Genomic DNA, 57,671 nt, shown 5'->3' with positions numbered 1-57,671 from the left:
CGGGTGGAGCAACGCTGATGGGAGGCATCACCAGCGAACCCGCTGCCATCGCACCCCTGGCACTCGCGGAGGCCAAGGCGTTCCTGAATGTCACCCGCGATGGCGATGACGCGGTTCTGACCGGGCATCTGCGCAGCGCGGCTGGCCTGTGCGAACAGTTCATCGGCCAGTCGCTGCTGGTGCGTGAATATCGCGAGACCTTGCCGGTGGCACGCGCTTGGCAGCGGCTGGGCGCCCGCCCGGTCCATGCGATCACGTCGGTCAGCGGCATCAATGCTGCTGGCGAGCGGTTCGCGCTGGCGAGCGATGCCTTTGCCATCGACATTTCAGCCGATGGTAGCGGCCGGGTGCGTGTGCTGCGTCCCGGCTCTGCCAGCCGCATTGAGGTGCGTTATGACGCAGGGCTTGCGGCGCACTGGGGCGATCTGCCCGAGCCGTTGCGGCAGGGGATCATCCGTCTCGCGGCGCATGTCCATCTGGCACGCGATACAGGCGATGCTGCGCCGCCCGCGATGATCAGCGCACTGTGGCGGCCGTGGCGCGTGGTACGGCTGTGATCGGGCGCTTCGGATCGGTGCTGCTGCGTCAGGCGGAGCGGATCGGCGCGCGCCGGGCTGAGCGCGTGGCGACACGGCTGGGTGACGAGATCGGCGTGATCCTGCCCGATATCCGCATCATCGTCGATCGTGGGCGCGTGCACCTTTGGGGACGCGGGTTGCGCCGCCGCTGGCTCACCGATGCAGCTTTGCGCTGGCTGGGGAGGTTGCTGCGATGAGCCTGGAACAGGATTTTGCGCTGGCCGTCATCGATTGGCTGGCGGGCGATGCGGCGCTGATGGCGCAGGTGAACGGCGTGTTCCACCGCAGCCCGGCCCGGATCGTGGCGCCTTATGTGCTGCTGGATGATGTGCTGGCAACCGACTGGAGCACCAAGGACAGGCCCGGGCGCGAAGCACGGCTCGCGTTCACCATTCGCGACGGATCGGACGACGCCGTGCCGGTCTCCGCGATTGCCGCCGCGCTCGAAGCGCGAGTGTTGGCCACGCCGCGCACCGGCACCGGCTACCGGCTGGTCAGCCTCTCGCCATTGCGCAGCCGGACGCTGCGCAACGGCGACCTGTGGATCGTCACGCTCGACTACCGGGCGCGCCTTCTCTCCCTGTGATGAAAGGATAATCGAATGACCGCAGAAAAAGGCAGCGCCTTCCTGCTCAAGATCAGCGATGGAGCCAGCCCGGTGACTTATCGCACCGTCGCCGGGCTGCGTACGACGCAGATGGCGATCAATGGCGAGCCGGTGGTGATCACGCACAAGGGCAGTGGCGGCTGGCGCGAACTGCTGTCGGGCGCAGGCGTGCGCTCGGTTTCTGTCTCCGCCGCCGGGCTGTTCCTGGGATCGGACGCCGAAAGCGCGATCCGCGTGCATGCCATGAACGGCACGCTCGACGATTATGAGCTGAGCTTTGAAAGCGGGGCGCGGATGCGCGGGCGCTTTCTGGTCGCGCGGCTGGAATATGCCGGCGATTTCAATGGCGAGCGCAACTACACGCTGGCGCTGGAAAGCTCCGGCGCGGTGACCAGCCTGTGAGCGGCGGGCCGTCCGCCAATCCGGTGCGGGGCGAGGCGCTGCTGCAGCTGGGCGGGCATGACATCGTGCTGCGTCCGGCCTTTGCCGCGCTGGTGGCGGCAGAGCAGGAGATCGGGCCGCTGTTCGATCTGGTCGAGCGTGCAGCGGCGGGCCGCTTGGGGCTGGCCGAGCTGGTGGCGCTGCTGTGGCACTGCCGCGTTGAGGAGAGCTGCCCGCTGGACCGTGGGTCTTTCGCCGAGGCGTTGGCGCAAGCGGGGCTGGTCGCGCTGACGCCGGCGCTCAAGACCTTGCTTCGCCAGATCCTGCAGGGCCGATGAGCGCGGACAGGTTTGCCGATGCGGCACGCACGCTGGCAGGAATTGCCGCGCGCATGCTGGGCTGGCGACCGTATGAATTCTGGGCGGCGACCCCCGACGAACTGGCCGCAGCGCTGACCGTGCCCGGCGATCCCGTCGCGCTGCCGCCCGAACCCCAGGCGATCGCCGCGCTGCGTTCCCTGTTCCCCGATACGCCGGAGACCTTTGATGGATGACGAAATCGAACAGCTGCTGGTGAGCGTACGCGCCGATACGCAAGGCTTTGCGCGTGACTGCGTCGTGATGCGCGGCCAGATCGACGGGACGTTGATCGAAGGGCTCGGCCGGGCGGGGCAGGTGCTGGAACGAGGGCTGCTGACGGCGTTGCGGCGCGGCTCGCTGGGGTTCGATGACCTCAAGCGCATTGCGCTTGCCGTGATGGAAGAGATTGCAGCGGCCGCGATCAGCAAGGGACTGGCGGCGATCGGGCTGGGGGGATCGGGCTCAGGCGGTATACCGCCCGCCGTCAGCCTGCTCTCTGGCCTGCTGGGCCTGCCGGGCAGGGCGACCGGTGGGCCGGTCTCGACGGGGCGGCCCTATCTGGTCGGCGAGCGCGGGCCCGAGCTGTTCGTACCGAACGGCTTTGGCCGGATCGAGCCGCGGGGCGGGGGCGGCGCGCGTGATGTGCGGATCGCGATCAGCATCAATGCAGCCCCGCAGGCGGCTCCGGCGGCGCTGCAGGCCTCCAGCCGCCAGGTCGCGCGTGCAGTGCGCCGTGCGCTGATGGAGGACTGAAGCCATGCCCTATTGGCTGTGCGATGCGCGCCGCGACCAGACGGCGTGCCATATCCAGCGGTTCGACCCGCGCTTCTGGACGGTGAATTTCCCGCGCCCGATGATGGCGTCGGTCGTCACCACTGCGCCCGATGCATTGCGCGTCGATGTGCAGTTTCATGATCGCGATGCGCTCGCCGGGCTGATCTGGGAGAGCGAGGACCGGTTCGATCATGCACTCCTCGCCTATGCCCATGACCGCGACTACAGCCGAACCACGCTGCGCTTTCGCTGGCGCTCGTCGGGGGTCAAGCCGCTCGATGCAGTGCATGGGCCGACATTGACGGTCGAGGGGCGCGATGCCGAGGGTAATCCTCATAGCTGGTTTGTGCGGCTGTGGAATTATGCCAGCGGAACACCCGAAGATGCGGAGATCACTTTGCCGTTCTCGGCTCTCGAGGGTGGATTTGATTTGCCGGGCGAGGCGGACCCGCTGCATCCTGCCGCTATCGACCGGATGTTCATCTCGCTGGTCCCGCCGGATTATGATGGCGCATTGGGCCCATTGCCGGCTCCGGTGAACGGCTGGATGGAGATGACCGCAATCGCCTGCGAGGGCGAGCGGGCGATGCTGGAGATCGGCGATGTGCTGGTGCCCCCGCATGGCCTGGCGATGGCGACCGCCTATGACGACAGTTTCAACCTCACGCCCGCGCGCATCGTGCGCAATATCATCGGACTGGGCTATCGCGGGTCGATCAACCATTATGTCGGGATGAGCCATTATTTCTCGCTGGCGCAGGTCGGTGGTCAGTGGCTGGTGACGACCGAGGGCGGGGCGATCAACCCGCCCTGCGCCGCCTGGCATCGCAGCCTGGCGCAAGAGGCAAAGCTCTGGGGCCTGAGCCCGATCGTTTCGCTTTCCTACGAGCTGTTCGACGCGCACTGCCCCGACGGCTGGAAGCAGCGCGCGGAAAATGGCGACCCTGCGCTCACCGGCTGGGAGCCGCCTTCGACCCTGCTCAGCCCGGCCAGTGGCGATGCCATGGCCTATCTGCAGGCGGTCGGCATCGCCTTTGCCGCGATCATGGCGGAAGCGGGTCTTCCCGTTCGCTTTCAGGTTGGCGAACCCTGGTGGTGGATCATGCCCGATGGCCGTATCTGCCTCTATGACAACGCGGCCACAGCAGCATTCGGGGCCGCGAGCGTTGCGATCCCGACCATCCGCGCGCCGATGAATGCGGCGCAACAGGTGATGCTCGATTCTGCCGGTGCAATACTGGCGGCTTCGACGCTCGCTCTGGTCGCCGCGGTGCGCGTTGCGCTGGACCCTGTGCCGGTCGAATCTTTGGTGCTGGTCTATCTGCCAACCGTGCTCGATGCCGCAGCGCCGGATGCCCGCCGTGCCAATGTTCCCGTCGGCTGGGCCTGGCCCGCGTTCGATGTGCTGCAACTGGAAGATTATGACTGGGTGATCGAAGCGCGCTTTGCCGAGCAACGGGCGGGGCTGGCGGTGATGCAGCAGCGGCTGGGCTATCCGCTGGCGCAGCAGCATTACATGAGCGGCTTCGTGCTGCAGTCCGAACATGCGGACGTCTGGTCGTCGATCGCCCGGGCCGCCGATCTCGCCAAGGCGCGCGGGGTTGCCGAAACTCTCATCTGGGCGCTGCCGCAGGTCGCCCGGGACGGATTTGTCTATTTCGATCTGGAAGCAGAGGGAGACGCAAGCATGCAGGCCTTTGACGATGTCAGCTTTCCGCTGCCCATCGGGCGCGAGGCCCAGAGCACCAGCCGCTTTTCGACACAGGTCTTCCGATCGGTGAGCGGGCATGAAACGCGCAACAGCCTGTGGGCCGATGCGAACCTGAGTTTCGATGTCGGGCCCGGCATCCGCTCCGAAGCGGATTGTACCGAGCTCGTCCGCTTCTTTCGGGCCAGGCGGGGGGCTGCGCGCGGGTTCCGTCTGCGCGACCCCCTCGATTGCAGCTCTGCCGAGGGTGACGCCGCTCCGCATCACGCCGATCAGTTGCTGGGGCAAGGCGACGGCATCCGTTCCGAATTCGCGCTGATCAAGCATTATGGCGATCCGCCCGATGGCCAGCAGCGCCGCATCACGCGGCCGGTCGCCGGGTCGGTCAGCATCTCGTTGGACGGGGTGCCCGCGACCGGCTGGACGCTTCAGGCAGGCGGCATCATCGCCTTTGCCGATCCTCCACCGGCTGGCGCACAGGTGCGGGCCGGCTTCCTGTTCGACGTGCCGGTGCGTTTCGCTTCGGATGAGCTGACGGTGAACGCGGCGACCTATGCAGCGGGCGAGGCGGTTTCGGTGCCGCTGATCGAAATCCGCGAGGCAACATGAGGACCCGGTGGTTCGACCGTCCGCTGGAGACGATCGCGCTGCTGTGGCATGTCGAACGCGCAGACGGGATCGCGCTGGGCTTTGCCGCGCATGATCGCGACATCAGCATCGCGCATATCATCTATCACGCAGCGCCCGGCATGCTGCCATCGGCGATCGAGATGGACGACAGCTTCGATCCGCTCGACATGGATATCGGCGGTGTGCTCAGCCACGGCCTCATCCGCGCGGACGATCTGGCGGCGGGCCGATGGGATAGCGCTGCCGTGAAGGTCGGGCTGACCGATTGGGAACGGCCAGACGAAGGCGCCTTCTGGTTCTGGCGCGGACATCTGGGCGCGGTGTCGGTCGAGGGACAGAGCTTTTCTGCCGAACTGCGTGGCCTGAAGGCGCGGCTGGACGAACCCTTCGTTCCCGTTACATCGCCGTCATGCCGGGCAATCTTCTGCGGTAAGGGCTGCGGCCTCAGCAGGGCCAGGTACGAACGTGTTTTCGAGATGGAGGCGACCAGCGAGGCCGGCCTTGGCTTCATCGGGCTGGATGCAGCGGAGGCGGAGGGCTTTGTCCATGGTAGCCTGCGCTGGATCAGTGGGGGCAATGCTGGCCTTGCCGGGGCGCTGATGGCGCAGAACGACGCGGCGCTGGTGCTGGATGGCAGGCTGGCGGATGCGCCGCAACCGGGCGACCGCGCGGTGCTGATGCAAGGGTGCGACAAGTCGCTGGCTACCTGCGCGGGCGGGTTCGGCAATACGATCAACTTTCGGGGCGAACCGCATCTGCCCGGCAACGATCTGCTCACCCGCTTTGCGAGCTTCTGACATGACCAATGCAGACCGGCTGGCGCAGGCAGCATTGTCATTGGTCGGTACGCCGTTCCGGATGCACGGTCGCGATCCTGTGACCGGCCTGGACTGTGTCGGCCTTGTCGCGGTGGCGCTTGCCCGCATCGGACGGGCAGTGATTGCGCCATCCGATTATCGGTTGCGCGGCGGAAACCTGGCGCAGTTCGATGGCTGGGCTCTGGCCTCGGGATTTGGCCGATGGGAGGACGTCGCCTCCGGGCAGCCTGGCGATGTCCTGCTTTGCGAGGTTTCCGCTCAACAATTTCATGCGGTGATCGATGCAGGGGGACTGTTCGTCCATGCGCATATCGCTCTGGGCCGAGTCATCGCCCACCCGCCGCCTTTGCCCTGGCCGGTTCAGCGGCGGTGGTGCCTCCAGGAAAAGGGATAGACCATGGCTACATTGGTGCTCAGCACGGTGGGCACGCTGGTGGGCGGGCCGATTGGCGGCGCGTTGGGCGCGCTGGTGGGACGGGCGATCGACCAGACGGTGCTGTTTCGGCCCAACGATCGCGAGGGGCCCAGGCTCACCGACCTTGCTGTGCAGAGCTCGCAATATGGAAGCGCGATCGCCAGCGTGCATGGCCGCGTTCGTATTGCCGGGACCGTGATCTGGGCGACTGACCTCAAGGAACGGCGCATCCGTGAAGGTGGCGGCAAGGGCAGGCCGGGAACGACACGCTACAGCTATTCGGTGTCCTTTGCCGTGGCGCTGTCATCCCGTCCGATCGCAGGCATCGGGCGCATCTGGGCCGAGGGCAATCTGTTGCGCGGGCAGGATAATGTGTTCACCAGCGAGACCGGTTTTCGCGTCCACCTTGGTCACGGCGACCAGCCTTGCGATCCGCTGATTGCAGCTGCGGAGGGTAGCGAACAGTCCCCCGCCTATCGCGGCCTCGCTTATGTTGTGTTTGAGGACATGGCGCTGGAGGAGTTCGGCAACCGCATCCCCTCGCTGACCTTTGAGGTGATGGCTGATGAAGGCGATATTGCGCTGGGGCCGATCGCCAGCGGCATTGCTGGATCCAGGACGCTGCCGGATGGTGAGTTCCATCTGACAGGGTGGAGCCTGTCGGCAGAGAGCCGGCGCGCAGCGCTGCAGACAATCACGACCGGCTTTCCGCTGGTGCTGCGCGAGGTCGAGGGCGAGGTGGTGCCGGCATGGCGCGAAACGTTGGATACCGTGGCCACCGAGATTCCCAGGGCGGCGCTGCTGCCGCGCTCCGAGGACGCTGCACGGTCATATGATCACCACCGTCTGGCACCGTCTCCCGAAGCCTTGGTGCTGCGCTACTACGAACCCGAACGCGATTACCAGCCGGGCCTCAGGCGCAGCGGCACCAGCACGAGTGGCCGAACGCGCCAGATGGACGTTCCTGCAGTGATGAGCGCAGCGCTGGCGCAGGAACGGGTGGAGCGGCTTTCGGCGCTTGGGCGCGATGGGTTGGAGAGCATCGAACTGCGCGTCGCGATGTTCGACACCGCGATGCAGCCTGGCCGAACAGTGCAGATCGAAGGTGTTGCCGGTCTATGGCGCGTGCGACGCTGGCACTGGAGTGGTGACGGCATCGATCTGGGCCTCATCAGGTATCGGCCCAGCCTTGGCCCTCTGCCAGTTGCGACCGATCCGGGGCGGGCCATCAAGGCTCCCGATGGTGCGATAGGCCCAAGCCAGTTTGCCATATTCGATTTGCCCTCGCCGCTCGACAGGCCGATGGCGCATTCGCACATAGGCTTGGCCGTCGGTGGGGCATCGGCTGGATGGCGCGGCGCGCATGTCTATGAAGTCCAGGCGGATGGAACATTGGGCGAAGTGCTCGATTTTCTGAGGGTCGGGGCGGTGATGGGGCAGGTGGTGGTGCCTCCCGGGCCCGGCACGCCGCTGCTGCGGGATGACCTCCGCAGCATCATCGTTCGACTGGTGCGCGACACGCCCTTTGCGTTGGTCAATGCGAGTGACGACGCGTTGGCGCGCGGCGCCAATATGGCGATGGTCGGTGCAGAGCTGCTCCAGTTTGCCCATGTGCAGCCGCTGGGCGACCGGCAGTTCCGACTGTCCGGCCTGTGGCGCGGGCGCGGCGGGACAGAAGACTCGATAGGCGGGCATATCGCAGGCGATCCGTTTGTACTGGTCAACGAAGCGCTGGGGCTCGTCGAACCGGACAGGATCGGGGTACAGCCGGATTTTCGCGCTGCGGCGCAAGGTCGCGGTGACGATGCCCCTGTGGTGGTAGATCTCACGCACCATGGGCGGGCCATGCGCCCCCTTTCACCGGTTCATGGCCGAGTCGAAGAAGGCGCTGAAGGAGCGGTCACGATCAACTGGACCCGCCGCAGCCGCAGCGGTTTTGCCTGGCGTGACGAGGTCGATGTCCCGCTGGGCGAAGCCATCGAGGCCTATCGCGTGAAAATCTACGTCGACGGTGTGGTCCAGTCCGAAACAGAGGTCTCCGAACCCAGGCTGGCGCTTGATACGGTGACAATGGCGGCCCTTCGATCTGTCGCGTCGGTGTCGATCGAGGCTGCCGTGGTCCAGCGCGGGGCTTTGGGCCTGTCACCGCCCTTATGGCTGGCGCTTCCCCTTTGATCTCGCAATTCCTGTCCCGCAAGGAGGGCTCATCATGTCCAGCACCCCCAACATCGCACTGCCGCTGCTCTATGCGGCTCAAGCACAAAAGGAAATCACCCACAACGAGGCGCTACTGCTGATCGACGCGCTGCTGCCGGGTAGTGTCGTGGCGCGGGCCAACGATCCTTCGGCACTGTCGCCGCAGCCTGGCGATGCGTGGATCATCGGCCCCGCGCCGCTGGGCGCATGGGCCGGGCATTCTGCAAAAATCGGAGTTTTCAGCGAAGGCGGATGGCGATTTGCTCCGGCAGTTCCGGGCATGCGCCTGTTTGACCGGGCAGCAGGAGCCGTATGCCAATATGACGGAAGCGGCTGGGTCGCTGCCCCCGCAATCGCTGATCCATCAGGCGGCGAAACGATCGATGCCGAAGCGCGCGCGACCCTTGCCGGCATGCTCGCCGCATTGCGTTCGGCGGGTCTCTTGGCCGTTACATGATTGATCTTTCGAGCGTTCTGCGTTTATGATTCGTGATGTTACCCAGTCTGACGGCCGATCAACCGGCTGCGCCTGAGGTGACGTCACTTTTTGCCTGACACCCCCTGAAATGGCGACATTTCGGCAACACTCCGGCCAAAACCACGCTTGCGCGGGCAGGTTGATGGCGTTAGTAACGTTGCCGAGTTGTCGTTCCAAATCCTAATTAAAAGGGGAATAAACATGCGCAAGTTAGTCATTGGACTGGCATTGGCATCTACCGCCCTGACCACGCCGGCCTTCGCCCGTGACGGTCAGTGGTATGTTGGCGTCGAAGGCGGCGCCATGATCGTTGAAGACATCGAGTTCGATGTCGGCACTGTCAGCAATGCAACGATCCTCGATTCGGACACCGGCTATGACGTCGGCGGAATCGTTGGCTATGATTTCGGTCCGTTCCGTATGGAAGCCGAAGTCAGCTACCGTGAAGCGGATCTCAACGGCGTGAATTCGCAGGTTGCCCTGCTGCGCGGTGCGCCCCTTGCGCCGATCACCGGCATCTCGAACGCTGTCGGCTCGGCCAACGTCCTGTCGTTCATGCTGAACGGCCTGCTCGACTTCGGTCCCGATGATGGCCTTCAGGGCTTTGTCGGCGGCGGTGTCGGCGTCGCTCGTACGGACATCACTGCTGCAGCAACCCCTGGTCGCCTGGCATTCCTCAACGATTCCGACACCGGCTTTGCCTGGCAGGTTCTGGCGGGCGTTCGCGCTCCGCTCAGCGACAGCTGGGATGTTGGTCTGAAGTATCGCTTCTTCAACAGCGACTCGGTCAGCCTGGTTGACGCTGGTGGCCGCGATTTCGACGGCCGCTTCCGCAGCCACTCGATCCTGGGCAGCATCATCTACAACTTTGGTGGTGAAGAAGCGGCTCCGCCGCCGCCGCCGCCGCCGCCGCCGCCCCCGCCGCCTCCGCCTCCTCCGCCGCCTCCTCCGCCGCCGCCTCCGCCGGTGTGCGAGAAGGGTCCGTACATCGTGTTCTTCGACTTCGACAAGTCGAACATCACGCCGGAAGCAGCGACCATTCTGGACAACGCCGTGGCAGCCTATGGCAGCTGTGGTTCGGTTCCTGTCATGCTCGCAGGTCACGCTGACCGTTCGGGTGCAGCAACCTACAACGTGGGCCTGTCTCAGCGTCGTGCGGAATCCGTCAAGTCCTACCTGGTCTCGCGGAACATTCCTGCAAACGCGATCAGCACCCAGGCTTTTGGCGAAACCCAGAACCGCGTGCAGACCGCCGATGGCGTTCGCGAACTTCAGAACCGTCGCGTGGAAATCACCTACGGTCCGGGTTCGGGCATGTAAGTCATTTTCCGGACTTTCGGGTCTGGAATGCAAAAGAGGGTCGGTCTTCGGACCGGCCCTTTTTTTGTGCCAATCAACGGCACACAGGCAAGTTCGATGGCATCGCTTGCCGGACGCCTCGCCAAGGCTTATGTTGGCCTTATGGATACCCTCACCACCGAAGCCATCATCCTGACCCCCAGCGCTGCCCGGCGCGTCGCAGCCATCGCGGCCAAGCAGGGCAAGCCTGCCATCTTGAGGCTTTCTGTCGAAGGTGGCGGATGTTCCGGCTTTCAGTATCGCTTCGCTCTTGCCGAATCGCCAGAGGAAGGCGACACCATAGCGGTCGAGGACGGTGTTTCGCTGGTGGTCGACGAGATCAGCCTTGATCTGGTTCGCGGCAGTGCCGTCGATTTCGTCGAGTCGCTGGGCGGGGCCGCTTTTCAGGTCACCAATCCCAACGCTGCCTCCGGGTGCGGTTGCGGTTCCAGCTTTTCGATTTAAATCTGTATGCCCGAAACGCTCCGATGGAACTGGTTGATTGAGCCATCGTAGTGCAGACAAGACGAGCCTCTTCCTGGCCGTCCGGGGGGCATATCAGTGTTCGCACCGCTTCGCGTGACATCGCTGCCAAAACCTTTCGGCCCCTCAATTTCGCCGAAGACCGGCGGGTTCATGTGATGAAAGACCACAGATCGTGATCGATGCTTCCGACCATTCAGCCAAGACCAACGCTGCGCAGGAAGGTGACCACTCCTCGTCGGTGAGCGACCATGCCACCCGCACGGTCCACCCTGGGCAGGTTGCAGCCATTACGCTGACGGTGCTGGGGATTGTCGGTATCGCTTGGCTGCTGATGGAGCTGACGCAGTTTCTGCTGCTCGTTTTCGCGGCGCTGGTTCTGGCGGCGGTATTCTCGTCGCTGGCCCGTCGCGTCTGCCGCCTCACCGGGATGCGTCGTGGCCCCGCCCTTGCCATTTCGGTCTTTCTGCTACTGGCGATATTCTCCGGTGCATTTACTCTGTTCGGGTCACAGATCGCGAGTGAATTCGATACGATTCAGCAGAGCATCCCCCCTGCTATAGATCGTGTCGAAGCGCAGCTCGACGATATGGGGCTGGGTGAGCAAGCCCGACAGATCGTTCGGCAGGGCAGCGGTGACCTCTCCAGCCTTGCTTCGCGTCTCGGCGGCTTTGCCATGACCGCGACCAACGGCATTGCCAACTTCGTGCTGGTTTTTGTCGGAGCGATCTTCATCGCGAGCGACCCGCAGGTCTACCGGCGAGGCCTATTGCTGCTGCTCCCCAAAAAGGCCGAGCCGCCTGTCGGCGAAGCGCTTGACGATGCATCGCGCGGGCTGCGCGGCTGGATGATGGGGCAGGCGGTGTCGTCGATCGTTGTGGCGTTGCTGACCGGTGGGGGCCTGTGGGTGCTGGGTGTTCCGGCCTCAGGCGGCCTCGGAATTATTGCTGGATTGCTCGATGTCATTCCGATGGTCGGTCCGGTGATTGCGGGCATCCCTGCAGTGCTGCTTGCCTTTACCGTATCGCCGACGACAGCCTTGTGGACTGTCGGACTATTCCTGCTGGTTCAGCAGCTGCAGGGCAATTTCCTGCAGCCGATGATCCAGAAGCAGGCAGTCGATGTGCCGCCCGCCGTGTTGCTGTTCGCAGTTGTGGCAGCGGGCCTGATCTTCGGATTTCTGGGCGTCTTGCTCTCTGCGCCGCTGACAGTCGTCATCTACGTGATGGTGCAGCGATTGTATGTGAAGACGATGCTGGGCAAGCAGATCAAGGTGGCCGGGCAGGAGTAATCCCGCCCGGCACGCGATCACAGCGGATTGCCGTCCTTGTCGCGAAACACTTCGCGTCTGCCCACATGGTTGGGCGCGCTGATAAAGCCATCCTCTTCCATCCGCTCGACCAGGCGCGCTGCGCTGTTGTAGCCGATGCGAAGTTGGCGCTGCAGCCAGCTCGTCGATGCCTTCTGGCTTTCGAACACGATCTGGCAGGCGTTCCGGTACATCTGCTCTTCCGGCGTGTCGTCCAGGCTGGCGCCGTCGAGCGCAAAACCGCCGTCTTCGGGCTCTTCGGTGACCGCCTGGACGTAGTCCGGCTGGCCCTGGCTGCGCCAGTGGTCGGCAACGCGGCGAACCTCTTCATCTGAAACGAACGGTCCGTGGACGCGTTCGACCTGCTTGCCGCCCGACATGTAGAGCATATCGCCCTTGCCGAGCAGCTGTTCGGCGCCCTGCTCTCCGAGAATGGTGCGGGAATCGATCTTGCTGGTAACGTGGAAGCTGATGCGGGTGGGCAGGTTGGCCTTGATCACGCCGGTGATGACGTCAACCGAGGGGCGCTGCGTCGCCATGATCAGGTGGATGCCCGCCGCGCGTGCCTTTTGCGCCAGCCGCTGGATCAGGAATTCGACCTCCTTGCCAGCGGTCATCATCAGGTCGGCAAGCTCATCGACGATGACGACGATCTGTGGCATCGGCTCGTAATCGAGCTGCTTCTTCTCATACTGTGGCTGGCCGCTCACGGGGTCCCAACCGGTCTGCACCTCTTCGCCCAGCGGCAGTCCTTTGGCCTTGGCGACGCGGACCTTGTCGTTGAAGTTGACGAGGCTGCGAACCTTGAGTTCGCTCATCATCCGGTAGCGCTCTTCCATTTGCTCGACCGCCCACTTGAGCGCGCGGATCGCCTTTTGTGGTTCGGTCACCACCGGCGAAAGCAGATGCGGGATGCCGTCATAGATCGACAGTTCGAGCATCTTGGGATCGATCATTATCATGCGCAGCGTCTCGGGTGTCATCCGGTAGAGCAGCGAGAGGATCATCGCGTTCAGGCCCACCGATTTGCCCGATCCGGTGGTGCCGGCGATCAGCAGGTGCGGCATCGGCGCCAGATCGGCGATGACGGGGTCGCCCGAAATGTTCTTGCCCAGGATCACCGGCAGCTGCCCGGTATTCTCGGCAAAATGGCTGGAGCCGATCATCTCGTGCAGGACCACGGCATCGCGGTGCTGATTGGGCAGTTCGATGCCCAGTTCCTTGCGGCAGGGAATCGCAGCGACGCGCGCCGAGCGGGCGGACATGTTGCGCGCGATATCGTCTGCCAGCTGGATGACGCGATTGGCTTTGATGCCGGGCGCGGGCAGCAGCTCGTAGCGCGTGACCACCGGCCCGGGACGAACGGCCGTGATTTCGCCCTTCACGTTGAAATCGCTCAGCACGGTCTCGAGCAGGCGGGCATTGCGCTCCAGCGCGATCTTGTCGAGCGCAGGCCCGGTGCTGCTCGGAGGCGGATCGAGCAGATCGACCGAAGGCAGTTCATAGGGGCCGAAGAAATCGCCTTGCTTGCTCTTCGGACCAAGCTGAGCCTTTGCTGGACGCAGAGACGGTTCGGTGATTTCCGGCGGCGGACGGTTGTCCGGAACAGCTTCCTTGCGGGGCGCGGCAAGGGCCGGCCGGGGCGAATCTCCGATGGTGCCTTCCAGCAGATCGATCTCGTCTTCATCGACCACCGGGCCGATAGGGCGACGGAACAGCGCCTCGGGCACGGTCACCTTGATCGATGGCATGCGCAACAGCGCACGTTCGAGCCCCAGAGCCTTCCAACCCAGCACCGCGCCCACCAGTCCCAGCACGCTGGCGCTGCCGTAGAGCGCCCAGCCCGCCCCTGCAGGCGGCAGCAGTGCGGACAAGGCTTGCAGTGCGCGTGCGCCCATCATGCCCATCAGGCCCCCGGGCCCTGCCGGGAAATGTTGCGCCGATTCTCCAAACATCACCGCTGCCGCCACGGCCAGCAGGGCGATGCTCAGCAGCGTGGCGATGGCAGCGCGGCGCCAGTGGCCGAGCGGACGGTTGATCCACAGCCGGTGCGCCTGGATGGCGGTGATGGGCAACAGCAATGCGCTTGCCGGGCCTGCGACGAACAGCAGAAAATCGGCAATCCACGCGCCACTCGAGCCCATCCAGTTCTCCGCAGAGCCGCCTGCGGCCGTGTTGAACGACGGGTCCGTCTGGTGATAGGTCACCATCGCCACCAGCGCAAATGCGGTTACCGCAAACAGAAGCAGCGCCAGGATCAGGCTGCCGCTGCGCATCAGGCTTTGACGCATCAGGTCGCGCCAGTCGGGCGCGTTTCTGCTGGCGGCGCGGCTGGCCATAACCTGTTTAACTCCAGAAAATGTGGTAAATGGACGCGCATTTTGCGCAGATGGCGGACTCCGCGTCAAGCAAGGACTTGTGCGGCGCTCAGGGCCGCAATGCCTCTGTTCAGGCGGGGTGCAACGCCCTACATTGAGCCCATGACACAGATCCAGCACAGCGACATCCTGATCATGGGCGCAGGGCCAGCTGGCCTTTCGCTGGCCTTGGCCGCCGTCCGTCATGGCCATAGCGTCCGGGTGATCGACCGCATCACGCCGCAGACGCTTGCCGATAGCGTCTTCGACGGCCGCGCGTCGGCGCTGGCCAGCACCAGCTGGCAGATGCTGCAAAATCTGGGGCTCGGCGATGCGCTCTGGCGCGATGTGTGCCCGATTGATCGGATCGCAGTCAGCGATGGCCTGCGCGCTGGTGGACTCGATTTCGACGCCGGGGTCGATGGCATGGGCGTGATGCTGCCCAACAGCCTGTTGCGCGCTGCCCTGTATGAAACGGCCAGCGCCGATGGCGATATCGACTTGGTGATGGCAGCCGATGTGGTCCACCGCGCGGTGGATGCGCACAAGGCCACGGTGACGCTGGCAGATGGTCGCGTTTTCACTGCCTCGCTGCTGGTGGGGGCAGAGGGGCGGGTGTCGCCGACGCGCGACCTGGCTGGCATCACGCTCAGCCAGTGGTCGTACCGCCAGCGCGGGATCGTGACGGCGGTGACATTGGAAAAGTCGCACCAGAACACCGCTTTCGAGATTTTCTACCCCGATGGTCCGTTGGCCATCCTTCCGCTGAACGACGATGACGAAGGCAGGCCGATGGCCTCGATCGTCTGGACCGTGCCCGAGGGCAAGGCCGATGCCTGGACCTCGCTGTCCGACCGCGCGTTCGGTGCGGCGCTCACACGTGCCAGCGGCGGCTTTCTGGGCGAACTCGTTCCGGTCGCGCCGCGCAGCAGCTGGCCGCTGACCTTGTGCCAGGCTGCCGACATGGTCGCCCCGCGCATCGCGCTGATCGGTGACAGCGCGCATATCATCCATCCGATTGCCGGGCAGGGCCTTAACCTCGGCCTGCGCGATGTCGCGGCGCTGGCCGATGTGCTGGGCGAAGGCGCACGGCTGGGTCTGGACCCGGGCGATCTGGCGCAGCTCAAGCGCTATCAGAACTGGCGGATGCTCGACAATGCGATGATGGCTGCTGCGACCGATGTGCTGAACCGGCTATATGGCCTGCCCGGCGGCACGCCCTCGCTGGTCCGGCGGATAGGCATGCAACTGGTCGGCCGCACCGGACTGGTCCGCCGCCTGATCGTGGATGAGGCACGCGGCACCAGTGGCGATCTACCGGAACTTCTGATGGCGAGCGATTGATCCGGCTTACGGTTTAAGCCCACGCGTGATGAAATCGTTGGCAGCGCTTGCGATGGCGTCGGGGGCCATGTCCTCGCTCCACACGCCGTAACGCAGGCCCAGGAAAACGTTCATGCCCATCACCGCCCAGGCATGAAGTTCGCTCACATCATCGCGGATTTCGCCCTCGTCCGCGCCGGCCTTCAAGCGGCTGAGAATCCGTGACGCGGTAACCTGATAGTGCGCGCGATAGGTGTCTGAATCGACGAATTCGGCCTCGTCGATGATCCGGTAGATTTCCTTGTGCTCGCGCGCAAACTCCAGAAAGCCCTGCAAAGCCGCGCGTTCGCGATCGAGCGCCCCGGTCGCCTCCTGCATCGCCGAGGCGGCATGGACACCGACCTGGGCCGACATGTCCTGCACCAGCGCGCGGAAGATCTCGTCCTTGGAATCGAAATAGGTATAGAAGCTGCCCAGCGCGGTGCCCGCCCGCCGCGTGATCCCGCTGATCGAGGCTTCATGAAAGCCGCGTTCGCCGAACTCTATCGCCGCTGCATCGAGCAGCTTGCGCAAGGTGGCGCGTCCGCGCGCGGTGCGCGGCGTCTTCCCCGGTTTCTCCCCAGGCTCGCCCGCCTGTTCCTGCGCCCGTGCCGCCATATTCCACTCCTGCTGCCGCACATGATGCACTGAGGCAACACTTCTGGCCGATGTGTCCGGCTTTGTCTTCCCCAAATCGGATAAGAGTTGAAAGCTGGTTCAACTTTCACTAATGGATCATCACGCCCTGCGCAAGACCGGTCAATCGATGAACCGGCGCACCACAGGGTCTCAGGTTTGGATGATGGGAGGATTGCTATGTCGTCGTTTCGGGTTACCCGCCTTGCCACTGCGCGCGCCGCGCTGACGCTCGGCGTTGCAGCAGCCGCGCTGACCGCGCTTCCCGCAAGTGCACACGCGCAGGACGCGCAGGAAGAGGCTGAAGCCACCAGCGTCGATGGCAGCGTGATCGTCGTCACCGCGCGTCGGCGCGCGGAAAACCTGCAGGATGTGCCCATCGCAATCAGCGCGTTTTCTGCCGAGCGACTGGAAAACCAGGGCGCGCTCGACATCACCGACATTTCGCAGATCACTCCCAACACCACGCTGGAAAACTCGCGCGGCACCAACTCGACGCTGACCGCCTTCATCCGCGGCGTGGGCCAGCAGGATCCGGTCCCCGGGTTCGAGGCCGGCGTCGGCATCTATCTGGATGACGTCTATCTCAACCGTCCGCAGGCCGCCGTGCTCGATATCTACGAGGTCGAGCGGATCGAGGTCCTGCGCGGGCCGCAGGGCACGCTGTATGGCCGCAACACCATCGGCGGCGCGGTCAAGTACGTCACCAAGATGCTGCCGCAGGACTTCAGCGTTAAGGCTCGCGCGACCTACGGGACGTATGACCAGGCCGAAGGTGTGGTCACGGTTTCGGCCCCCATCGGCGATATCGTCCGCGTTGGCGGTACGGTCGCACGGCTCTCGCGCGGCGGATTTGGCGACAACCTCAACATTCGCGGCGTGGAGAACTACAACCGCGATGTCTGGGCGGGGCGCGGTACACTGGAAATCGGCGGCTATGATGCTCCGGTGCTGATCCGCATCTCCGGCGATTACACCCGCGACAAGTCCGATCCGCGCAATGGCCACCGCCTGATCCCCGGCATCCGCAGCGGCACCCCGGTGCTCAGCGATGTCTATGACACCCGCGCCGGGCTGAATACACCCAAGCAGGATATCGAGGCATACGGCCTGGCGATGAACATCTCCGCCGAGCTCACCAACACCTTGACGCTGCGGTCGATCAGCGCCTGGCGCAAGGATGACAGCTTCACGCCGATCGATTTCGATGCACTGCCCGCGATCGATGTCGACGTGCCCGCGCTGTACCGCAACGAACAGGTTAGCCAGGAAATCCAGCTGCTGTATGAAGGCAGCCGCCTGAAGGGCCTGGTTGGCTTCTATTATCTCGACGCCAAGGCCGCGACCGCGTTCGACGTGCTGCTGTTCACCACGGTCAACAACCTCAACGCCTATACCGCAGGCGATGTCCGCACCGATACCTGGTCGGTGTTCGGCGATTTCACGTATGATTTTACCGACCAGCTCTCGCTGTCGCTCGGCGGTCGTTACACCGTCGACAAGCGCAACTCGACCATCCTGCGCCAGACCAAGTTGGGCCGCTCGGCCGAATTCGGCGGCACCCCGATCATCCTGGCGACTACCTCGAACTTCAACGGACAGGCGCGCTTTACCGATTTCAACCCGCGCGCTTCGCTCAGCTTCAAGCCGAACAGCGATCACCTGTTCTTCGCGGGCTATTCGCAGGGCTTCAAGGGCGGCGGTTTCGATCCGCGCGGCCTGTCGACCGCCGCGCCCGACCTCAACCGCGATGGCGTGCGCAGCGAGGCTGAAATCTTCGACTTCCTCAGCTTCGAGCCCGAGACCGTCGACAGCTATGAACTGGGCTGGAAGGGCAGCTTTGCCGACAATGCCATCAACCTGGCAGTCACCGGCTTCTATGCCGATTACACCAACGTGCAGGTGCCCGGTTCCGCCGGGTTCGATTCCAACGGCGATGGCGTCAACGACACCTTCATCGGTGTCACCACCAACGCCGGCAAGGCCAATTTCAAGGGCCTGGAGTTTGAAGGCAACGCGGTGTTCGCGCGCGATTTCGCCGGTGGCGGATCGTATCTGAGCTTCAATGGAACGCTCGGTTATATCGATGGCCAGTACAAGCAGTTCATCGATGCCCGCAATATCGATGTCGCCAACCTGCGTCGCATCCAGAACACACCCAAATGGACCGCATCGGGCACATTCAGCGGCGCCTTCCCGGCATTCTCGGGCATGATCACCGCATCGACCACCGTCAGCTATCGCAGCAAGACGTTCCAGTTCGAAACGCCCAGCCCCTTCCTCGACCAGAAGGGCTATGCGCTTTGGGATGCCTCGCTGATCTGGCGTGATGACCAGGACCGGTTCAGCTTCGGCCTCAACGCCAAGAACATCCTCGACAAGCAGTACATCACCTCGGGCTACCAGTTTCTCGCGACCGCGCCCGATGGCACGCCGACCCGCACGGCAGCAGGCGCGCTGGTTCCCACTCTGGGCACCGAAGGCGTGGCGACCGCGTTCTACGGAAACCCGCGCCAGGTGTTCGTCACTGCAGGCGTGAAGTTCTGACCGCCTGATCTTCGATCAAAAGGTGTGTGGCCGCAGGCGTCAGCTTGCGGCCACAAGCCTTTGCGTCATCGCGGCCTGGGGGTGATTGACGAGGTCGGCGATCGAACCCTGCTCGACGATCCGTCCAGCATCGAGCACCAGCGCGCGGTGGCAGAACTGCGCGGCGAGCGCGAGGTCGTGGGTAATCACCAGCATTGCGATGCCCTGATCGCGCTGCAGCCGTTTCAAAAGCGCCACGATTTGCGCGCCGACCAGCGGGTCGAGCGCGCTCGTCGCCTCATCGAGTACCAGCATTTCGGGCTCCGCCACCAGCGCGCGGGCGATGGCGACGCGCTGCGCCTGTCCGCCCGATAGCGCGGTGGGAAGCCGGTCGGCCAGCGCGCCATCCAGATCGACCAGCTGCAACGCCTTTTTGACCAGCCCGGCGCGGCCCCAGGATGTGAGGTCGGGGCGCAAATGCACCAGCGGCTCGGCGATGATGTCCGACACTCGCCAGCGCGGATCGAGGCTGGCGAGCGGGTCCTGGAACACCGGCTGAATGAGGCGGCGCTGGTCGCGGGTTCGCTTGGCGGAGAGCGGTTCGCCGCGCCACAGCACGGTTCCCGCGCTCACCGGCCCCAGTCCCGCGATGCCGCGCCCGATGGTCGATTTGCCCGATCCCGATCCGCCGATCAGCGCCACCGCTTCGCCGGCACGGACCATCAGGTCGACACCATCCACCGCTGTCATCGGCTTGGCGAACAGCCCGCTGCCGGGAAAGCGCACCGTCAGCCCGCGCGCCTCGACCAGCGCGGCGCCCGGTTGCGGCAGATCATCTGGCAGAGCCGACTTCAGGTTTGGCGTCGCGGCCCAGAGTGCCTGACTATAAGCGTGCTGCGGTGCGTGCGCGATCATTTGCGCTGCGCCTGCCTCCACCACGTGCCCCTCCTGCATCACCAGCACCCGGTCGGCATGATGTTCCAGCGAGGCAAGGTCGTGGCTGACCAGCAGCAGTCCCATGCCCGTCTCGCGCCGCAGCCGCGTGAGCAAGGCCATGATCTCGCCGCGCAGATGCGCATCGAGCGCCGAGACCGGCTCGTCGGCGATCAGCAGCCTCGGGCCGTGCGCAATGGCGCAGGCGATCATCAGCCGCTGCCGCTCGCCGCCCGAAAGCTGGTGGGGATAGCGTTTGAGCTTGGTCAGCGGGTCGGCCAGCCCGACGGCATCCAGCATATCGCCGAGCGCCGCGCGATCGGGGCGCGGGCCGCCCGCCTGCATCGCGCATTCGGCCAGGTGCTGCGCGCTCGTCAGATGCGGGGTCAGCGCGGTCAGCGGCTGCTGGAAGACAAAGCCGACCGTATCGCGGCGAACGGCGCGGAGAGCAGCCTCATCCAGTCCGGCCAACTCCTTTCCGTCCAGCACCGCCGACCCGCCAATGCGCCCAGCGGACAGGCCGAAAGGCGACAGGCTGGTCAGGCTCTTGCCCGATCCCGAAGCACCTGCCAGCGCGACGCACTCGCCCGGCGCAATCTCCAGCGACACATCGCGCACCAGCACGCGCCCGCCGATCGCTACCGACAGGCTCTCAAGCCGGTACAGGCTCATGCGAACCGGTCCCGCAGCCGCTCGCCGATCAAGGTCAGGCACACCAGCAGCGTCACCATCACCCCGCCGGGGACCAGCAGCCCCATGGGCGCTACATCCATGTCGTCCGCGCCCTCCTTGACCAGGATGCCCAGCGAGGTCAGCGGCTCCTGTACCCCCAGGCCGAGGAACGACAGGAAGCTCTCGATCATGATGATGCCGGGCAGGGTGAGCGTGAGGTACGCGAGCGCGACGCCTGCGATATTGGGCAATATGTGCCGCCACAGGATCACGCGCACCGGCGCGCCGCTGGCTTGCGCTGCCAGCACGAACGGCCGCTGGCGCAGGGTCATCACCTGCCCGCGCACGATCCGCGCCATGGTCAGCCATTCGACCAGCCCGATGCCGACGAACACCAAAAGGATCGAGCGGCCGAACACCACCATCAGCACGATGACGATGAACATGAAGGGAAGGGCGTAGAGCACATCGACGATCCGCATCATCGCCTCATCGACCCGGCCCCCGGCCCAGCCTGCGACCATGCCCCAGGCGATGCCGACGATCATCGAAACCAGCGCGGCGGCGAGTGCCACCAGCAAGGTGATCCGGCTTGCCACCGCCAGCCGCGCCAGCCGGTCGCGGCCCAGTTCATCGGTGCCCAGAAGGTGGCCCGGCGATCCGGCGGGTGCGCGGACATGGTCCCAGTCGATCGCATCATGGCTCCACGGCAGCAGCGCAGGCAGGATGAGCGCGGCGAGGACGATCAGCGCGACGATCGCGGCGGGCAGGGCGATACGCCTCATGCCCGGCTCCGGGGGTCCAGCCAGCCATAAATTAGATCGGCGAGGAGATTGAACGCGATGATCAACGCGGCGTAGAGCAGGATCACCGCCATGATCAGCGGATAGTCGCGGTTGAGCGCGCCCTGCACGAAATAGCGGCCAAGGCCCGGCAGCGCGAACACCGTCTCGATCACCACCGCGCCGGTGAGCAGCCCCGCCGCCGCTGGTCCTAGGTAGCTGACGACCGGAACGAGCGCGGGGCGCAGCGCGTGGCGCAGGACAATCGCGCCGGTCGAAAGGCCGCGCGCCCGCGCGGTGCGGATGTGCTCTTGCGCCAGCGCCGCTGCGAGGCCAGCGCGCGCCAGCTTGGCGATCGCGCCCGCCACCGGCAGCGCGAGCGCGATCACCGGCATCACCCAGAATTGCGGCGCGCTGATGAGGCTATCGCCCAGCCCGCCCACCGGCAGCAGCCCCAGCCACAGCCCGAAGACCAGCGCCAGCAGCGGCCCGGTCACGAAGCTGGGCAGCGCGGTGACCAAAGTTGCGCCCAGCATCAGCGTCTCGTCCGCCCAGCTACCGGGGCGCAAAGCAGCCAGCGTTCCGGCTGCGAGCCCGAGCACCAGCGCCAGCAGTATCGCCAGCCCGCCCAAGGTCAGCGACACCGGCAGGCTGTCGGCGATCAACTGGGTGACGGTGAAATCGCGATAAACGAGGCTCGGCCCGAAATCGCCGGTGAGCGTGCGGCGCAGGAACAGCGCGAACTGCTCCCCCATCGGCAGGTTCAGCCCATACGCCGCCTCCAGCGCCGCCCGCGTCTCGGGCGCCAACGGCCGCTCGCCGTCAAACGGCCCCCCGGGCGCAAAGCGCATCAACGCGAACGAGGCGAGCAGCACCAGCAACAGCGTCGGGATTGCGGTAAACAACCGGCGAAGGATCAAGGCGCGCATCGCTTGCGACAATGGCGTATCGGGAGGAAGGCGTCATGCGGAAAATGACGCGTATTGGCGTCGCAGACACGAGGACTCCGGCCAGATTTGGCGGTTCACTTAGTAATAAGGCTCGCAAGCGATTCCGTCCGAATCGCCGTCCATTTCGTCACGATAACCTGGTTCCCCCGAGTAGATTGGAGCGGTGCCAGCCCTGCGGGCATCGTCGCACCCTGGCCAATAATCACCAGATCGAGGCTCACGTGCTCGCATGAGCCCTGCGTTGATAGCAAAAGGCCGCGCCGCAGCTGCCAATTGGGCAAACCCCCGCTCGCTTGCGAAAATACTTCCAACACCAACAGTGAAACCTAACGAAGCTGCCATCACCAAAAGCTTCGCTGCAAAGCGCTTTTCCGCCATTTTTTGTTGGCGTCTATAATAGCGCCCAAGTTTAACCGGGTTGGCTCTGAAAGGTTTCCTGAAGCTCACAACCTCACATTATATGGTAGTCGTAAATGAAATATTGTGCCGAATTGAGGCTTTGGTATTTTGGTGCTTCAGTAAAAAACCCCTTGAAGCTGACCTTACGTCAAGTGGCATAAGCCGCTTATGGCTGATTCGCTCGACATTGCTGCCGTTACCCGGCTCACCGGTCTCACCGCCCGCGCGCTGCGCTTTTACGAGGTGCGAGGACTGGTGGAGCCGTTGCGGACCGCGTCGGGGCGGCGGCATTATGATGCGGTGGCGCTGGAGCGGTTGAACCTGATCCTGTCGCTCAAGAAGGCGGGGCTGACGCTGGCACAGATCCAGCGGCTGACCGCCAACCGGCGGATCGACCTCAACGGGCTGATCACCGCGCAGCTCGATCATCTCGAAAGTCAGGCGCGGCGCATATCCGAGGCGCAGCCGCTGCTCATCTCCGTCAAGTCACGCATCGATCGCGGCGAGCCCATCGATGCAGAGACATTCTGCTCGCTGATCCGAACCGAACAACAGGACAGTACACAGATGTCACAGGACCAATGGAAGGCGGTGACCGACCGCTATTTCACCCCGGAAGAGCAGGCCGAATGGGCCGATAGGATGGGCGCGCTGGGCGCGGATTTCGACCAGGATGCTTACTCAGCGCAATGGAAGGCGCTGGGCGACGAGATCAAGGCCTCGCTGCCGATGGACCCAGGCAGCGAGGCGGCGGCGGGCTTTGTCCAGCGCTGGTTCGCGCTGCTGAAACCCTTCACTGATGTCGCCACGCCTATGATGTGGACCGGCACGATGAAGATGTACGACGACATGCCCAACTGGCCCGCACAGGCCGATCCCGGTTTTGATGCCGAGGTCTGGGCGTTCATGAAACAGGCAACGGCCACGCGAATGCTGGCGGGCGATCCGATTGCGATGCCAAAGGCCGAATGAAGGAGAGCATGCGATGAATGCGTGGGTTTTGCTGGCTCTGGCCATGGTCTGCGAGATCGCAGGCACCAGCCTGCTCAAGGCCTCCCACGGGTTTGCCAGGCCGCTGTTCGGCATGGCATCGATGGCCTGTTATGGCCTGTGCTTCTGGCTGCTCGCCTTTGCCTTCACCCGCATCCCGATGGGCATCGCCTATGCGATCTGGTCGGGTGTGGGCGTGGTGGCCGTGGCGGTGATCGGCTGGCTGGTGTTCCGCCAGTCGATCAGCCTGGCGCAAGCCGGGTTCATCGCGCTGACGCTGATCGGCACGACTGGGCTGTATCTCACCACGCCCGATGCCGAGACGCACACGCAGGATGTAGTGACCGAGGCCTAAGCCCCGTCCGCCGAGAGCCGCACCGCGCGTTCGCGCAGGCGGTCGAGCGCGGCGTCGTGGATGTCGGGCGCGCAGCACAAAACGCCAAAGGCATTGGCGCGCGGCTTGTTGAAGCGCAGTTCGCCGCCCAGTGCGTCGGTGACGCGCGCGCCCGCTTCCTCGGCGATGATCGCAGCCGCGCCGATGTCCCATTCATAACCCCAGCGCAGGGTCGCGAGCAGATCGGCGCGGTCATCGGCGATCATCGCCATGCGAAGCGCTATGCTGTTGGGCTTTTCGACGACGGTCAGGTCGATGTCCGCCTTGGGCAGGCTGTCGGTGGGCACGCGCGATCCGGGAAATTCGGTGCGGCGGCTGGCCTTGAGCCTTTTGCCGTTGAGGAACGCACCGCGCCCGCGCGCGCCGATCCAGTATTCGTTGCGGGCAGGGGCCGCGAGCACGCCCATCACGACGCGGCCATTTTCGACCAGGGCGACCGAAATCGCCCAGCCCGCGCGGCCGCGCACGAAATCGCGCGTGCCGTCGATGGGATCGACCAGCCAGATGCGGTCGCAATCGAGCCGGTTGGTATCATCGGCGGTTTCCTCGGACAGCCAGCCCGCATCGGGGACCAAAGCGCCCAGCCGGTCGCGCAGGAAATTGTCGACCGCCAGATCGGTCTCGCTGACCGGATCGCCGGGCTTCTTGTCCCATACCTGCAGGTCACCGCCGGCGCGCGCGAACGCGGCCATGGCGATGGTGCTCGCCTCTTCGACGATATGCCGGATCGTATCGGGAGAGACCTTGGTGCGCGACGCCATGGCCCGCCTTAGCGCAGCTCTGCCGGGCTGCAACAGTGTTTTAGCGCTCGCGCGTGGCGCTGAAGGACAGATCGGGGTTCTTTTCCTGTTGATAGCCGACATCCCAGGCCGACCGCGCCATGAACACCGGGTTGCCGTCGCGGTCCTTGGCCAGGTTGTTCATAGAGATCCGCTTGAACGCCTCGAGCGCATCGGAAGGCCCGCTGAGCCAGCGCGCGGTATCGAACGGCGCCATCTCGAGCACCGCCTCGACCTTGTATTCGGCCTCCAGACGGCTGATCAGCACCTCGAGCTGCAGCTGGCCGACCACGCCGACGATCCACTGGCTGCCGATCTCGGGATAGAACACCTGGATCACGCCCTCTTCGGACAGGTCGTCGAGCGCCTTGCGCAGCTGCTTGGTCTTGGTCGGGTCCTTCAGCTGCACGCGGCGCAGGATTTCAGGCGCGAAATTGGGAAGGCCGGTGAAGCGGACGTCGTTCTTCTCGGAGAGTGTATCACCCACGCGCAGCGTGCCGTGGTTGGGGATGCCGATGATGTCGCCGGGCAAAGCCTCGTCGGCGAGCTCGCGGTCCTGCGCGAAGAACAGGATCGGCGAGTGCACCGCAATCGGCTTGCCATGGCCCGAGGGCACCAGTTTCATGCCGCGCTTGAACGTGCCCGAGACCAGCCGCATAAACGCGATGCGGTCGCGGTGCTGCGGGTCCATATTGGCTTGCACCTTGAAGATGAAGCCGGTCACGTCCTTGCGCGTCGGCTCGACCGCTTCGGGCTGCGCGGGCTGGCTGCGCGGCGGCGGGGCGTGGTCGGCAATCGCGTTGATCAGTTCCTCGATGCCGAACTGCTTGAGCGCGGAGCCGAAATACACGGGCGTCAGGTCGCCGTGCCGGTACGCTTCCAGATCGAAGCTCGAATAGCCACCCTGTGCCAGCTCGGCCTCGCCGGTGAGCCGTTCGAGCGCCTGTTCGGTGAGCTTGGCGGCCAGTGCGGGATCATCCAGCCCCGATACTTCCGTGAACGATCCGTCGAACTCGCGGCTGGGGCCGTTGGGCTGCATCAACCGGTTGCGCGCGAGATCGTACACGCCTTCGAACTGCCCGCCCATGCCGACCGGCCAGCTCATCGGGCAGACATCGAGCGCCAAAGCATCGGCAACCTCGTCGAGCAGTTCGAACGGATCGCGCCCCTCGCGATCGACCTTGTTAACGAAGGTGATGATCGGCACGCTGCGCAGGCGGCACACCTCGAACAATTTGCGTGTCTGCGGCTCGATGCCCTTGGCGGCATCGATCACCATGATCGCGGAGTCGACCGCGGTCAGCGTACGATAGGTGTCTTCGGAAAAGTCTTCATGGCCCGGCGTATCGAGCAGGTTGAAGGTGATGCCCTGCCGCTCGAATGTCATCACCGAGGAGGTGACCGAGATGCCGCGCTGCTGCTCGATCTTCATCCAGTCCGACCGCGCCCGCCGCGCCGCGCCGCGCGCCTTGACCTCGCCCGCCAGATGGATCGCACCACCGGTGAGCAGCAGCTTTTCGGTCAGCGTGGTCTTGCCCGCATCAGGGTGCGAGATGATGGCGAAGGTGCGGCGGTTGAGAGCGGTCATGATATCGGCTTTGCTAATGTGTCGTTTCCCCGCATCTGCACAGGATGGATCATCGGATGATGCATCCAGACGCGACGGGCAGGGGATCGGCCCCTGCCTGCGCAGGGGACCGACTTAAAATCAACCCCTCAATTCCGCGCCCAGCTTCCCCGCTGCCTTGACGATGGCATCGGCAATGGCCTTGAGCTCGTCATCGGCGAAGCTCTTGTCCACCGGTTGCAGCGTGACCTCCAGCGCGAGCGACAGCTTGCCCTCGGGCACGCCCTGGCCTGCAAAGCTGTCGAACACGCGGGCGTCGGTGATGTGCTTCTTGTCCGCGCCCTTGACCGCGCGCACCAGATCGCCCGCCGCAAGTTTGGCATCGACGAGGAACGCGAAATCGCGCGTCACCGCCTGCAATGCCGGGGGCGCATAGGCCTCACGCATCGCAGAGCCGCGTGGTTTCAACGCAATGCCGTCGAGGAACAGCTCGGCGACCATCACAGCGCCGTGTACCGGCTTGAAGCCGAACGCCTTGGCGGTTGAAGGGTGCAGCGTGCCGTACGCGGCCAGCACATTCTTCGGCCCCAGCCGCAGCGTCGCCGCCTGGCCTGGGTGATAATGTCCACCGGGACCGGCGGCATCGGGCGCGAAGTCCATGAGCTTGGCGGCTGGGGCACCGGCGGCATCGAGCAGCGCCAGCACCTCGGCCTTCACGTCGTGCGCGGTGAAGGCCTGCGCCTTGCCCGAGCGCCAGTCGCGGCTCAGCTTGTCTCCCGCCAGCACGATGCCGAGCGTCGCGCGCTCGAGGCTGGTGCCATCCTCGGCCTTGAAATAGCGCCGCCCGACCTCGAACAGCCGGACCGAGCCAGCGCCGCGATCGAGGTTGCGCTTGGCCGCCGAGAGCAGGCCGGGCAGCAGCGAGGGCCGCATGACCTTGAGGTCTTCGCTGATCGGGTTGGCGAGCGTCCAGTCGCCGCCGCCAAAGGGCGCGGCTTCCTTGTCCGAAATGAACGACCAGTTGACCGCCTCGTTGAGACCGCGCGCCGCCGCCAGACGTCGCACGCGGCGTTCCTGCAGCTGCGCAGGGCTGGCGGTGGGCTTGGCGACACCGGGCAGGCGCGGCAGCGGGGTGGAGGGGATCGCGTCTATGCCAGTGATACGCACCACTTCCTCGACGATATCCGCTTTCCCTGAGACATCGCGCCGCCAGCTGGGGACGGTGATCGTCCACGGCGTCTCGCCGCTGTCCACGGCAAAGCCGAGGCGCTCGAGGATGGCCTGCTGATCGGTCGCCGAAACATCGATGCCACCCAAAGCCGCGCAATAGGCCGGATCGTACGAGACCGTCCGCGCTTCCACCGGAGGCGTGCCCGCGCGGGTGATTTCGCTGGCAGTTCCGCCGCAAAGCTGCGTGACATAGGCGGTCGCAATCGCCAGGCCATCGTCGAGGAACGCCGGGTCCACGCCGCGCTCGAACCGCTGGCGCGCGTCCGAAGTCAGCATCAGCTTCTGCCCGGTGCGCGCGATCTGCTCGGGGTCGAAATAGGCGCACTCGATCAGCACATCGGTGGTGGTCTCGGCCACGCCCGAATGCTCGCCGCCCATGATGCCGCCGATATCGTGCACCTGTGCGCTGTCGGCGATCACGGTCATGCTGGCGTCGAGCGTGTAGGTCTTGCCGTTGAGCGCGAGCACCTCTTCGCCTTCCTTCGCCTTGCGCGCGACCAGCCCGCCCGAAAGCGTCGCCATGTCATAGACGTGCAAGGGCCGGCCCAGATCGAGCATCACATAATTGGTGATGTCGACCAAGGCCGAGATCGGCTTCTGCCCCACGGCCTTCAGCCGCGCCTGCATCCAGTCGGGTGCAGCGCCGTTGGTGACGCCCTTGACGGTGCAGCCGTAGAACGCCGGGCAGCCGTCAGCGTCGTCGGTGCGCACATCGGGGCCTGCGCCCGAGCGCGGGACATCGGCGATCACCAGCGGCCTCAAGGTGCCGATGCCCGAGGCCGCCAGATCGCGCGCGATGCCGCGCACGCCCATGCAGTCCTGCTTGTTGGGAGTTACCGAGACATCGATCACCGGATCATCGAGCCCGGCATAATCGGCAAAGCTGGTGCCCACCGGTGCATCTTCGGGCAATTCGATGATGCCGTCGTGATCTTCGCCCATTTCGAGCTCGCGGTACGAGCACATCATGCCGAAGCTTTCGACATCGCGGATCTTCGCCGGCTTGAGCGTGAAGGCCGGGCCGGGCACATACGTGCCCGGAGGGCCGAACACGCCGACAAGGCCCTGACGCGCATTGGGCGCGCCGCAGACGACCTGCCAGGGCGTGCCCGATCCGTCATCGACCTTGAGCAACCGCAGCTTGTCCGCATTGGGGTGGGGGCCGGCCTCGATCACGCGCGCAACCTTGAACGGACGCAGCACATCGGCGGGGTTCTCCACGCCTTCCAATTCCAGCCCGATCGCGGTGAGGCGGTCGGTGATTTCGGTCAGGCTTGCATCGGTGTCGAGATGCTCTTTCAGCCAGGAAAGCGTGAACTTCATGCGCCGACTCCTCCGCTCAGCGTGGGGACATCGAGCGACGAGAAGCCGTAATGCTTCAGCCAGCGCAGATCGCCGTCGAAGAACGCGCGCAGGTCGTCCATGCCGTACTTGAGCATCGCGAGGCGGTCGATGCCGCAACCGAAGGCAAAGCCCTGCCACTCATCGGGGTCGAGCCCGCAATGTTCGATCACCTTGCGGTTGACCATGCCGCTGCCCAGGATCTCCATCCAGCCGCCATTGGGGCCGGTGGGATCGCCGCCGATCACCCGCTTGCCCTTTTCGACCGTGAAGCCGACATCGACCTCGGCCGAGGGCTCGGTGAACGGGAAATAGCTCGGGCGCAGCCGCAGCACGATATCGTCGCGCTCGAAGAACGCCTTCACGAAGGTTTCCAGCGTCCATTTGAGGTGCGCCATGGTAATGCCCTTGTCGATCACCAGCCCCTCGACCTGATGGAACATCGGCGTGTGCGTCGCGTCCGAATCGCTGCGATAGGTGCGGCCCGGCGCAATGATGCGGATCGGCGGCTTCTGCGCCATCATCGTGCGGATCTGCACCGGCGAGGTGTGCGTGCGCAGCAGCATCTCCTCGCCCGCAGCATTGCGATCAGGGAAGTAGAACGTGTCGTGCATCGCGCGCGCCGGGTGCGTCTCGGGCATGTTCAGCGCGGTGAAATTGTACCAGCCCGATTCGATCTCGGGTCCGGTCGCCACGGCAAACCCCAGATCGGCGAAGATCTCGGCGAGCTCGTCCATCACTTGGGCAACCGGGTGCACCGATCCCTGGGGGCTGGCAGCGGCAGGCAGCGTCAGGTCGATCGCTTCGGCGGCAAGGCGTGCGTTGAGCACTTCGCTTTCTAGCGCATCCTTGCGGGCAGCGATCGCGGAGGTCACTGCCTCGCGCGCGCCGTTGATGCGCGGGCCCTGTTCCTGCCGCTCCTCGGCGCTCATCGCGCCCAGCGTCTTGAGCAGGCCCGAAATGACACCCTGTTTCCCCAAAGCGGCGATGCGGATCTCTTCCAGACCCGCAAGATCCGCGCTGGCGATCTGGGCCAGATAGTCCTGCTGCAACTGTTCCACGTCCGCCACGGTCATATCCCTTGCGTAAAAATCCGTGCGCGAGCCGTAGTCACGGCCCCCGGCACAAATCAACCCCTGCCGGACGCGCGAAGACTTTTGAACGGACTTTTCGCAGACTTTTCATTCCGCCGCGTGCGGTGCTATCATGGCCCGCAAGGACCGGGCAAAGACCTGGCCGGACATGGGGACGATGCCGATGAACCTGATGCTGCTGTTCGCTTCACTGGCCGCGATTCTGGCGGTCGCGGGTCTGGTCTGGCTGTTGCAACTGGGCGAAAACCAGATTGGCGACGCCAGCGCCGCTGCGCGCATTGCCGAAGAGCAGATCGCGGGGTTCGAAGCCGGCCCGGTGCTGATGTCCGGCGATGGCGAGGCCGCTTTGGTCGAGGGGACCGATGGTCGCGTCGTGATCCTGAAACGCCACGGCGCGCACTGTGCTGGGCGGGTGTTGCCCAAGCCGCTGCGTGCGCACCGCTGCAGCGAGGGGTGGAAGGTGGAAACCGGTGATCCGCGCTTCGGACATGTTTCACTCGCCCTGTCAAAACAGGATGCAGACAAGCTGCTGACAATGATGTAAGCAACCGGCATCATGACCACGGCGCCCGATCTGCCCAACCCGACCGAGCTTGCGATCCCGGCATTCGTGCTGCTGATCCTGATCGAGATCTGGTGGGTGCGCGGTCGTGATGCGCGCGCTTACGAACCGCGCGATACGCTGACATCGCTGGCTTTGGGCCTGGGCAGCACCGTTGCAGGCGCGCTGACCGGCGGGCTTGCGCTGCTGATCGCGTTCCAGGTCTATGAACACCGCATTTTCGACATCGGCTGGGCGTGGTGGGCCTGGCCGATCGCGTTCGTGGTCGATGATTTTGCCTATTACTGGGTGCACCGACTGGGGCACCGTGTCCGCTGGATGTGGGCGGCGCATGTCATCCACCATTCGAGCCAGCATTATAACCTGTCGACCGCGCTCAGGCAGACATGGACCGGGTTCTTCACGCCCGGGCTGCTCGTGGGCCTGCCGATGTTCTGGCTGGGCTTCCATCCTTTGATGATCGCGTTCTGCGGTGGCATCAACCTGATCTACCAGTTCTGGATCCACACCGAGGCGGTGAAAAGGCTGCCGCGCTGGTTCGAGGCGGTGATGAACACGCCCTCGCACCACCGCGTCCATCACGCGATCAACCCGCGCTATCTCGATTCGAACTACGCCGGCGTCTTCATTATCTGGGACAGGATGTTCGGCACCTTCGTGCCCGAGCGCGACGACGAGCCGATCCGCTATGGCATCGTGAAGCAGTTGGGCAGCTTCAACCTGATCTGGGCGGCGTTCCACGAATGGGTGGGAATCGCCCGCGATATGTGGAGCGCGCCGGGCCTCTCGAACAAGCTGGGCTATCTGCTGCGTCCGCCGGGCTGGAGCCACGATGGCAGCCGCGAGACCAGCGACACGATCAAGTCGGCCTGGGCCGCGCGCCAGCAGCGGCAGAGCCAGCTCGAACCCTTTTCCGGTGGGAGCCTGACGCCCGCCGAATGATCCGATTGCCTGAAATGATCTGAACACATGGGCCGCACCAAAGAGCCCGAAGGAGAGAGCATGAACGAGTACGACATCATCGTCATCGGTGGCGGTTCGGCAGGGTGCGCGGTCGCCGGGCGGCTCAGCGAGGATGCCTCGCTATCGGTCTGCCTGATCGAGGCGGGGGGCCGCAACAATGGCGTTCGCGTGAAAACGCCGGGGTTCATGCCGTTCCTGCCTGCCAATACCAACTGGAAGTTCGATACTGTGCCGCAGCCGGGCCTCAATGGTCGCCCGGGCTATCAGCCACGGGGCAAGGGGCTGGGCGGATCATCGGCGATCAACGCGATGGTCTATATCCGCGGCAACGCCTGGGATTATGACAACTGGGAGGCCATGGGCGCGACCGGCTGGAGCCACAAGGACGTGTTGCCCTGGTTCCGCCGCTCGGAAGGCAATTCCCGCGCCGGTTCTTCGGCGGAATTCGATGCGCACCATGGCGGCGATGGCCCGCTGTCGGTGGTCGACCAGAAATGGGCCAACCCCGGCAGCCACGCCTTTGTCGAGGCGGCGCGGCGACTGCAGCTGCCGCTCAACACCGATTTCAACGGGGCCAGGCAGGAAGGCTTTGGCATCTACCAGACGACGCAGAAGGACGGCGAACGCTGGAGCGCCTCGCGCGCCTATGTCGAACCCGCTGCGGACCGCAAGAACCTGGACGTGCGCACCCATGCGATGGTCCGCCGGATCATCATCGAGAACGGCCGCGCGCGCGGCGTCGAGTTCGAGCGCGCAGGCCAGGTGGTGCAGGTGTTCGCCCGCGGCGCCGTGATACTCTCTGCAGGCGCCTTCGGATCGCCGCAGATCCTGCAGCTGTCGGGCATCGGCCCGGGCGGCATGCTGAAGGAGCATGGTGTCTCTGTCGTGGTCGATCGTGCGGAGGTGGGCGCGAACCTGCAGGATCACATCGATTACGTCTCGGGCTTTGCCACCAAGTCGACCGACAGCTTCGGCAGTTCGCTCACCGGTGTGACGCGCATGGCGCGCGCGGTGCTGGAGCATCGCCGCAAGCGCACCGGCATCCTCACCACCTGCTGGGCGGAGGCTGGCGGTTTCTGGAAGATGATGCCCGATGCGCCCGCGCCCGATGTGCAGTTCCACTTCGTGCCTGCGGTGCTCGAAGACCATGGCCGCGAGAACGTGAAGGGCCATGGCTTTTCGTGCCACGCCTGCGTGCTGCGGCCCGAGAGCAAGGGCACGGTGACGCTGAACAGCGCCGATCCCGCAGCCCCCCCGCGGATCGACCCCAATTTCCTGGCCGACGACCGCGACATGGCGGTGCTGCGCGCAGGCGTCCGCTTCATGCACCGCATCTTCGAAACGCCGCCGATGTCGGATTACGAGCCGGTCGATCGCCATCCGATCGATCTGTATGATGATGCGGCGCTCGACGAGCAGATCCGCAACCGCGCCGACACCGTCTACCACCCGGTGGGTACCTGCCGCATGGGGTCGGACGAGGCGAGCGTCGTCGATCCGCGACTCAAGCTGCGCGGTGTCGAGGGGCTGTATGTCGCCGATGCCAGCATCATGCCCAAGATCGTCAGCGGCAACACCAACGCGCCCAGCATCATGATCGGTGAACGCTGCGCCGCGTTTGTCGCGGAGGATCTGCGCGTGGGAGCGATGGTGGCGGCTTGACGCAACCCATAAATCCTCCCCCAGCAAGCTGGGGGAGGATTTTAGGCGAACTCGCCCCTTCCACCCTCAGGCACCGTCGGCTAGTTGAAGCCGGATGAGCCAATCACCCTCCGACAGCGCCCCCACGCCGATGATGGCGCAATATCATGCGCTGAAGGCCGAGGCGCCCGATTGCCTGCTGTTCTACCGGATGGGCGATTTCTTCGAATTGTTCTTCGATGATGCCAAGGCCGCCGCGGCCACGCTCGACATCGCGCTGACTGCGCGTGGGGCGCATGGCGGCGATCCCGTGCCGATGTGCGGCGTGCCGGTGCACAGCGCGGAAGGCTATCTGGCGCGGCTGATCAAGGCGGGGCACCGCGTCGCGATTGCCGAACAGACCGAAACGCCGGCGGAGGCCAAGGCACGCGCCGGTTCCAAGGCGCTCGTGGCCCGCGCGATCGTCCGCTTCGTCACTGCAGGTACGCTGACCGAGGAATCGCTGCTCGATTCGCGCGCCGAAAACCGGCTGGTCGCGCTCGCCAGCGCCGAGGGCGGCTATGGCCTGGCGATGTGCGATATCTCCACCGGCCGGTTCGAACTGATGCAGGCGAGCGCGGCCGATCTGTCCGCCGAGATCGCGCGGCTCGCGGCCAGCGAACTGATCCAGTCCGACCGCAGCGATCCGTTCACCGATGATTCCATCCTGCGCCCGGCAGGCGCGTTCAGCAGCATCGAGGGCGAAAAGCGGCTGAAGGCGCATTTCGGCGTCGCGACGCTCGACGGCTTCGGCAATTTCAGCCGAGCGGAGCTTGCCGCAGCGGGCGGGCTGATGGCGTATCTCGAGCATGTCTCGCGCGGCAAAATGCCGTTCCTCGCTCCGCCGCGCAGGCATGAGGTTGCGCAGCATATGGCGGTCGATGCAGCGACGCGCGAGAGCCTGGAAATCCTCACCAGCCAGCAGGGCGGGCGTGCAGGATCCTTGGTGCATGCGATCGACCGCACCGTCACTGGCGCAGGCGCCCGGCTGCTCGCGAGCGATCTCGGCGCGCCGCTGACCGACATTGCCGCGATCCGCGACCGGCTGGCGCTCGTCCAGTGGTTTCACGAGGATTCGCTGCGCCGCGACAGCGTGCGCGAGGCGTTGAAGGCCATCTCCGATCTGGCGCGCGCATTGGGCCGGGTGGTCGCCGGACGTGGGTCTCCGCGCGACCTGGGGCAGCTGCGCGATGGGCTGAGCGCGGCGCGGACCCTGCGCGAACGTCTGGGGCGCGGCGATGACCTGCCGCCTCTGCTCAAGGCATTGCTCCCCGACATGCAGGGCCATGGCGCGCTGGTCGAGCATCTGGCCCGCGCCCTGGTCGAAAGTCCGCCCACCGAGCGCCAACAGGGCGGCTATATCGCGCGTGGCTATGATGCCGCGCTCGATGCCTTGCGCGATACATCGGGCAACGCCCGCCGCGCAATTGCTGCGCTCGAGGCGGACTACAAGGCGGCGACCGGCGTGCAGGCGCTCAAGATCCGGCACAACGCGGTGCTTGGCTATTTCATTGAGGTGCCCGCCGCGCGCGCCGATGCGCTGATGAAGCCCGACAGCGGCTTCGCCCATCGCCAGACGATGGCGGGCGCGGTGCGGTTCAACTCGCCCGCGCTGCACGACGAGGCGATGCGGATCGCGCAATCGGGCGGCCATGCGCAGGCGGCGGAAGAGGCGCATTTCGAAGCGTTGTGCGAAGAGGTCGTCGCTGCGCGCGAAGCGATCGCGCGGACGGCTGCCGCGCTCGCCCGGATCGATGTCGCCGCGGCCCATGCCGCGATGGCGGCGGAAGGCGATTTCACCTGCCCCGAACTGACCGACGAGCCTTGCATCGCAATCGCAGGCGGTCGGCATCCGGTGGTCGAGGCGGCACTGCGCAAGGCAGGCCAGGCGTTCGTCGCCAATGATGCCACGCTGTCCGAGCGCGACCGGCTCTGGCTGGTCTCCGGCCCCAACATGGGCGGTAAGTCGACCTTCCTGCGCCAGACCGCTTTGATCGTGCTGCTCGCGCAGGCAGGCGCGTTCGTTCCAGCCCGCTCGGCACGGATCGGCATCGTCGACCGGTTGTTCAGCCGGGTGGGCGCATCGGACAATCTGGCGCGGGGCCGGTCGACCTTCATGGTCGAGATGGTCGAGACTGCCGCGATCCTCTCCCAGGCGACCGAACGCTCGTTCGTCATTCTCGACGAGGTCGGGCGGGGGACATCGACCTATGACGGGCTCGCCTTGGCCTGGGCAATTGCCGAGGCGGTGCATGACACCAACCGCTGCCGCTGCCTGTTCGCGACGCACTATCACGAGCTCACGCGGCTGACCGACCGGCTCGATGCGCTGTCGCTGCACCATGTCCGCGCACGCGAATGGAAGGGCGATCTGGTGCTGCTGCACGAGCTCGCCGATGGCCCGGCAGATCGCAGCTATGGCCTCGCCGTCGCCAAGCTGGCGGGGGTTCCCCCGGTGGTGGTGGCGCGGGCGAAGGCGGTGCTCGCCAAGCTCGAGGCCGGGCGTCAGGCGACCGGCGGGCTCGCAGCGGGGCTCGACGATCTGCCGCTGTTCGCCGCCGCGCTGGCCAAGGAGCCCGAGCCCGTCGATGCGTTGCGCGAGGCGCTGGCCGGGATCGATGTCGATAACCTGAGCCCGCGCGATGCGCTGGAGGCATTGTACCGGCTCAAGGGGCTGGCGAGCGACGCTGCGCAATAGCCGTTCAATTGCCTGCGAAATCCGGTTATCCTGCAATCTGTTAGAAGGCTGGGGCCAGGCATCATGTGGGTTGAGACTCTGGGATTGGCGCTGGCCCTTGCCACGTCCGATAGCGCTGGTGCCAGCGTGCCGGAGGCTGTGGCCTATTGCGGCGGTTCTGCCGAGGCACCCGCACTGCCTGCGTTCCCCATGGCAACCGAGCGCGCAGCGCGTGCGCGCGCGTTGATGCGCGGCGGCACAGATTCGGCGGTGGATGATGCGTTAGCAGTGCTGCTGGTGCCCGTCGGTCGGCCAGGCGATGGCCCGCCGCCCGTCGCCGCTACGCAATCCGCCGGGGATCGCGCGCTGGCCGAGTACTGCCTGGTTGCAGGCGAAGCGATGCGCCGGGCGCCATCGGGAAGCCAGTCGCGGGCGCAGGACTTTCTGCGGACAGCGATGGCGCTGGCCGACCGCGCAGGGGATGCGCCGCTGGCTGCGCGGGCGGCATGGGAGGCAGCGCTGGCGCTCGCAGGTGGCGCTCCGCCGAGCACGGTCGGAACGCGGCGCAGATCGGCCAGTGTGTCCGCTGTGCTGACTGCGGCGGGCTGTTCCGCCAGCGAGAACGAAGGCGAAGGTCGGCGGCTTGAAGTGGCATTCGCCTGCGCGCTCGACCGAGCCGTTCGCGCCGATGATGCTGAGCTCACCGCGCTGGCGTCGCTGCGGCTGGCGCGGCTGGAAAAGGCGCGCAAGGGCAATGTGGCACCACGGCTGGCCACAGGCTTGGCCGCGACTGCGAGGATCACAGACGCGCAGCGTCGCTGGGCACTGGAGCAGGCGCTGTTGATGCTGGCGTGCGACGCGGGTCTGTGTGCAACTGATATGGTTGCCAATGCGGCGGCTGAGTCAACCTTCATGGTTAAACGAGGCGCTGGCGATCCGGCTGCGTTCGCCGCGCTGCAAGGTCGGATTGCGCAGGCGCGGGGTGATGCGGCGCAGGCGCGCGGGCACCTGCGCCGTGCAGTCTTTCTGGAAAGCCAGAAGCCGCTGCCGCAGCACCTGCCGCACTACATGCTGCTGCTCGCCGATGCCGAGCCTGATCGCGCGAGCGCGCATGTGCTCGCCGCCTATCGCGCCCTCGAACGGGTGCGCACCGTGCTGATGCCGGTTGATCCTCTGACCGAGGAAAGCCGTTTCGATCTGCTCGTGCGCCCGGTGTTCGAACGCGCGATCGGAACGACGCTGGCATTCGCGGGCGACGATGCGGGCACGCTGGCCCAGGCGCAGCGGATTGCGGAGGCCTATCGTTCGGCTGAACTGCAAAACAGCCTGGGCGCCGAATGCGTGCCGCTGCGCAATCCGGTTACCCCTGCCGATCTGCAGCCGGGCGAGGTGCTGCTCTACCCCCTGCTGCTCGAGGACCGGGTCGAACTGCTCTATGCGACGGGGGATGCCAAGGCTTTGGGCTATCGACGGATGCCCCCCGATCGCTCGATCAACCGCGCGCAGATCGCCGCGCTCGCGCAGGCGATGACCGCATCGTTGAGCGGCGAGAGCAACGCCTGGGAGGCGGCATCGCGCGCATTGTACGCGGCGCTGATCGCCCCGATCGCAGGGCAGCTCAAGCCGGGAGGCACGCTGGTGATCGTGCCCGATGGACCGCTGCGCCAGATCAGCTTTGCCGCGCTGATGGACGCGCAGGGCAAGTTCCTGATGGAGCAGGCGCAACTGGCGGTCGTGCCTGCGCTCAGCTTTGCCGCGCCGGGCACGCGCGATACCGATCCGCAGATCATCGCCGCCTCGCTCGAGAAGGCGCTGGAGCTTCCCGTTGGCCGCTTCACCCGGCTGGAGGGAACTGCCTCCGAGGCGGCGATGGCAGCGGGGCGCGATGGCATTCTGCTCACCGATTTCAATCGCGCCGATCTGGCATCGGCCCTGGCGAAGCGACCCGCGTCGGTGCTGCATCTGGCCACCCATGCCGCGTTCAACGGGCGCACCGAACGATCGTTCATCGTCGCCAATGGCGAGGCGATCACGCTGCCGGACTTGCGCGCGATGCTCAGCACCAATCAGCTGCGCGGGCAAGGGCTGCAGCTGCTGGTGCTGAGTGCGTGCGAGACTGCCGTGGGCGATGACGACCAGGCGATGGGGCTGGCCGGTGCGGCGGTGGAGGCCGGTGCGGCAAGTGCTCTGGCGTCGCTCTGGGAGGTGAGCGATGCCGGGACTGCGGCGCTGATGGAAGCCTTCTACACCCATTACCGACGCGGTGAGGGGCGGGCGCGGTCGCTGCAACTGGCGCAGATCGAACTGGCCCGTGGCGCGGATGGCCAATGGACTGATCCGGGCATCTGGAGTGCGTTTACGATGGTGGGGAGCTGGCGATGAGGCCCTGGTGGATCGGCTGTGCGCTGCTGGCGCTGATTGCGGGCGCAGCGTCTCCGGCGCCCGCAACGGCGCAGGAGGCAATGGCGCCAGCGACCACGATCACCCCTGATACGCTGCCTGCCCTCTCGACCGGCACGACCACGACCACCGACGGCGTAACCACCACCATCGGCGGCGGGGTGCGCGCAGGCGACAACCTGTTCCACAGCTTTGCCCGCTTCAACATCGGCCCCGGCGACATTGCTCGCTGGAGCGCAAGCGATGCACTCACTATCCGCAACGTCATCAACCGGGTTACTGGCGGCGAGCAATCGTTCATCGCCGGGACGATTGATGCGAGCGCGATGCCGGGCGCCGACTTCTATTTCATCAACCCGGCAGGCATCGTCTTTGGTGATGGCGCATTCGTTGATGTCGGCGGCACCGCGCACTTTTCGACCGCGCAGCAGCTGGGATTTGCCGATGGCAGTGTGCTGGTCTCGGGCACGGCATCGGGATCGACCTTCAGCATGGCAGAGCCCGCACGCTTCGGCTTTCTGGGCAACAACCAGCCGATTTTCACCACAAGGCTCGACGCGTCGGATGATTTCATCTTCGGAATACGCGCTGGACATCTGACGCTCAGCGCCAGCGACATCGTCGTGTTCGATACCTTCGTCACCGCCGAACGGATGTCTGTCGCCACTGTGGGCGGGGGTGTGACCGATCTGCCATTGGGCCCAGGCATGACTTCCACAGCCCTGAGCGGCAGCATCCGGATTTTCGGCGGGTCGATTCTCGCGGATGGTGAGGGAGGCGGTCGCCTTGACCTAGCGGCTGGCGAAATCCTGCTCGCGGATCGTGGAACGATCGAGGTCCTCGCGCAGCAATCACCCAGCCCCGCTTTGCGGGTGGTGGCCAACCGGCTTGAGGTAGTCGACGGCGATCTAAGGGTTGCCAGCCTGCCGGGTGTCGACGAGCTCGGCGGTGACATGCGCATCGATGCGAACCAGATCATCGTTAGACCAATGGGCTCCATCAGCATTGTGAGCACCATCGAAGGTGGCGGTGGTGCCATCCGGCTCAACACGCAGCATCTGCTGGTCGAAGGCGGCACTATTGAGGCGCGCGGCAGCTCGGCACCTGGCCGGTCGGTCGGGAACATCCACGTCCGCGCAGATCTGGTAGAGATCGTCGAGATCGGTCTGATCAGCACCACTCTGTCCGATTTCGATGGGCAGCTCGTGGGCACGACGGGTAACATCGTCATCGATGCTGGTCGACTTTTCATGGATACCACCGGGCTAATCCTGGCCGAAAATCAGGCCCCGAATGCATCTGGTCCGGGATCGATCACGATCCGTGCTGGCTCGATGAAGATCACATTGGGTCGGATATCCACGCGTACCGAAACCGCGACTGCGGCTGGGCCGATCGACATCACGGTCGGCGGATTGCTCGAACTGGATGGCTTTGGCGGCATCCAGTCGATCAGCGAGGGGCTGGGCGACGCGGGAGCGATTTCCATTCGTGCAGGCGCGATCCGGATGATCAACACTATGGGCGGCCCCACGATATCGTCCGCGACACGGATCCCGCGGCCCCAGGAAATCGAGGACATCAACGATTATACAGGGTCCGCGGGCCGGATCCTGATTGAAACCGGGAAGCTCGATGTCATCGGCAGGGGCACCAGCATCTCGACCTCTTCCACCAGCTTCGGCAATGCCGGGGACATCGTCATTCGCGCAGATCAGATGACGATCGCGGATGGCGGCAGCATTTCATCGGCGGCGCTGGCGCTCAACCTGGTCGATGAGGAAAGAGGCTCGTTCATCGTCACGCCGGGCCCGGGCCGGGCGGGCACCATCACCATCGACGCAGGCCAAATGCTGGCGATCACCGAGGGGACGATCTCGACAGCGACCGAAGGCTTTGGCGATGCGGGCGCGGTGACCTTGCTGGCGGAGCGGATCATGCTGGGGCAGGGCAGCCGGATCAGCTCGGATGCCTCCAGCCTGGCGCCGGGGCAGGCCGGAACGGTGGTGCTGATTGGACGCGATATCGCGCTCGCCGACGGGGCGCAGGTGACGACTGGCTCGCAGAACGCAACCACCGCTGGAAATATTGTGCTGTTGGCCGAAGATTCCATCACGGTCACCGCTAGCCAGATCGCCAGCACCAACGGCGCAATGGCCAGCACAGGCGGCGCAGCAGGCAAGATCGCCGTCTCCGCGCCACGCATCACCTTGGGGCCGGGCGGCACGATCACCACCAGTTCGATGCTCGGCGCTGCGGGGCAGATCGAGCTGGCGCTGCCGGACACCGGCCTGCTCAGACTGGCCGGCGGGGCGAACCCGGCGGTGATCGCCACCTCGTCGGGTCCGGGCACCGGCGGCCGGATTGTCATCAGCCGCCCCTATGCGCTGATCGCCGATGGCGCGCGGATCGAGGCCTTGGGGCAGCAACGCGGCGCGAATGTGCAACTTGCCACCGATTTCTTCATCCGTTCAGCCGACAGCAGCAACCTGTTGCTGGTCGATGGCGATCTGGTGGTCGACAGCCAGGTCGGCAATGTCAGCAGCGGCATCGACACGCCCGATATCAGCTTTGGCGATGCCGCGGGCGTGCTGGCGGGCCAGTGCCGCGCGGCGCGCAGCAGCGGCTCGGTGAGCCGCCTTGCCATCGATCAGGTCGGGCCGCTGGCGCTGGACCCTGGAGCGCTGCAGCAACCGGGAGGCTGTCGTTGAGCCTGTTGCTCGCGCTTGCGCTGCAGGCTGGTGCTTGTGCGCGCATGCCTGATACGATCGATTCCGGGATCGTCACGTTCTGCGAAGTCGAGGTTCACGCAGAGCCCGATGCGGTTGCGGTTGCGACGACGGACAGCGACGGGCTCGATTTCGGTGGCTTTGCCGTGCGCTATCGCATCGGCGACTGGCTCGATGGCGAATGGGTGCGCCAGCAGATCGCCGCGAACCGCCTGATCGAAGCCCCGGTGTCGCTGGATCGCATCGCCGCCGCTGTCCAGCAGATCAGCCTGGCCTATGTCCGCAACGGCTATGTCAATTCGGGGGTCCTGATCGATCCGATGACCGACGCTGGCGGAGCCTCGCCACTGGTGCTGCGGCTGGTAACGGGGAGGCTGATCGGGGACGGCCCGATGGTCGAATGGCAGGATGGGCAGGCCGGTGGCCTCACCGAAGCCTATGTCATTGCGCGGATGCCGTCCGCGCGCGCCGTGCCGATCAATGGCCTGGCGATCGAGCGCGACTTTCGCAATCTTGCCGCCGACGATGCCATCGCCACGGTCAAGGCCGATCTGCAGCCCGGAACCCGTCCGGGCGAGGCGCGATTGTCGCTGCTGGTCGATCCTGCTCCGCGCCTTGCAGTGCAGGCCAGTATCGCCAACAGCCGTTCGCCTGCAGTGGGCGGATTGCGGTTCGGCACCGGCATCGCTGTGCGCAACACGGTGTTCGCAGGCGACCGGATCGGCGTGGATGCGGGGCTGACGGCGGGGCGGCCCGATGTGCTGGTCGATTATGCCGCGCCGTTCTTGCACCCGGCGCTGCAGATGGAGGTGCGCGGCGGCTATAACCGCGCGGCGGTGGTCGATGCGCCGTTGCGCAACCTCAACATCCGCGCGACCGACTGGTTCGTCGAAGGCGGCTTTGCGCTCACGCTCTGGCAGCGCCCGCTCAGCCCTGCCGCTGCCGACGGCACGCCCGAGGTCAGCGCGCAATCGGTGACGCTGCGCACCGGCGTCATCCACCGCGAAACGCGCACATTTCTGCTGGGCCAGCCGTTCTCGTTCAGCCCCGGATCGGTGCGCGGCCTGGCGGAATATTCCGCGCTCAGGCTGGCGGCGGAATGGACACGGCGCAGCTCTGCCACGGTCTGGATCGGGCAACTGCGGTTCACGCAAGGGATCGAGGGCAGCCGGTCGGATATCGTCGGCATCGCCGCACCCTCGCCGCGCTTCCGCAGCGTATCAGGCCAGCTCAGCCATGCGCGCAGGCTGGGGCGCAGCGGCTGGGAACTGCGCGCGCGGATTGCCGGGCAATATGGGCAGGGCGTGCTCTATGCCGGCGAGCGCTTCGTGGCAGGCGGCAGCCAGAGCGTGCGCGGCTATCGCGAAAGCCTGTTGCTGGCTGATCGGGGTGTGGTCGGATCGGTGGAACTCGCCCGGCCGCTGCAGATCGGGTCAGGCGCGACGGGCCCGCTGGGGCTGCGCTGGGGCAGCTTCACCCCGTCACTGTTCACCGATGGCGCGGTGATGCGCAACGCCACCCGCGGTTTCCAGCCGGTACCAGGCGAGATCGCGAGCATCGGTGCGTCGCTCGCCTGGACGCCGTCGCCTTCGCTGTCTGCGCGGCTGACCTATGGCCATGCGCTGATCGACGCAGCGATCACCGGCAGCCGCGATGTGCAGGATGACGGCCTGTCGTTTGCGCTCAGCTGGAACCACCGCTTCTGACGCGGCCGCGCACGAGCACCGCGCCGCTTGACCTTGGCCCCCACAGCATTACGACACGGTCGCATGAAGTTCTTTTCAGACAATGCCGCCGCCGTTCACCCGCATGTGATGGACGCCCTTGTTGCTGCCAACCAGCTCGATTCGCCTTATGATGGCGACGCGCTCAGCCAGGCGCTCGACGACCGCTTCAGCCAGCTGTTCGGCACGCGCGTGCGGGCGTTGTGGGTGGCGACCGGAACGGCGGCCAATGCTCTCGCGCTCTCGGCTTTGTGCCCGCCGCACAAGGGCGTGATCTGCCACAACATGGCGCATATCGAACAGGACGAATGCGGCGCGCCGGGCTTTTTCATGCACGGGGCCAAGCTGATCCTCGCCGATGGCGAGGGCGCAAAGCTCACCGCCGACGAGGTCCGGCGGGTCGCCGGCAACATTCGCGATGACGTGCACCAGGTCCAGCCGGCGTGCGTCTCGATTACCAACGCCAGCGAATACGGGCTGGTCTACACGCCCAAGGAGGTCGCTGCGATCGCCGAGGTCTGCAAGGCAAAGGGCCTCAAGCTGCACATGGATGGCGCGCGCTTTGCCAACGCCATCGCATCGACCGGCGTGCATCCGGCGGATGTGACCTGGCGCGCAGGCGTCGACATGCTGAGCTTCGGCTGCGTCAAGAACGGCGGGATGAATGCAGAAGCGATCATCGTGTTCGACAATTGTCTGGCACGCGAACTGCCCTATTTGCGGAAGCGCGCAGGCCAACTGCAGTCCAAGGGCCGTTTCCTCGCCGCGCAATTGCTGGCGATGCTGGAGGACGACCTGTGGCTGTCGAATGCGGCTGCGGCCAATGCCGGGGCACAGGCGATTGCGCAGGCCGCCGGTGACCGGCTGCTCTATCCGGTCGAGGCGAACGAGGTGTTCGTAAAGCTCACCGCCGGCGAAGCCGCATCGCTGCGGGCGCAAGGTTTCGAATTCTACGACTGGGGCGAGATGACGCCCGAAGGCGGAGAGGCGCGTTTCGTCACCGCATGGGATCAGGACGCCGGGGTCGTCGCCCCGCTCGCCGCTGCCATCGCCGCGCTGTAATGGCCAGCAGCGCCGCCGCTCCGACCGAGATCCGCGAGGAACCGTCGATGCTGTCGGCGCGCGTCCTGGTGCCATTCCTGATCGTCTCGCTGATCTGGGGGTCGACCTGGCTGGTGATCAAGGACCAGATTTCCAGCGTGCCCCCGACCTGGTCGGTCAGTTACCGCTTCGGTGTGGCGGCGCTGGGCATGTTCCTGCTCGCCTGGTGGCGCAAGGCCCCTTTGCGGCTGGACCGGCAGGGGCAGCTGATCGCACTGGCGTTGGGCCTGTTCCAGTTCTCGGCCAATTTCAACTTCGTCTACCGGTCGGAGATGTACATCACCTCGGGCCTGCTCGCGGTGCTGTTTGCCATGCTGATGGTGCCCAATGCCATCCTGTCGCGCGTGTTTCTGGGCCAGCGGATTTCGGGTGGGTTCGTTCTGGGAACGGCGGTGGCACTGGCGGGGATCGCCTTGCTGTTCGTGCAGGAATATCGGGCAATGCCGGTGGACCTGGGCGATGTGATGATGGGGCTCGGCCTCGCTTTATGCGCCATCATGTCCGCCTCGATCGCCAATGTCATGCAGTCGGCCGAGCGGGTGCGCACGATGCCGATCCTCACGCTGCTCGCCTGGGCGATGCTTTGGGGGGCGCTGGGCAACGCGGTGCTGGGCTGGGCGCTTTATGGCCCGCCGGTGTTCGAAAGCCGTCCGGCGTATCTGGGCGGCATCGTGTATCTGGGCCTGATGGGATCGGTCGTCACCTTCCCGATGTATTTCGCGCTTATCCGCGACATCGGTGCCGCGCGCGCCGCCTATAGCAGCGTGCTGGTGCCCGTGGTGGCGATGATCCTCTCGACGATCTTCGAGGGCTATCAATGGAGCGCGCTGGCGGCAGGCGGCGCGGTGCTGGGGATGATCGGGCTGGTCATCGCGATGCGCGCCCGCTCCCCCCGCACGCCGCGCCTCTCCGGTTGACGGCGCACGTCAGGGACGATCGCGTGCCTGCGGCATGTCGAGCAGGCTGAGCCCGGCCGCAATCGCGTCTTCCAGATCGCCAAAGGTGGAGGGCAGCGCGCCGCGCATGGTGACGAAGCCGTGGACCATGCCCGCTGCCTCGAGATGAACCACGCGCGCGCCATGGGCCTCGGCGAGCCGGGCATAGGCGATGCCCTGATCCTGCAATGGGTCGAGGCTGGTGGTCTGGATCATCAACGGAACCGCTGGCACCGGCCCCAGCAGCAGCGCATAGCGCGGATCGTCATACGGCGTGCCGCAATGGCCATCGAACCAATCCATCATCGGTCGCGTCACGACATAGCCTTCGCTGAAGTTTCGCACCGAATCCCAGTCATTGCCGCCGCCGACAAAGGGATAGAACACCCATTGCGCCAGCAGCGGCAGGCCCGCCGGGCGCGCGGCCAGCTGCTGCGCGACACAGATCGCCAGATGGCCCCCGGCGCTGTCGCCGCAGGTCACCAGTCCGGTGATCTCCAGTCCGAGCGCGGCAGGCTGGCCGGCAACCCAGCGCGCCACGCATTCGGCATCGTCGACAAAGCCGGGAAATGGGTGTTCGGGGGCGAGCCGGTAATCGACCGCCAGCACCGGCAGATCGGTGCAGTCGGCCAGAAATCGGCAGAAGCTGTCATGGCTTTCCAGTCCGCCCAGCACGAAGCCGCCGCCATGGAAGAACACGATCAGCGGCCCGGCACGGCTGCGGTCGCGTTGGCAATCGTAGAGCCGCAGCGGGATCGGCCCGCCGGGACCATCGCACCAGAGGTCGCGAACCGCAGCAATATCGATCGCGGGCGCGTCGGTCATGGCGCTGATCGCACCGAAGGCCTCTCGCGCGATGGCGACTGGTAGCTCATGCAGCGATGGTGTGCCCGATACGGCCTGCGCCTGCAGAAACGCTTCGACATCGGGACGGACGAACGGCTGCGTCATGGCTCTTGCGTATCGCTGGGGGCCAGCAGCAGCACCGGCTTGATGACACGCCCGGTTTCGCCGGCGGCGATGGCCTGTTCGATGTCGTCAAACGCGAAATACTCGACCAGCCGGTCGAACGGAAACAGGCCCTGGCGATAATATGCGATCAGCTGCGGGATGAAGCTGGCAGGGTCGGCGCTGCCTTCCACCACGCCGCGGATCACCCGCCCGCCGCTCATGATATGGGCAGGGTCGCTGGCCACCGGCGTGCCCGGCGGATAGGCGCCGACCAGCGCGATCTCGCCGCGCGGGGCGAGTGCCAGGATCGCCTGATTGACCAGGTCGGTGATGCCGGTGGTGTCGATGATATAGTCGAAACCTGCCGGGCAGCCCGCTGCCGTGGCATGGCCAGTGTAGCTGTCGGCATCGGCGCGCAGGCCGTGCGTCGCGCCCAGCTTCAGCGCCAACGCAATCCGCGCGTCGTTGATGTCGAGCGCGACAATCGTGCCCGCCCCCGCAATGCGCGCGGCCATGACGGCGGACAGGCCGACCGCGCCAGCGCCGATCACCGCGACGCTCGACCCGGCCCGCACGCGGCAGGCGTTGAGCACGGTCCCGGCACCGGTCTGGATGCCGCAGCCCAGCGGGCCGAGCAGCTCGATCGGCAGATCGGTGTCGACCTTGATCGCGTTGCGCCGGTTGACCAGCGCATGGCTGGCAAAGGAAGACTGACCGAAGACATGACTGTGTATGGATGCGCCGTCCGCATCGGTCAGAGCGGTCGATCCATCGGCGCGCGCGCCGAAGAAATTGAGCGGCACCCAGCTGTGGCAATAGGCTGGCGCGTCATCGGCACACGATACGCACTGGCTGCACGACATGAAGCTGAGCACCACATGGTCGCCGGGCGCAAATTCGGTCACTGCGCAGCCCACGGCGCGGACAATGCCCGCACCCTCGTGTCCCAGCACCACCGGCAAGGGAACAGGCAGATGCGAATCGCGCATCACCATATCGGTATGGCAGACGCCCACGCCCCGGATCTCGACGAGCAGCTCGTCGTCGCGCGGGCTCTCGATTCTGACCGGCTCGATCCGGGGCGCGGCGCCGGGATGGCGCGATATGGCCGCTCTGGCAGCTATGCTCATGGTTCACACTTTCCTGGAGAAAAGACAGCCCGGTGCCGCTGCATGGCAGGGCACCGGGACCGGATCAGAACTTGACGCCGAGACGCAGGTACCATTCGCGCGGCCGGTTATAGCTGCCGAACACCAGGCCTGCGGACAGGTTGGGGCCACCGGTGGTGATGTAGCGTTCGTCGGTGAGGTTGGTGCCGCCCAGAGTCAGCGACCAGCTGTCGTCGGGCGTGACATACTGGACCGATGCGTTGAACACGTCGGTCGACGGGCGGAACAGCAGTTCCGTGCCCGCGATGTCGTTGCGGAACGCGCTGGCATAGGACCAGTCGCCCAGCACGACCACCTGCCCGCCGCTGGGCAGAGTGTGTTCGTAGCGCGGGCTGAGGTTGAACTTCCATTCGGCCGATTTGGGCAGGGGGGCGCCCACGCCGATGCCGCGCTGGATTCCGGGAATGGCCGAAGAGGTGACCAGAGCGGCGGCCTCGACGCTGGTATAGGCGGTGTCGAGATAGCCGAGGGCGCCGGTGATGGTCAGCCCGCGTACCGGTTGTGCGGTCAGTTCCAGCTCAAAGCCCTTGATCCGTGCATCGCCGGCGTTGTCGATGGTGGGCGATGTGCCGACCTGGATGTTCAGCTGCACGCCGGTGTACCTGGTGGTGAACACCGATGCATTGAGCTGCAGGCGGCGATCGAGCAGTGTCGCCTTGACGCCGGCCTCAAAGGTCTCTGCCGTTTCAGGACCGAAGTCGGGCGCGACATTGCCCTGCGGATTGGTCAGGCGCGTGGTCCAGCCGCCAGTCTTGTAGCCCCGCGACCAGCTGGCGAACATCAGCAGATCCTCGCTGGGGTGCAGCTGGATGCCCGCGCGCGGCGCAAAATTGTCGAACTTCGCGCGGTTGACGCCCGGCACATAGACCCGTGTCGGCTCGGTCGGCGAGGGGAAGCTGAGCCCGGCAAAGCACGGCACGCCCGGAGGGGCGAGCGGGAACTGGCCCTGCGGCGTGATCGTGCCATCGGGCGCAGAGCAGCCGAACAGGCGGTAGTTGAAGCCATTGAGCTCCTGCTGACGACCTTCGAACTTCTTGGTCTCGTTGGTGTAGCGCGCGCCCAGCGTGAAGCTGATCAGATCGATCGGACGATAATCGACCTGGCCGAAAAAGGCGTAGTTGCTGGTGTCGAAGTCGTTGGGTCCATCGACCTGCACGAGCCCCTCGTTGAAGGTGACGAAGTCGTGCAGATCGCCCTTTTCCTCGAAATAATAGGCGCCGCCGACGAAGTTGAGCTTGTCGTCCAGTGCCGATCCTGACAGCTGCAGCTCCTGGCTGAACTGCCACTGGTTCTGCTCGAAGCTGATCTCGAGAATGCTGAGCGGCGAGCCGTCATAGTCGCCGCCGGCCTTCCAGGCGGTCTTGCGATAGCCGGTGATCGACTTGATCTGGATATCATCCGTCAGGTCGAATTCCATCGTGCCCGCCAGCCCCCAGGCGGTCAGGTTGGAAAAGCTGGGGCCGGTGGAATAGCTCTCGTCGATATTGGGGTTGAGGAAACGGCTGTCCCAGGGGATGCGGTCGTTGGTCGGATCGGCATCCACGTTGACGCTGGCGAACGAGGTCAGCCGCCGATTGGGGAGGAACTGCGTTCCGCGCGCGCCGCACAGCGCCTGGGCATTGCGCGCTGCGATCTGCGCCGGGGTCGATCCGATGCAGAAATTGTAGAGGCCGCCGAACAGGAAGCCGGTGTTGGTCGGGCTGAACGCGGTGCCCGGAAGGTTGGCGGTGCCGGCGAACGGCCCGGGGACATTTTCGAACGTGCCCAGCAGCTTGCTTGCCTGGCCGCTGTTGTCGCTGTGCATATAGTCGCCTGAGAACGAGACCCGGAACCGGTCGGATGCCTCCCAGATCGCCCGGCCGCGCATGCTGAAGCTGCCCTCGCCACCTTCACGCTCTGCCGAGCGATAGCTGGAGTGGTTGAAGTTGAGGAAGCTGTCCGAATTGGAGGCAAAGCGCGCGCCCGCGCCGGTGAACGGCACGCGGCGCAGGAAGCCGTCGCGGGTCGAGCTGGATACCGTCAGCGAGGTGCGCAGGTTGTCGGCCAGCGGGACATCGACCGTCCCGCGAAAGCGCAGATAGTTGAAACTACCCGTGGTGATGTCGCCGGTGAAGCCGAAATCGCGTCCGGGCTCGCGCGTGACGATCGAGATCGCGCCGCCGATGGTGTTGCGGCCAAACAGCGTGCCCTGCGGGCCCTTGAGGATTTCGACGCGCTCGACATCGGGCAGGTCCAGATTGGCGCCGACGGTGCGCGCGAGATAGATGCCGTCCAGATAGATGCCGACGCCCGGATCGATGTTGAAGGCAAAGTCATCCGACCCGATGCCGCGGATGGTGGCGGAAATGACGGCGGTCGACCCTGAAAACGGCGTGCCGCCATCCAGGTTGACGTTGGGCGCCAGCCGCGAGAGCGAGGACAGATTGCCGACACCCTGTTCGGTGATCGCATCGGCGCTGAAGGCCGAGATCGAGATGGGAACGTCTTGCAGCGATTCCGCGCGGCGCTGCGCGGTCACGACGATTTCCTGCAAGCCTTCGGAGGCACTGCTGTCCGCTTCCGGCGCTGACTGTTGCGCCCATGCCGGCGAGGCGGCCATGGCGAGGCTCAGCGCCAGCGCGCACGCGGATACACGAGTGAAAAGCATTTCAGACTCCCCCATATTTTGGTTGTTGACGGGGGAGGTAGCAACGCCCGGGCGGGCGGGCTTTAACGATCGCGCAAAAAAGCTGGATTCAAACGCAAGTCAGTGCCGTGTGCGGTATTCGCTGGGAGAAACCCCGAAAGCGGCATGAAACCGCCGGGCGAAATAGGCGCAATCGTTGAACCCGACATCAAAGGCGATAGCGGTGACCGACCTGCCGGCGGAATTGACCAGCAGCTCGCATGCCTTTTCCAGGCGCCGCCGGATGATATAGGCCGACAGCGTAATGCCGCGCTTGGCGCACGCCAGTTGCAGCGTTCGCAGCGGCATGCCTATCTGTTCGGCGATCGACGAAGGCGTGAGCGCAGCATCGTGCAGCCTGGCCTCGATGATACCTTTCACCCGAGCAAGCGGAAGATCATCGCCGGTCGCAGCAGGCGAGGGGTTGGCCTGCAACGCGGCAGCTGTCAGCGACAGAATGGTGTCATTGTAGAGCGCCGATGACTCGCCATCGAGCGTGTTGGCCCCCTCGCGCCACAAAGACAGCAGGAAGTTGCGCAGGATGCGGGTGGACGCGAGTTCACCCGAAACCAGGCGCGCAATGTGCGAATCCACGTCCGTTATCTGGTGTGCCAGCAGGTTGCGATCAAACTCGACGATCAAAAGCTGGTGATCGTCTGGCGCGTCGAACTCGTAAGCCTCCTGTGCCGCGCACAGCATCATGTCTCCGGGCGCAAGATGCGCGGTGCGCCCACGAAGCGACACCGCGCACCGCCCGGTGTGGAGGATATGCAGCACCAGATTGTCCGAACTTTGCGCAACCCGCATCCGTGAAACGCGGGCCCGTGTGGATTGCGGCCAGGTCAGCGTCATCCGGTCGAGCGACCACCGCTTGAGCTCGGCTCGGAATCGCCGGTCAAGGGGATCGACCACCAGACCCTGGTAGGTCTGGCCCAGCAGATTGTTCCAGAACTCGACCCCGGTTTCCCTGTGCGCTTGCGATGTGGAAAAAATCTCGATCACAGTGCTACCCCCAATCGGCATCATGCCATTTTCGAAATGCGATGCCCTTATGCCGCAGCGTTGACGATGTGGGCCTGCGTGTATTCATGCAAGCCCGCCTGTCCCAGCTCGCCTCCCAGGCCCGATTGCTTGGAACCCCGGAAGGGTATCGAAGGGTCGATGGCCATGTGCTGGTTGACCCAGACTGTGCCCGAATCGATCTGCATGGCCACTTCAAGCGCACGCTTCCTGTCCTGGCCCCAGACGGTGCCGGCCAGGCCGTAGTCAGAGGCGTTGACCTCGTCGATCAGCATATCAATGTCGTCATAGGCGAGCACCGGCAGAACCGGGCCGAACTGTTCTTCCTGCACGATTCGGGCATCGCGCGGCAGATCGCGCACGATGGTCGGCGCGATGAAATAGCCTGGCCGGTCGAGCGCCATGCCGCCTGCGATGACATTGCCGTTCTCGTTCGCGTCGGCAAGAAACGCCTTCACCTTCTCGTACTGCGCGCGGTTCTGGACCGGGCCGATCTCCGCTCCCTGGCGGGTGCCTTCGTCGACGACCATGTCCTTGGCCAGCCGCGCCAGTTCGTCGCAGAACGGATCGTACATCGCGCTGGGCACATAGGCGCGCTTGACCGCGACGCAGATTTGCCCGGCGTTGAGCATGGCGCCGTGGAACACCTTGCCCGCAACGTCCTTGACGTCGGCATCGTCGAGCACGATCGCGGCATCGTTGCCGCCCAGCTCCAGCGTCACGCGCTTGATGCCTTTGGCTGCCGACTGCATCACCTTGCTTCCGGTGGCGGTCGATCCGGTAAACGCCACCTTGGCGACATCGGGGTGGCCGGTCAGCAGGCTGCCAAGGTCGTTCTCGTCGCAGATGATGTTGACCACGCCTGCGGGCAGGATCTCACGGCACAGTTCACCGAACAGCAGCGTTGTGAGCGGTGTCGTCGGTGCAGGCTTGGCCACCATGGTGTTGCCTGCCACCAGCGCCGGGCCAACCTTGTTCATCAGCAAAATGACCGGGAAGTTCCACGGCGTGATTGCGGCGACCACGCCCAGCGGCGTGCGGTGCTCGATCACCAGGCCGCGCTCATCGTCGCGCAGCGTGCGCGGCTCGATCTTCATCTCGGCAAAGGTGCGCAAGGTGCCGACGCTGGCCATCAGTTCGTACTGGGCCTGGCCCAGCGGCTTGCCCTGTTCGCTGGTCAGCAGCCGCGCAAACTCTTCCGAGCGAGACTCGAGCGCATCGGCCAGCGCATGGACCAGCCTGGCACGTTCGCTGGCCGGGGTTCTTGCCCAGCCGGGAAATGCAGCCTTGGCGGCAGCGACAGCGTCGTTCAGCAGCGTTTCGTCGGCGCGGGGGCAGTGCGCAAAGGCCTGCCCGGTCGCCGGGTTGACGACATCGAAGCTGCCACTGCCTGCATGGGCCTTGCCGTCGATCAATAGGCTGAATCCGGTCATCATCGCTTTCCACTCCCTTTGAGATGAACTGCCAGGGCTGCGGTGCATCCCTGTTTCCGATTGTCATTCCATCGGACTTGACAATCTGTATCCCTAGCGGATAATCCACCTAGGATACAAAATCAAGCGCTCGTTGAACAGGACCCCGTCATGCCCACACTCGATGCAATCAGCGGCAGCCGCGCTCTGGCGAAGCTGGTCGGATTTCAGCTGCATCTGGCCAACATGCGGGTGATGCAGGCTGCGCGCACCGCACTGGCAGACCGCAACACAACGCCGGCCAAGGTGACAGCGATGCTGTTTGTCCTGGACAATCCGGGGTGCGATCAAACCACGTTGAGCAAGTTCATGCATGTCGGGCGGTCGGCGATCATGAAGCTCCTCAACACCATGGAGCAGCGCGGTCATGTCGAGCGGCGCAGCGGACGCGACCTGCGCAGCAACGGGCTCTATCTGACCGCAGCCGGTGAAGCCTTTCTCGCCGAGGCGCTGGCGCTGATCGAGGAAAGCGATCGCGACATGACCGCCAGCCTCACCCAGGCCGAGCAGGCGCAGCTGATCGATCTGCTGCACAAGCTGCAAGGCAGCTGAAGGCCGCGCGGCGGCCGGGCACACCAACACCATCCATCAACATTTCGGTCCTGCCCGTGAACCCTGGGCCAGGCACAATTAACTGGAGACACGCCATGACAGATACCGACATTGTAAGCTGCACCATTGAAGACGGCATCGCCTGGGTGAAGTTCAATCGCCCCGACAAGCGCAACTGCATGAGCCCGACGTTGAACCGGCGGATGCTGGAGGTGATCGAGAGCATCGAGTTCCGCGACGATGTCGGCGTGATGGTGCTTTCGGGCGAAGGCACCGCATGGTCGGCAGGCATGGACCTGAAGGAATATTTCCGCGAGAACGAGCAAAAGGGTCTGGGGGCCGTCCGCAAGGCCCAGCGTGAAGCGTACAGCTGGTGGGAGCGGCTGCGCTGGTTCGAAAAGCCGACGATCGCGATGGTCAATGGCTGGTGTTTCGGCGGCGCTTATGGCCCGCTGTTTGCCTGCGACCTGGCGTTTGCGGCGGAAGACGCGCAGTTCGGTCTTTCCGAGATCAACTGGGGCATCCTGCCGGGCGGCGGTGCCTCCAAGGTGGCAGCAGAGCTGCTGTCGTTCCGCGACGCGATGTATCATGCGATGATGGGTGAGAATCTCGATGGGGTTGCCGCTGCCCGCAAGGGCCTGGTCAACGAGGCGCTTCCCAGCGACCAGCTCAAGGCCCGCGTGACCGAGGTTGCCAATACCCTGCTCAAGAAGAACCCCACCGCGCTGCGCGCCACCAAATGGGCCGTCCGCAGGGTGCGCGAGATGACCTATGACAATGCCGAGGAATATTTGATCCGTGCGCAGGAGGCGGCCAACTCGTTCGACGGCGAAGGCCGCAAGGAGGCGACGCGCCAGTTCATCGACGAGAAAAGCTTCAAACCCGGATTGGGAGCATATGATCTGAGCCGCGCATGACAGCGTGCTCGGCGGACATGATCGCGGTTCATGCGCGGCTGCAGCCCGACCGGCTGGCCGCGCATGATCTGACCAGCGGTGAGACATGGACCTACCGCCAGCTGGACCGGCTGGTGGGGGGGCTTGTCGCAGCGCTGCGGCAACGCGGGATCGCACCGGGCGACCGGATTGCGCTGCATGCCCGCAACAGCGTGGCCCAGGTGGCGCTGCATTTTGCCTGCGCCCGATTGGGGGCGATCTTCGTGCCGCTGAACTGGCGGCTTGGCGAGGCGGAGCTGGCGCAGCTCCTGACCCTCGCCAACCCATCGCTGGTGATGGGCGATCCGCAGGCACCTGCCACGATCGCAGGGCTGTCCGTGCGTGATTTCCCGGCGTTCGTGACCGCTGCCTCAAAGCTGGAACCTGCGCGCGATCAGGTTCCGGACTGGACCGCGCCGTCGTTGATCCTGTTCACTTCCGGAACTTCCGGCGCATCCAAAGGTGTGGCGCTGTCAGAGCGGGCACTGCGCGAGACGGCCGTCAATTTCGGGGTGTTGACCCGGGTTGACAGCACCAGCACGGTGCTCTGCGAAGCGCCGATGTTCCATATCATCGGACTGGTCACCAATATCCGCCCGGTGTTGACCCAGGGCGGCACCATATTGGTTTCGGACGGTTTTCAGCCCGAACGCACGCTGGGTCGGCTGCAGGATGCGGACCTTGGCATCACCCATTTCATCGGCGTCCCGCAGATGATGGAAATGATCCGTCGTCAGCCGGGTTTCGACCCGGACAGGCTTCGCCACCTTGTTGCCCTGGTGTCTGGCGGCGCGCCGCATGACCACGAAGACCAGCAATCATGGCTGGGATGCGGCATCCCGATGGTGCTGGGCTACGGGATGAGCGAGGCTGGCACGATATTCGGAATGCCTGCCGATTGCGGCATCATTGCAGGAAAGATCGGCTCCGTTGGCCTGAGGATGCCGGGGGTCGAGACCCGGATCTGTGGCGCAGACGGTGCGGTGTGCCGACCAGGGGAGGCGGGCGAGCTCAAGCTGCGCGGACCCAATCTGTTTTGCGGCTACTGGCACAACCCCCAGGAAACCGCCGCCGTCGTCGATGGCGAGGGATGGTTTGCCACTGGAGATATCGTGCGCGAGGACGATGACGGGTTCTACTGGATCGTCGATCGCAAGAAGGACATGTTCATTTCTGGCGGAGAGAATGTCTACCCGGCCGAAATCGAGACGCAGCTGCGGAGTTACCCGGGACTTGCGGCTTGCGCGCTGGTCGGCGTACCTGACGCACAATGGGGTGAGGTCGGGCACCTGGTCCTCGTGCCGCAGCCCGGGGCCACCATCAGCGCTGCCGATGTACAGGCGTTCCTCAGCGCGCGATTGGCACGCTACAAGCTGCCCAGGCACATCAGCCTGCGCGACGCATTACCCGTCACCGCGACCGGAAAGGTGCAAAAGGGCGAATTGCGACGCGCACTTGTGGCAGCGGATGCTGGCGCATAAGGCCAGCGGGGCAGAGGCCATCTATCTCAAGTCATTGAAAAGATGGTGGGCGCGGCAGGGATTGAACCTGCGACCCCACCCGTGTGAAGGGTGTGCTCTACCACTGAGCTACGCGCCCGCTGTCGGCTGTGGTCAACCGAACCTGTGTCCGGCGCGCCGTGCGGAGCGCCCCATTGCCAGAAGCGGTAGCGCTTGGCAAGGGGGCGAAGGCATCAGGAAATCGCGCGCAGCGCGGTGACATTGGCGGTATCGGCAACGGCCAGTTGTTGCGTGCCCAGGCCATCGAACAGCGTATCGATGACGATGCGCAGATTGTCCGGTGTCGCGGTCCGCATCATGTCCATCATCACGAACGGGTTGCAGAAGGGCTGGACCATCAGGTTGGTGATGGCCACCACATGGTCAAGGTCGTAACCGGCAAAATACCCCTCGCTCATCGCCTCGCCCAGCACCACCGCCATATAATGGTCGGCCAGGTCGACATAGCCGCGAATGACCTCCCAATGCTCCTCGCCCAGGTCCATGTTGGCGCGGAACAGCGCAGGGTCTGCCTCGAACCGGGCGCGCTTGACCGCGACACGGCGCGCGAAGAACTGGACCAGCTTCTCCCGCGGCGGCAGGTCGGAAGCGACGACCTCTTCCATGATCTGGTTGAGCTCCTCGAACCAGCGTCCGGCGATCGCTTCGAAGAACGCCTCCTTCGAGGTGAAATAGCGGTAGAAGCTCGACTGCGACATGCCGCAGGCAGCGGCGACTTCGCTCAGCGACAGGTTGATCGCGCCGCGCGCGCGCACGATCTCTTCGGCCGCATCCATGAGCTGGGTGCGGATGGCGTCGTGATCGTTGAGGGGGCGAGACATGGAATCAGCCTGACTGACTTATGGGGATAAGTCGGTTATACGATAAAATTCCCAGATTATCAAATGTTGCTTCAGGCGACTGCGGCACGCTGCCATTCGGGCAAATCCAGCGTGGCCAGATCCTCAATCCGGCGGTGCTCGACCGACAGGCCCAGGTCCTCGTGCACGCATTTCTGCCGTTTTGCGTCAGCCTGCGCGATGGGGAGCACGACAATCCGGCGATTGACCTTCTGCCGCCAGTTCATCCGTGCAGTGTTCTCCTGGCCGACATAGCAGCCCTTGTCGAAACTGACTCCGTTCAGCTCGACGGCGTTGGTCTCCAGCCACAGGATGTCGCCCAGCTCGCTGGCGCCTTCGGGGACGCCCAGCGCCAGGCGGTGGGCGCGCCACGCTTCATCTGCTCCGGCCCCATCGGTCGCTGCATCGACCGGTGACGATGCCAGCCAGCGCCAGCCCAGGGCGGCCAGCCGAGGGTCCGGGCAAGCGCCCTCGACCGGGTCCGGCGACCAGTGGACGCTGATCCGTGGTTCGGGGGCGATAGAAATGCTGCGACGCAGGCGATAGAGAGTGAGCCGTTTGGCAAGGTCGCCAGCTGCATCCGCTGCGCAATCGATCAGCACATCCGGGCCGTCATCCCACAGCAGAAAATCGAACAGAGTCTTGCCCTGGGCGTTCAGAAGCGCGCAATATTGCGGGCTTGCGGGTGTCACCTTGCGCATGTCCTGCGTGACCAGCCCCTGCAGAAAGCCGCGCACATCCTCGGCATCGGCGGTGGGGGAAAGGCGGATGAGCGCGCGCTCGGTCAATATGCTATGGCTGGACATAGCCAACTACATGCGTATCAACCGCAACTAATCAAGCGGAGACGGACAATGACGGGCAGCTTCGACCTTATCCTCAAGAACGGCACCGTGTATCTGCCAGGTGGTCCGGTGGCAGCGGACATCGGCGTGACCGGCGGCAAGATCGCAGCGATCGGAGCATTTGGTGCCGATGCCGGTGAGGTCATCGACTGCACGGGCCTGCATGTCCTGCCCGGAGTGATCGACAGCCAGGTGCATTTCCGCGAGCCGGGGCTTGAGCACAAGGAAGACCTCGAATCGGGCAGCCGCGCAGCCGTGATGGGCGGGGTCACCGCGGTGTTCGAGATGCCCAACACCAAGCCCAATACCGATACGGCCGATCGCGTCGCCGACAAGCTGGCGCGCGCGCACCATCGCATGTGGTGCGACCATGCCTTTTATGTCGGCGCCACGAGCGCAAATGCTTCCGAACTGGCAGAGCTCGAGCGCATGCCTGGCACGGCGGGCGTCAAGATCTTCATGGGCGCGTCCACCGGCGATCTGCTGGTGGCAGACGATGGCGCGCTCGCGCGCGTGCTCGCCAGCGGCAAGCGCCGCGTTGCGATTCACGCCGAGGACGAGTTCCGCATGAACGAGCGCGCGGACATGCGCGTGACCGGCGATCCCTCGTCGCACCCGGTGTGGCGCGATGATGAAAGCGCGATGCTGGCGACGCGGCGTATTCTGGGGCTGGCGCGCGCGGCCAGGCGGCGCATCCACATTCTGCATATCACCACGCCGGCAGAGCTTGAGCTGATCGCGCAGCACAAGGACATCGCCACCTGCGAACTGACGCCGCAGCATCTGACACTGGCGGGCGAAGAAGCCTATCCGCGGCTTGGCACCTATGCGCAGATGAACCCGCCG

At 65.2% G+C, this 57,671-nt stretch carries 50 protein-coding genes and 1 tRNA gene (1 of these 51 running past the window's edge); 33 read left to right on the top strand and 18 right to left on the bottom strand.

What is annotated here, in order from left to right; genetic code table 11:
• From D618_RS0115580 to D618_RS0115505, 16 genes are all read left to right on the top strand, one after another.
• Positions 1–18 carry the 3' portion of a hypothetical protein gene (locus D618_RS0115580; protein WP_017672466.1) on the top strand. The gene continues 264 nt to the left of window position 1, outside the view, so 18 of the gene's 282 nt are visible here — the last part of the coding sequence; the start codon falls outside the window, past its left edge; it ends in the stop codon at positions 16–18.
• Positions 18–557 (top strand): phage head-tail connector protein, encoded by a 540-nt coding sequence (locus D618_RS0115575; RefSeq protein ID WP_017672465.1) that lies wholly within the window; start codon positions 18–20, stop codon positions 555–557. Before D618_RS0115580 ends, D618_RS0115575 begins: the two co-directional genes overlap by 1 nt.
• Positions 536–775, top strand: a complete 240-nt coding sequence (locus D618_RS0115570; protein WP_152414782.1) for a hypothetical protein — start codon at positions 536–538, stop codon at positions 773–775. The genes D618_RS0115575 and D618_RS0115570 overlap by 22 nt, the downstream gene beginning before the upstream one ends.
• Entirely contained in the window at positions 772–1,164 is a 393-nt protein-coding gene (locus D618_RS0115565) for a DUF3168 domain-containing protein (RefSeq protein WP_017672463.1), read from the top strand. Before D618_RS0115570 ends, D618_RS0115565 begins: the two co-directional genes overlap by 4 nt.
• 15 nt (positions 1,165–1,179) lie before the next feature.
• A complete protein-coding gene (locus D618_RS0115560) occupies positions 1,180–1,587 on the top strand; it encodes a phage tail protein (RefSeq protein ID WP_017672462.1) in 408 nt (135 codons plus the stop codon).
• A complete protein-coding gene (locus D618_RS0115555; protein WP_017672461.1) occupies positions 1,584–1,904 on the top strand; it encodes a gene transfer agent family protein in 321 nt (106 codons plus the stop codon). Before D618_RS0115560 ends, D618_RS0115555 begins: the two co-directional genes overlap by 4 nt.
• Positions 1,901–2,119, top strand: coding sequence for a phage tail assembly chaperone (locus tag D618_RS0115550; protein ID WP_017672460.1), 219 nt, complete (start codon positions 1,901–1,903; stop codon positions 2,117–2,119). Before D618_RS0115555 ends, D618_RS0115550 begins: the two co-directional genes overlap by 4 nt.
• Positions 2,112–2,678: a hypothetical protein gene (locus D618_RS0115545; protein WP_017672459.1), complete on the top strand. Its 567-nt coding sequence runs from the start codon at positions 2,112–2,114 to the stop codon at positions 2,676–2,678. Before D618_RS0115550 ends, D618_RS0115545 begins: the two co-directional genes overlap by 8 nt.
• 4 nt (positions 2,679–2,682) lie before the next feature.
• On the top strand, positions 2,683–5,016 hold the full coding sequence (locus tag D618_RS0115540) for a DUF2460 domain-containing protein (RefSeq protein WP_017672458.1): 2,334 nt from the start codon (positions 2,683–2,685) through the stop codon (positions 5,014–5,016).
• Positions 5,013–5,834: a DUF2163 domain-containing protein gene (locus D618_RS0115535; RefSeq protein ID WP_017672457.1), complete on the top strand. Its 822-nt coding sequence runs from the start codon at positions 5,013–5,015 to the stop codon at positions 5,832–5,834. The genes D618_RS0115540 and D618_RS0115535 overlap by 4 nt, the downstream gene beginning before the upstream one ends.
• Before the next feature lies 1 nt (position 5,835).
• Positions 5,836–6,249, top strand: a complete 414-nt coding sequence (locus D618_RS0115530; RefSeq protein WP_017672456.1) for a C40 family peptidase — start codon at positions 5,836–5,838, stop codon at positions 6,247–6,249.
• Between the two features lie 3 nt (positions 6,250–6,252).
• A complete protein-coding gene (locus D618_RS0115525; RefSeq protein ID WP_026091752.1) occupies positions 6,253–8,445 on the top strand; it encodes a phage tail protein in 2,193 nt (730 codons plus the stop codon).
• Positions 8,446–8,479: 34 nt separating this feature from the next.
• Positions 8,480–8,923 (top strand): DUF2793 domain-containing protein, encoded by a 444-nt coding sequence (locus tag D618_RS0115520; protein WP_017672454.1) that lies wholly within the window; start codon positions 8,480–8,482, stop codon positions 8,921–8,923.
• Positions 8,924–9,145: 222 nt separating this feature from the next.
• Positions 9,146–10,264, top strand: a complete 1,119-nt coding sequence (locus tag D618_RS0115515) for an OmpA family protein (RefSeq protein WP_017672453.1) — start codon at positions 9,146–9,148, stop codon at positions 10,262–10,264.
• A gap of 141 nt (positions 10,265–10,405) precedes the next feature.
• Positions 10,406–10,747: an iron-sulfur cluster insertion protein ErpA gene (erpA, locus tag D618_RS0115510; protein WP_026091751.1), complete on the top strand. Its 342-nt coding sequence runs from the start codon at positions 10,406–10,408 to the stop codon at positions 10,745–10,747.
• Positions 10,748–10,940: 193 nt separating this feature from the next.
• The gene (locus D618_RS0115505; protein ID WP_017672451.1) at positions 10,941–12,056 is read left to right on the top strand and encodes an AI-2E family transporter; all 1,116 of its coding nucleotides are present in this window, start codon (positions 10,941–10,943) and stop codon (positions 12,054–12,056) included.
• A 17-nt stretch (positions 12,057–12,073) separates the two neighbouring features.
• On the opposite strand, the gene D618_RS0115500 is transcribed toward D618_RS0115505, so the two are convergent.
• Positions 12,074–14,413 (bottom strand): DNA translocase FtsK 4TM domain-containing protein, encoded by a 2,340-nt coding sequence (locus D618_RS0115500; RefSeq protein ID WP_017672450.1) that lies wholly within the window; start codon positions 14,411–14,413, stop codon positions 12,074–12,076.
• A gap of 141 nt (positions 14,414–14,554) precedes the next feature.
• On the opposite strand from D618_RS0115500, the gene D618_RS0115495 reads away from it, so the two are divergent.
• Positions 14,555–15,775, top strand: coding sequence for a UbiH/UbiF/VisC/COQ6 family ubiquinone biosynthesis hydroxylase (locus D618_RS0115495; protein ID WP_017672449.1), 1,221 nt, complete (start codon positions 14,555–14,557; stop codon positions 15,773–15,775).
• A gap of 6 nt (positions 15,776–15,781) precedes the next feature.
• On the opposite strand, the gene D618_RS0115490 is transcribed toward D618_RS0115495, so the two are convergent.
• Positions 15,782–16,411 (bottom strand): TetR/AcrR family transcriptional regulator, encoded by a 630-nt coding sequence (locus D618_RS0115490; RefSeq protein ID WP_017672448.1) that lies wholly within the window; start codon positions 16,409–16,411, stop codon positions 15,782–15,784.
• 198 nt (positions 16,412–16,609) lie between these two features.
• Between D618_RS0115490 and D618_RS0115485 the strand changes: the two genes are divergently transcribed.
• Positions 16,610–18,976, top strand: a complete 2,367-nt coding sequence (locus D618_RS0115485) for a TonB-dependent receptor (RefSeq protein ID WP_017672447.1) — start codon at positions 16,610–16,612, stop codon at positions 18,974–18,976.
• A gap of 39 nt (positions 18,977–19,015) precedes the next feature.
• Here D618_RS0115485 and D618_RS0115480 read toward each other — a convergent pair whose 3' ends face one another.
• The 4 genes from D618_RS0115480 to D618_RS20095 form a co-directional block, all read right to left on the bottom strand.
• Positions 19,016–20,560 (bottom strand): ABC transporter ATP-binding protein, encoded by a 1,545-nt coding sequence (locus tag D618_RS0115480; RefSeq protein WP_017672446.1) that lies wholly within the window; start codon positions 20,558–20,560, stop codon positions 19,016–19,018.
• Entirely contained in the window at positions 20,557–21,345 is a 789-nt protein-coding gene (locus D618_RS0115475; RefSeq protein WP_017672445.1) for an ABC transporter permease subunit, read from the bottom strand. Before D618_RS0115475 ends, D618_RS0115480 begins: the two co-directional genes overlap by 4 nt.
• Entirely contained in the window at positions 21,342–22,271 is a 930-nt protein-coding gene (locus tag D618_RS0115470) for an ABC transporter permease subunit (RefSeq protein ID WP_017672444.1), read from the bottom strand. Before D618_RS0115470 ends, D618_RS0115475 begins: the two co-directional genes overlap by 4 nt.
• A 99-nt stretch (positions 22,272–22,370) precedes the next feature.
• Positions 22,371–22,523, bottom strand: coding sequence for an excalibur calcium-binding domain-containing protein (locus D618_RS20095; protein WP_238550699.1), 153 nt, complete (start codon positions 22,521–22,523; stop codon positions 22,371–22,373).
• A 336-nt stretch (positions 22,524–22,859) separates the two neighbouring features.
• Between D618_RS20095 and D618_RS0115465 the strand changes: the two genes are divergently transcribed.
• Together D618_RS0115465 and D618_RS0115460 are read left to right on the top strand one after the other, a co-directional pair.
• Complete coding sequence (locus D618_RS0115465; protein ID WP_017672443.1) at positions 22,860–23,663, top strand: MerR family transcriptional regulator; 804 nt, start codon at positions 22,860–22,862, stop codon at positions 23,661–23,663.
• A gap of 13 nt (positions 23,664–23,676) precedes the next feature.
• The gene (locus D618_RS0115460; protein ID WP_017672442.1) at positions 23,677–24,036 is read left to right on the top strand and encodes a multidrug efflux SMR transporter; all 360 of its coding nucleotides are present in this window, start codon (positions 23,677–23,679) and stop codon (positions 24,034–24,036) included.
• Here D618_RS0115460 and D618_RS0115455 read toward each other — a convergent pair.
• The 4 genes from D618_RS0115455 to pheS all read right to left on the bottom strand — a co-directional run bounded on the left by D618_RS0115455 (position 24,033) and on the right by pheS (position 30,068).
• Positions 24,033–24,836 carry a 3'(2'),5'-bisphosphate nucleotidase CysQ gene (locus D618_RS0115455; protein ID WP_017672441.1) on the bottom strand — a complete coding sequence of 268 codons (804 nt, stop codon included), beginning with the start codon at positions 24,834–24,836 and terminating at the stop codon, positions 24,033–24,035. The genes D618_RS0115460 and D618_RS0115455 overlap by 4 nt on opposite strands.
• A gap of 40 nt (positions 24,837–24,876) precedes the next feature.
• Positions 24,877–26,442 (bottom strand): peptide chain release factor 3, encoded by a 1,566-nt coding sequence (locus tag D618_RS0115450; protein WP_017672440.1) that lies wholly within the window; start codon positions 26,440–26,442, stop codon positions 24,877–24,879.
• Positions 26,443–26,562: 120 nt separating this feature from the next.
• Positions 26,563–28,974, bottom strand: coding sequence for a phenylalanine--tRNA ligase subunit beta (gene pheT / locus D618_RS0115445; protein ID WP_017672439.1), 2,412 nt, complete (start codon positions 28,972–28,974; stop codon positions 26,563–26,565).
• Positions 28,971–30,068, bottom strand: coding sequence for a phenylalanine--tRNA ligase subunit alpha (pheS, locus tag D618_RS0115440; RefSeq protein WP_017672438.1), 1,098 nt, complete (start codon positions 30,066–30,068; stop codon positions 28,971–28,973). Before pheS ends, pheT begins: the two co-directional genes overlap by 4 nt.
• Positions 30,069–30,198: 130 nt before the next feature.
• On the opposite strand from pheS, the gene D618_RS18650 reads away from it, so the two are divergent.
• From D618_RS18650 to D618_RS0115395, 9 genes are all read left to right on the top strand, one after another.
• Positions 30,199–30,630, top strand: a complete 432-nt coding sequence (locus tag D618_RS18650; protein ID WP_017672437.1) for a hypothetical protein — start codon at positions 30,199–30,201, stop codon at positions 30,628–30,630.
• 12 nt (positions 30,631–30,642) lie between these two features.
• Positions 30,643–31,590, top strand: a complete 948-nt coding sequence (locus D618_RS0115430) for a sterol desaturase family protein (protein WP_017672436.1) — start codon at positions 30,643–30,645, stop codon at positions 31,588–31,590.
• 60 nt (positions 31,591–31,650) lie between these two features.
• Positions 31,651–33,273 carry a GMC family oxidoreductase N-terminal domain-containing protein gene (locus tag D618_RS0115425; protein ID WP_026091746.1) on the top strand — a complete coding sequence of 541 codons (1,623 nt, stop codon included), beginning with the start codon at positions 31,651–31,653 and terminating at the stop codon, positions 33,271–33,273.
• 94 nt (positions 33,274–33,367) lie between these two features.
• Positions 33,368–35,989, top strand: a complete 2,622-nt coding sequence (gene mutS / locus D618_RS0115420; protein WP_040370914.1) for a DNA mismatch repair protein MutS — start codon at positions 33,368–33,370, stop codon at positions 35,987–35,989.
• A 63-nt stretch (positions 35,990–36,052) separates the two neighbouring features.
• Positions 36,053–38,350, top strand: coding sequence for a CHAT domain-containing protein (locus D618_RS0115415; RefSeq protein ID WP_026091745.1), 2,298 nt, complete (start codon positions 36,053–36,055; stop codon positions 38,348–38,350).
• Positions 38,347–41,079 carry a filamentous hemagglutinin N-terminal domain-containing protein gene (locus tag D618_RS0115410; protein WP_017672432.1) on the top strand — a complete coding sequence of 911 codons (2,733 nt, stop codon included), beginning with the start codon at positions 38,347–38,349 and terminating at the stop codon, positions 41,077–41,079. Before D618_RS0115415 ends, D618_RS0115410 begins: the two co-directional genes overlap by 4 nt.
• A 44-nt stretch (positions 41,080–41,123) precedes the next feature.
• The gene (locus tag D618_RS0115405; protein WP_152414781.1) at positions 41,124–42,803 is read left to right on the top strand and encodes a ShlB/FhaC/HecB family hemolysin secretion/activation protein; all 1,680 of its coding nucleotides are present in this window, start codon (positions 41,124–41,126) and stop codon (positions 42,801–42,803) included.
• A 63-nt stretch (positions 42,804–42,866) separates the two neighbouring features.
• Positions 42,867–43,883, top strand: a complete 1,017-nt coding sequence (locus tag D618_RS0115400; protein WP_017672430.1) for a beta-eliminating lyase-related protein — start codon at positions 42,867–42,869, stop codon at positions 43,881–43,883.
• Positions 43,883–44,839 carry an EamA family transporter gene (locus D618_RS0115395; RefSeq protein ID WP_017672429.1) on the top strand — a complete coding sequence of 319 codons (957 nt, stop codon included), beginning with the start codon at positions 43,883–43,885 and terminating at the stop codon, positions 44,837–44,839. Before D618_RS0115400 ends, D618_RS0115395 begins: the two co-directional genes overlap by 1 nt.
• Positions 44,840–44,848: 9 nt before the next feature.
• Here the strand turns inward: D618_RS0115395 and D618_RS18645 are convergent, their stop codons facing one another.
• The 5 genes from D618_RS18645 to D618_RS0115370 form a co-directional block, all read right to left on the bottom strand.
• Positions 44,849–45,808 (bottom strand): alpha/beta hydrolase, encoded by a 960-nt coding sequence (locus D618_RS18645; RefSeq protein ID WP_017672428.1) that lies wholly within the window; start codon positions 45,806–45,808, stop codon positions 44,849–44,851.
• On the bottom strand, positions 45,805–46,938 hold the full coding sequence (locus D618_RS0115385) for an NAD(P)-dependent alcohol dehydrogenase (RefSeq protein WP_017672427.1): 1,134 nt from the start codon (positions 46,936–46,938) through the stop codon (positions 45,805–45,807). The genes D618_RS18645 and D618_RS0115385 overlap by 4 nt, the downstream gene beginning before the upstream one ends.
• 64 nt (positions 46,939–47,002) lie before the next feature.
• Positions 47,003–49,624 (bottom strand): TonB-dependent receptor, encoded by a 2,622-nt coding sequence (locus tag D618_RS0115380; protein ID WP_017672426.1) that lies wholly within the window; start codon positions 49,622–49,624, stop codon positions 47,003–47,005.
• 99 nt (positions 49,625–49,723) lie between these two features.
• Positions 49,724–50,644: a helix-turn-helix domain-containing protein gene (locus tag D618_RS19155; protein WP_193746732.1), complete on the bottom strand. Its 921-nt coding sequence runs from the start codon at positions 50,642–50,644 to the stop codon at positions 49,724–49,726.
• A 47-nt stretch (positions 50,645–50,691) separates the two neighbouring features.
• On the bottom strand, positions 50,692–52,098 hold the full coding sequence (locus D618_RS0115370; RefSeq protein WP_017672424.1) for an aldehyde dehydrogenase family protein: 1,407 nt from the start codon (positions 52,096–52,098) through the stop codon (positions 50,692–50,694).
• Between the two features lie 147 nt (positions 52,099–52,245).
• Here D618_RS0115370 and D618_RS0115365 point away from each other — a divergent pair, with 147 nt between their 5' ends.
• From D618_RS0115365 to D618_RS0115355, 3 genes are all read left to right on the top strand, one after another.
• A complete protein-coding gene (locus D618_RS0115365) occupies positions 52,246–52,686 on the top strand; it encodes a MarR family transcriptional regulator (protein ID WP_017672423.1) in 441 nt (146 codons plus the stop codon).
• Positions 52,687–52,781: 95 nt separating this feature from the next.
• Positions 52,782–53,603: a p-hydroxycinnamoyl CoA hydratase/lyase gene (locus D618_RS0115360; protein WP_017672422.1), complete on the top strand. Its 822-nt coding sequence runs from the start codon at positions 52,782–52,784 to the stop codon at positions 53,601–53,603.
• 17 nt (positions 53,604–53,620) lie between these two features.
• Complete coding sequence (locus D618_RS0115355; protein ID WP_017672421.1) at positions 53,621–55,102, top strand: AMP-binding protein; 1,482 nt, start codon at positions 53,621–53,623, stop codon at positions 55,100–55,102.
• 43 nt (positions 55,103–55,145) lie between these two features.
• On the opposite strand, the gene D618_RS0115350 is transcribed toward D618_RS0115355, so the two are convergent.
• The 3 genes from D618_RS0115350 to D618_RS0115340 form a co-directional block, all read right to left on the bottom strand.
• Positions 55,146–55,220 (bottom strand) — tRNA-Val (locus D618_RS0115350).
• A gap of 94 nt (positions 55,221–55,314) precedes the next feature.
• The gene (locus tag D618_RS0115345; RefSeq protein ID WP_017672420.1) at positions 55,315–55,962 is read right to left on the bottom strand and encodes a TetR family transcriptional regulator; all 648 of its coding nucleotides are present in this window, start codon (positions 55,960–55,962) and stop codon (positions 55,315–55,317) included.
• A 71-nt stretch (positions 55,963–56,033) separates the two neighbouring features.
• Positions 56,034–56,786, bottom strand: a complete 753-nt coding sequence (locus D618_RS0115340) for a folate-binding protein YgfZ (protein WP_040370910.1) — start codon at positions 56,784–56,786, stop codon at positions 56,034–56,036.
• 48 nt (positions 56,787–56,834) lie between these two features.
• Here D618_RS0115340 and D618_RS0115335 point away from each other — a divergent pair.
• The coding region (locus D618_RS0115335) for an amidohydrolase family protein (RefSeq protein WP_017672418.1) at positions 56,835–57,671 on the top strand (837 nt) is incomplete at its 3' end.

It is taken from the genome of Blastomonas sp. AAP53, from assembly GCF_000331245.1.
Taxonomy (GTDB): domain Bacteria; phylum Pseudomonadota; class Alphaproteobacteria; order Sphingomonadales; family Sphingomonadaceae; genus Blastomonas.
Note: the sequence above shows the minus strand (reverse complement) of the source record. Positions and strands in the feature narration are given on the sequence as shown.

Bases quoted from the DNA above. Each gene is read 5' to 3' on its own strand.
- D618_RS0115575 (WP_017672465.1), top strand. From the start codon at position 18: ATGGGAGGCATCACCAGCGAACCCGCTGCCATCGCACCCCTGGCACTC.
- D618_RS0115565 (WP_017672463.1), top strand. From the start codon at position 772: ATGAGCCTGGAACAGGATTTTGCGCTGGCCGTCATCGATTGGCTGGCG.
- D618_RS0115560 (WP_017672462.1), top strand. From the start codon at position 1,180: ATGACCGCAGAAAAAGGCAGCGCCTTCCTGCTCAAGATCAGCGATGGA.
- D618_RS0115550 (WP_017672460.1), top strand. From the start codon at position 1,901: ATGAGCGCGGACAGGTTTGCCGATGCGGCACGCACGCTGGCAGGAATT.
- D618_RS0115545 (WP_017672459.1), top strand. From the start codon at position 2,112: ATGGATGACGAAATCGAACAGCTGCTGGTGAGCGTACGCGCCGATACG.
- D618_RS0115540 (WP_017672458.1), top strand. From the start codon at position 2,683: ATGCCCTATTGGCTGTGCGATGCGCGCCGCGACCAGACGGCGTGCCAT.
- D618_RS0115535 (WP_017672457.1), top strand. From the start codon at position 5,013: ATGAGGACCCGGTGGTTCGACCGTCCGCTGGAGACGATCGCGCTGCTG.
- D618_RS0115530 (WP_017672456.1), top strand. From the start codon at position 5,836: ATGACCAATGCAGACCGGCTGGCGCAGGCAGCATTGTCATTGGTCGGT.
- D618_RS0115525 (WP_026091752.1), top strand. From the start codon at position 6,253: ATGGCTACATTGGTGCTCAGCACGGTGGGCACGCTGGTGGGCGGGCCG.
- D618_RS0115520 (WP_017672454.1), top strand. From the start codon at position 8,480: ATGTCCAGCACCCCCAACATCGCACTGCCGCTGCTCTATGCGGCTCAA.
- D618_RS0115515 (WP_017672453.1), top strand. From the start codon at position 9,146: ATGCGCAAGTTAGTCATTGGACTGGCATTGGCATCTACCGCCCTGACC.
- erpA (WP_026091751.1), top strand. From the start codon at position 10,406: ATGGATACCCTCACCACCGAAGCCATCATCCTGACCCCCAGCGCTGCC.
- D618_RS0115500 (WP_017672450.1), bottom strand. From the start codon at position 14,413: ATGGCCAGCCGCGCCGCCAGCAGAAACGCGCCCGACTGGCGCGACCTG.
- D618_RS0115495 (WP_017672449.1), top strand. From the start codon at position 14,555: ATGACACAGATCCAGCACAGCGACATCCTGATCATGGGCGCAGGGCCA.
- D618_RS0115490 (WP_017672448.1), bottom strand. From the start codon at position 16,411: ATGGCGGCACGGGCGCAGGAACAGGCGGGCGAGCCTGGGGAGAAACCG.
- D618_RS0115485 (WP_017672447.1), top strand. From the start codon at position 16,610: ATGTCGTCGTTTCGGGTTACCCGCCTTGCCACTGCGCGCGCCGCGCTG.
- D618_RS0115480 (WP_017672446.1), bottom strand. From the start codon at position 20,560: ATGAGCCTGTACCGGCTTGAGAGCCTGTCGGTAGCGATCGGCGGGCGC.
- D618_RS0115475 (WP_017672445.1), bottom strand. From the start codon at position 21,345: ATGAGGCGTATCGCCCTGCCCGCCGCGATCGTCGCGCTGATCGTCCTC.
- D618_RS0115470 (WP_017672444.1), bottom strand. From the start codon at position 22,271: ATGCGCGCCTTGATCCTTCGCCGGTTGTTTACCGCAATCCCGACGCTG.
- D618_RS20095 (WP_238550699.1), bottom strand. From the start codon at position 22,523: ATGCGAGCACGTGAGCCTCGATCTGGTGATTATTGGCCAGGGTGCGAC.
- D618_RS0115465 (WP_017672443.1), top strand. From the start codon at position 22,860: ATGGCTGATTCGCTCGACATTGCTGCCGTTACCCGGCTCACCGGTCTC.
- D618_RS0115460 (WP_017672442.1), top strand. From the start codon at position 23,677: ATGAATGCGTGGGTTTTGCTGGCTCTGGCCATGGTCTGCGAGATCGCA.
- D618_RS0115455 (WP_017672441.1), bottom strand. From the start codon at position 24,836: ATGGCGTCGCGCACCAAGGTCTCTCCCGATACGATCCGGCATATCGTC.
- D618_RS0115450 (WP_017672440.1), bottom strand. From the start codon at position 26,442: ATGACCGCTCTCAACCGCCGCACCTTCGCCATCATCTCGCACCCTGAT.
- pheT (WP_017672439.1), bottom strand. From the start codon at position 28,974: ATGAAGTTCACGCTTTCCTGGCTGAAAGAGCATCTCGACACCGATGCA.
- pheS (WP_017672438.1), bottom strand. From the start codon at position 30,068: ATGACCGTGGCGGACGTGGAACAGTTGCAGCAGGACTATCTGGCCCAG.
- D618_RS18650 (WP_017672437.1), top strand. From the start codon at position 30,199: ATGGCCCGCAAGGACCGGGCAAAGACCTGGCCGGACATGGGGACGATG.
- D618_RS0115430 (WP_017672436.1), top strand. From the start codon at position 30,643: ATGACCACGGCGCCCGATCTGCCCAACCCGACCGAGCTTGCGATCCCG.
- D618_RS0115425 (WP_026091746.1), top strand. From the start codon at position 31,651: ATGAACGAGTACGACATCATCGTCATCGGTGGCGGTTCGGCAGGGTGC.
- mutS (WP_040370914.1), top strand. From the start codon at position 33,368: ATGAGCCAATCACCCTCCGACAGCGCCCCCACGCCGATGATGGCGCAA.
- D618_RS0115415 (WP_026091745.1), top strand. From the start codon at position 36,053: ATGTGGGTTGAGACTCTGGGATTGGCGCTGGCCCTTGCCACGTCCGAT.
- D618_RS0115410 (WP_017672432.1), top strand. From the start codon at position 38,347: ATGAGGCCCTGGTGGATCGGCTGTGCGCTGCTGGCGCTGATTGCGGGC.
- D618_RS0115405 (WP_152414781.1), top strand. From the start codon at position 41,124: ATGCCTGATACGATCGATTCCGGGATCGTCACGTTCTGCGAAGTCGAG.
- D618_RS0115400 (WP_017672430.1), top strand. From the start codon at position 42,867: ATGAAGTTCTTTTCAGACAATGCCGCCGCCGTTCACCCGCATGTGATG.
- D618_RS0115395 (WP_017672429.1), top strand. From the start codon at position 43,883: ATGGCCAGCAGCGCCGCCGCTCCGACCGAGATCCGCGAGGAACCGTCG.
- D618_RS18645 (WP_017672428.1), bottom strand. From the start codon at position 45,808: ATGACGCAGCCGTTCGTCCGTCCCGATGTCGAAGCGTTTCTGCAGGCG.
- D618_RS0115385 (WP_017672427.1), bottom strand. From the start codon at position 46,938: ATGAGCATAGCTGCCAGAGCGGCCATATCGCGCCATCCCGGCGCCGCG.
- D618_RS0115380 (WP_017672426.1), bottom strand. From the start codon at position 49,624: ATGCTTTTCACTCGTGTATCCGCGTGCGCGCTGGCGCTGAGCCTCGCC.
- D618_RS0115370 (WP_017672424.1), bottom strand. From the start codon at position 52,098: ATGATGACCGGATTCAGCCTATTGATCGACGGCAAGGCCCATGCAGGC.
- D618_RS0115365 (WP_017672423.1), top strand. From the start codon at position 52,246: ATGCCCACACTCGATGCAATCAGCGGCAGCCGCGCTCTGGCGAAGCTG.
- D618_RS0115360 (WP_017672422.1), top strand. From the start codon at position 52,782: ATGACAGATACCGACATTGTAAGCTGCACCATTGAAGACGGCATCGCC.
- D618_RS0115355 (WP_017672421.1), top strand. From the start codon at position 53,621: ATGATCGCGGTTCATGCGCGGCTGCAGCCCGACCGGCTGGCCGCGCAT.
- D618_RS0115345 (WP_017672420.1), bottom strand. From the start codon at position 55,962: ATGTCTCGCCCCCTCAACGATCACGACGCCATCCGCACCCAGCTCATG.
- D618_RS0115340 (WP_040370910.1), bottom strand. From the start codon at position 56,786: ATGTCCAGCCATAGCATATTGACCGAGCGCGCGCTCATCCGCCTTTCC.